Origin of the sequence: Gulbenkiania mobilis, from assembly GCA_004346645.1 — a bacterium.
GTDB classification, from domain to species: Bacteria; Pseudomonadota; Gammaproteobacteria; order Burkholderiales; family Chromobacteriaceae; genus Gulbenkiania; species Gulbenkiania mobilis.
The window spans coordinates 1-55,749 of sequence record SMDA01000003.1 but is presented as its reverse complement, the minus strand read 5'-3'; the positions used below and the strand labels follow the sequence as shown (position 1 = coordinate 55,749).

Here is a 55,749-nt window from a genome sequence, read left to right as displayed (position 1 = left end):
TGCTGGTGTTCTTCGCCGTCGGGGTGGCCGTGGGTCTCCTGGCCACGTTTTCCTATTACCTACGCATGCGGCGCGAGCTTTCGCAACTCAAGAAGGAGTTGCGCAACCGTCCGCAAAGCCAGACGATCGTCGATCCTAGCGACGCGATCGCCGGCTGAGCCTGTCCTGATCTGCCGGGTGCGCCCGGCGCGAGCCTGAACAAAAGGAAGTTTGTTGGAACTGGATCTCTGGTGGCTGTTGCTGTTTCCGGCCTTCTTTGCGCTGGGGTGGTTTGCCGCGCGCGTGGACATGCGCACCGTACTCAAACAGGCGCGCGCCGTACCCGCCGGCTTTTTCCGTGGACTGGATGCCTTGGTGGAGGATCGTACCGGCGAGGCTGCCCAGGCCTTGGCCGAAGTGGCCCAGCAGCAGCCGGGCACGGTGGACCTGCAGCTCACGCTGGGAAAGCTGTACCGCCGCAGAGGCGAAAACGACCGCGCCATCCGCCTGCATCAGGCGCTGCTGGACTGGCCGGACCTGCCGGCAGCACAGCGCGATGCCGTGCGCTTCGAACTGGCACAGGACTTTTCCAAGGCGGGCCTGGTAGACCGGGCGGAGGAAATCCTGTCCCGTCTGGTGGACGGCAACATGGCGCTGGCTGCACGTCAGCAACTGCTGGACATCTATCAGCAGGACCGTGACTGGCTAAAGGCGATCACGGTGGCGCGGGCCCTGCGCAGCGATGTGCACACTTTCCATCATGAGGTTGCGCAATTCTACTGCGAGCTGGCCCAAGGCGAGCTTTACCGCTCCAACTATGCCCAGACCCGGACCTACCTTGCCGAGGCCTTTTCGGCCAACCGCAAGTGCGTACGCGCAAGCCTGCTGCAGGGAGATCTGGAACTGGCCGAGGGCAATGTCGAGGCGGCCATCGCTGCCTGGCAGGGCATCGAGAAACAAAATTTCGAATACCTTTCCATGGCGGCGGAGCGACTCTTCGACGCCTACGAGCAGCAGGGCCGGCCGATGGAAGGCATCGCGCTGCTGCGAGGCTACCTGCGCACCTTCCCGCAACTGGAGCTGACCGACCTGCTGTACCAGAAAGTGGCCACCTACGAGGGCGAACCCAAGGCCCTGGAAGTGCTGCGAGAAGCCGTGCATGCCCGTCCGAGCCTGGCTGGCGTCTATCGCTTGATCGAAGCGCAGATGGTGGAGCTTTCGCCGGAAAGCCGGCTGGATGCCGAAGTGGCGCGTGGCGTGGTGATGAAGCATGCCCAGCGCCTGACGGTACATCGATGCAAGCGCTGCAACTTCCGCTCGCGCGCCTTCTTCTGGCACTGCCCCGCCTGTGGCGAGTGGGAAAGCTTCACGCCCAATCGCTCTGAACTGAACTGATAACCCAAGAACTGCACGCTAGACTTATGAATCCTCTGGTAGCCACCGGTGCCGAGCTTGCACCGGTTTCGCCCGTCATCGTGGCGCTCGATTTTGCCCAAGCGCAGGACGCGCTCGCCTTCGCCGCCCGGCTGGACCCTGCGGCCTGCCGGGTCAAGGTCGGCAAGGAGCTGTTCACCGCTTCGGGCCGCAGTCTGGTCGAGGCCCTGGTGTCCCGGGGCTTTCAGGTCTTCCTCGATCTCAAATTTCACGACATCCCCAACACCGTCGCCCAAGCCTGCCGGATGGCCGCCGAGGCCGGCGTGTGGATGGTGAACGTACACGCCTCCGGCGGCCGCCGCATGATGGAGGCAGCGCGCGAGGCGCTGGCCCCCCTGAGCCAGCGGCCTCTCCTGATCGCGGTGACAGTGCTCACCAGCATGGAGGCACAGGATTTGGCTGACATCGGCATCAGCGACACTCCGGAGGCACAGGTGCTGCGCCTGGCCCGGCTGGCACAGTCGTCCGGCCTGGATGGCGTGGTCTGCTCCGCCCGTGAGGCCAGCCTGCTCAAGCAGGCGCTCGGCTGCGGTTTTGCTCTGGTGACCCCTGGCATCCGCCTGGCGGACAGTGTGGCTGACGACCAGCGCCGCGTGATGACACCCGTGGCCGCGCTGGAGGCCGGTGCCGACTATCTGGTGATCGGGCGGCCGATCACACGCGCCCCGGATCCGCTGGCCACGCTGCAGACCATCAATCAGGACATTCAACTCTTCCGTCGTACGCAATCATGAAAATTACTGTCATCGGTTCGGGCTATGTCGGCCTTGTGACCGGCACCTGCCTTGCCGAAGTGGGCAATCATGTGATGTGCCTGGATGTAGACCCGGCCAAGATCGCGCTGCTGCGCGCCGGGGGCATCCCCATCTACGAGCCGGGCCTGGAGGACATGGTCCGGCGCAACGTGGCGGCAGGCCGCCTCAGCTTTACCACGGATGTGGCTGAGTCGGTGGCCTTCGGAGAAGTGCAGTTCATCGCCGTGGGCACGCCGCCTGACGAAGACGGTTCGGCCGACCTGCAGTACGTGCTGGCCGCCGCACGCAACATCGGCCGCCACATGCAGGAATACAAGGTGGTGGTAGACAAATCCACAGTTCCCGTGGGCACGGCCGACAAGGTGCGGCAGGCGATTGCCGAGACCTTGGCCGAGCGGGGGGTCGACATCGGCTACAGCGTGGTGTCCAACCCCGAGTTCCTGAAAGAGGGGGCGGCGATCGAGGACTTCATGAAGCCCGATCGCATCGTGGTAGGGGCCGAGGACGACCTGGCCATCGAGCGCATGCGCCGCCTGTATGCCCCGTTCCAGCGCAACCACGAGCGCATCCTGTTTATGGATGTGCGCTCGGCCGAGCTGACCAAGTATGCCGCCAACGCGATGTTGGCCACCCGTATTTCGTTCATGAACGAGCTGGCGAATCTAGCCGAAACCCTAGGTGCCGACATCGAGCTGGTGCGCCAAGGCATTGGGTCCGATCCGCGCATTGGCTACCACTTCCTCTATCCCGGTGCAGGCTATGGCGGCTCGTGCTTTCCCAAGGACGTGAAGGCGCTGATCGCCACCGGTCGCGAGCATGGCCATGCGATGCGCGTGCTGACTGCTGTGGAAGCCGCGAACGACGCGCAGAAGCTGCGCCTAGTGGACAAGATCGTGGCCGAGTATGGAGAAGATCTGTCGGGCAGGCACTTCGCCTTGTGGGGGCTGGCCTTCAAGCCCAACACCGACGACATGCGCGAGGCGCCCAGCCGCGAAGTGGTGCGGGCGCTGGTAAGCCGTGGCGCGACGGTGAGCGCCTACGACCCGGTGGCCGCGGACGAGGCGGCCCGGGTGCTGGACGGCACCGCGGGCCTGACGTTTGCCCAAGACATGATGTCGGCCCTGCAGGATGCCGATGCCCTGTTGATCGTCACCGAGTGGAAGATGTTCCGTGCGCCCGACTTTGAGGCACTGCGTGCAGCGCTGAAGGCGCCGGTGATCTTCGACGGGCGCAACATGTACGATCCGGCCTGGGTGCGCGGGCTAGGATTTGTCTACCATGCGATCGGACGGTAAGCCATGGCCCTTCTGGAACGACTGGGCCTGACCCCCGAAGGGTTGGCCGAAAGCTTGGGCAAAGCCCGGGTACTGGTGGCGGGCGACGTGATGTTGGACCGTTACTGGTTCGGAGACGTGAACCGCATTTCGCCCGAAGCACCGGTGCCGGTGGCCAAGATCGAGCGCATGGAAGAACGTGCCGGCGGGGCTGCCAACGTGGCGCGCAACATTGCCGGCCTGGGTGGACAGGCCACCATCCTGTCTGTGGTGGGGGATGACGAGGCCGCCAGCGCGCTGACACGACTGATGCAGGCCGACGGCATCACCACCGCTTTTAGCCGGGATCCGGCCATCGCCACCACCATCAAGCTGCGCGTGGTAGCCCGGCAGCAACAGCTCATCCGGCTGGATTTCGAGGATGCGCCCAGCCATGATGCCCTTAGTACCAAACTGGAAGCCTTTGCCCGACAGGTGGCGGACCACGACGTGGTCATCCTGTCCGATTACGGCAAAGGCGCGCTCACGCATGTGGCGCGGATGATCGAGATTGCCCGTGAAGCCGGCAAACCGGTGCTTATCGACCCCAAGGGTGACGATTACCGGCGGTATGCGGGTGCCACGCTGCTCACCCCCAACCGCAGCGAGTTCCGACAAGTGGCGGGCAGCTGGCACGACGAGGATACGCTGAGCGCCAAGGCCGAGGCGCTGCGCAGCACGCTGGCGCTGGATGCGCTGCTGGTGACGCGCAGCGAGGAGGGGATGACGCTCTACCGTCCCGGCCAGCGCCGCCACGAACCGACCCAGGCGCGCGAGGTGTTCGACGTGTCGGGCGCCGGGGACACCGTGATCGGCACGCTGGGGCTGGCCATGGCCGCAGGCCTGCCGCTGGAAACGGCGATGTCGCTGGCCAATGCCGCCGCCGGAGTGGTGGTGGCCAAGTTGGGGACCGCGGTCTGCAGCCAGGCCGAGCTATTCGGCCTATAACCGACCGGCCCCGGGCACCGAGGAAGAGACCGATGAAACCGACCTTTGCCGCCATGGCGGAAGCCGTGCTGCAGTTCTGGTTCGAGGGGTTGGCCGAAGCCGACCTGGCTCGGCCGCGTACGGCGTGGTTTGCCAAGGATGACGCCTTCGACGCGACGATCCGCGAACGCTTTGCCGACCTGCCGGATGCGCTGGCCAGCGGCGCGCTCGCGCCCGACCCCTCAGATGCCCGGCAGATGCTCGCAGCGCTGATCGCAGCCGACCAGTTTCCACGCAATCTCTATCGTGGCACGGCCCGGGCCTTTGCCACGGACCCCTTGGCCCGTCACTGGGCGCAGGCGGCGGTGGCCGCCGGCCTGGACGCGCAGTTGCCGCCAGTGGCGCGCTGGTTCTTCTATCTGCCGTTCGAGCACAGCGAATCGGCCGAAGATCAGGCTACCGCGGTGGCTCTGTTCGAGACCCTGGCAGGCACACCCGGCGGCGACAACGCGCTCGACTATGCGCGACGCCACCGCGACATCATCGCGCGCTTCGGCCGCTTTCCGCATCGCAACGCCGCGCTGGGCCGACCCACTACCGACGAGGAAGCGGCGTTTCTGCAGACGCCCGGCTCCTCGTTCTGAACCATCGACATCAAGGACCGCGATTCATGACCATCGTCGTTACCGGCGCCGCCGGCTTCATCGGCGCCAACCTCGTGAAGGCCCTAAACGGCCGGGGCATCACCGACATCATCGCCGTCGACAACCTCTCCCGTGGGGAGAAGTTCCGCAATCTCGTGGACTGCGAGGTGGCCCATTATCTGGATAAGCACGATTTCGTGGAGATGGTGGCCGCGGGCGATTTTGACGGCGAAGTCACCGCCATCTTCCATCAGGGTGCCTGCTCGGACACCATGAACCACGATGGCAAGTACATGATGGAGAACAACTACCAGTACACGCTGGAGCTGTTCGAATTCTGCCAGGGCGAGGAAATCCCTTTTCTTTATGCCTCCAGCGCCGCGGTGTATGGTGCCGGTAGCACTTTCCGCGAGCAGCGTGAGTTCGAGGCTCCGCTCAACGTCTACGGCTACTCCAAGTTTCTGTTCGACCAGGTTCTGCGCAAACGCATGCAGCAGGGGCTGACGGCCCAGGTAGCAGGCTTCCGCTACTTCAACGTCTACGGACCCCGCGAGCAGCACAAGGGACGCATGGCTTCGGTGGCCTACCACAACTTCCATCAATACCGCGACACCGGAAAGGTGAAGCTCTTTGGTGGCTGGGACGGCTGGGGTAACGGCATGCAAAGCCGGGATTTCGTGTCGGTGGAGGATGTGGTCAACGTCAACCTCCATTTTTACGACCACCCCGAGCTGAGCGGTATCTTCAACCTGGGTTCGGGCCGCGCCCAGCCGTTCAACGATGTCGCCGTGGCAGTAGTCAATAGCTGCCGGCGCCACGAAGGCAAGCCGGCCCTGACGCTGACGGAGATGGTGGAGCAGGGCCTGCTCGAGTATGTACCCTTCCCGGACGCGCTCAAGGGCAAGTATCAGAGCTTTACCCAAGCCGACATCGGCCGGCTGCGCGAGGCAGGCTACAATGCTCCGATGCTGACGGTGGAGGAGGGGGTCGGCCGCTATGTGGACTGGCTGATCGGCGCCTGATGTCGGGCGCATCTCCCGCTGCGGGGCAGGCTTCGGCCTGCCCCGTTCATCTTTTTGTCATGAAGCCGTTATAGAGTCGCCGTGTCCTGACTGTCATTACGAAAGACCATCATGTCGCGTGTGTTGTCGTCGTTGCTGCTTATGGCTGCCGGGCTGGCCAGTGCCGAGCCCTTCAGCCTGTCCACCCCCGCCGTGCCCGATGTCGCTGCCGTAGAGCGCTATGAGGTGCGCACTCCCTTCGTTCCCTATGCGGGTACCGCCAAGGCGGACTTTCCGCAGGGCCTGCCGCTAGCGGTGGGCTCCAGCCTGCGCTTCAAGGGCTACGACAAGAAGACGTCGGCGTTGGAGTTCTGGAGCGTGACCGATCGTGGGCCCAACGGGGATGCCCCAGCAGTAAAGACTGGCAGCGCCAGCATGCCGGCCAAGCTGTTTCCGGTGGCAGACTTCACCCCCGCCATTGCCCAGCTGCGGGTGGACTTGGCGCAGTCGGCTGAGGTGACCCGTGTGCTGCCGATTCGCGAGGGCGGGCGACCCGTGACCGGTCGGCCGCTGGCACCGGGCAGTACGGGTGCGACCGGCGAGGTGGGGTTGGCCGAAACAATGGCCTCGCTGCCCTACGACCCGCTGGGCCTAGACCCGGAGGGCATCGACATCGACCGTCAGGGGCATCTGTGGGTGGTGGACGAGTATGGTCCCTTCCTCGCCGAAATCGACAGTCAGACGGGCAACGTGCTGCGCCGTCTGGCGCCCGGAAAGGGCTTGCCCGACATCCTCCGCTATCGTCAGCCCAACCGCGGCTTCGAGGGCGTCACCGTCACGCCTTCCGGCAAGGTGGTGGCTGCGGTGCAGAGCACGCTCGACATCGACGGCAAGACCCGGCACAGCGCACGGTTCGTGCGGTTGGTGGAGTTCGACCCGGCTACCGGCGCCACGCGACAGTTTGCCTATCCGGTTCCCGAGCACTTCCGCAAGGCGGGCGACCTCAAGCTAGGTGACATCGCCGCCCTCAGCGACACCCGTTTCGCGGTGATCGAGCAGGGCAAGGATGCCGACAAAAAGATGCACAACGATGTCGTGGTGATCGACACGGCAGCGGCCACCGACCTGAGCGGCAAAACCTTGGCAGATGGCCGGGCGCTGGAGTTCGGTACCTTGGCTGAAGCCGGCATCAGCCCGGTGAAACGTGCGCAGGCGATCGACCTGCGCACCCTGGGATGGACGGCAGAGAAGGCTGAGGGAATTGCGGTGATTGAGCCCAACCAGATCGCCATCATCAATGACAACGACTTTGGCCTGACGACCCGGGTGGAAGGGGGCAAAGGCAATGCCGATGACTATGTGTGGGACAGCGGTAGCAAGCGCCTGCTGGACGCCAAGGGAGCGCCGGCCGATGGCGTGCGCGTCGGTATCGCGCCCAATGGGGAAGCCACCCAACTGTTCGTCATTACACTGACCCGCCCGCTGAAGGACTGGCTGTAAGCTGGCCCGGTCATCACACCGATCCGGGGCGCCGTAAGGCGCCCTTTTGCATGTACAAGCCCCTTTGGGCGGCAGGGTCGAGCCGGCAGTGACTTGCCGTATAATGGCGGACTGACTGGAGAGACCGCATGACCGTGCCCGTTTTCAAGCATCTGGAAGATTTCGTCGGCAACACGCCCCTGGTGAAGCTCAAGCGCCTGCCCGGCGATCGCAACAACACGGTACTCGTGAAGCTTGAGGGCAACAACCCGGCCGGTTCCGTGAAGGACCGGCCGGCGCTGTCGATGATCCGCAGGGCCGAGGCACGCGGCGATATCCGTCCCGGTGACACCCTGATCGAGCCCACCAGCGGCAATACCGGCATCGCGTTGGCCATGGCGGCGGCAATGATGGGGTATCGGCTGATCCTGGTGATGCCGGAGAACTCCAGCGCCGAGCGGGTGCAGACGATGCGTGCCTACGGCGCAGAGGTGGTGTTGACGCCGGCCTCGGCCTCCATGCCGGGATCGATCGACGAGGCGCGGCGTTTGCAGGCCGCGGGCGTGGGCCGCATCCTCGACCAGTTCTCCAACCCCGACAACCCGCAAGCGCACTACGAAACCACCGGTCCGGAAATCTGGCACGGCACCGCAGGCACCGTTACCCACTTTGTGTCCAGCATGGGCACCACGGGCACCATCATGGGCACCAGCCGCTATCTCAAGGCGCAGAATCCGTCGGTGCGGATTGTGGGCGTGCAACCGGAACCGGGCAGCCAAATCCCAGGTATTCGCAAGTGGGAAGACGCCTACTTGCCCGCAATCTGCGACTACTCGCGCATCGACGAGCTGGTGCTTGTATCCCAGCAGGAGGCTGAAGACACCGCCCGCCGCCTGGCGCGCGAGGAAGGCATCCTGGCTGGACCGTCGTCGGGCGGGGCCCTGGCCGTGGCACTGCGCCTCAATGCGCGGCTGGAGAATGCGGTGATCGTCTCCATTGTCTGCGACCGCGGTGACCGTTACCTCTCGACGGGGCTGTTTGCCTGAGTACCTTCCGGGTTGGCCGAAGCCTTCGGCCAACCCTCAACCGACCTGCCTTGCCCACCCATGTCCCAACACGTTTTTTCCCCTGACAGCACCGCCCCGCTGCGCCCGGCCGAATGGTACCGGCAGGCCAGCCAGAAGGAAGGCTTCATCCACGATACTGCCCAGGCCGCCGCCATTGAACGGCTGGATGCGCTCTGGGCCGAACTGATGGAGTTCAAGAAGAAGCGTAACCGCTTCCTCGGTCGCAGCCTGCGCAGTCCGGATGCCCCGCGCGGCCTCTATCTCTGGGGTGGCGTGGGCCGGGGTAAGAGCTTCCTGATGGATGCCTTCTTCAGTTGTGTGCCGTACCGGCGCAAGCGGCGCGTGCACTTTCATCACTTCATGGCCGAGGTGCACAACCAGCTCAAGACCCTTTCGAGCGAGGCCGACCCGCTGCTCACCGTGGCAGACCGCATCGCTCGCGCCACCCGGCTGCTGTGCTTCGATGAGTTTCACGTCAGCGACATCGCGGATGCCATGATCCTGTCGCGGCTGTTGGGGGCGCTCTTCGAACGGGATGTGGTGATGGTGATGACCTCCAACTACCCCCCCGATGGTCTCTACCCCAACGGCCTGCAGCGGATGAACTTCCTGCCCGCGATCGACATGCTGAAGAAAGAGATGGATGTTCTCAACGTCGATGGCGGACACGACTACCGCCTGCGCGAACTGACGCGCGAACCGCTGTTCCAGGTGCCGTCCGGCTCCGAAGCCACGGCGCGGATGCAGGCCATGTTCGACCGGCTGCGAGGTGGCGTGCCCGAACTCAAGCCGGAGATCACGCTGTTCGGCCGGCGCATCCGTGCCTTACGGCATGCGCCCGGCGTGATCTGGTTCGACTTCATGGCCATTTGCGGCGGGCCGCGCGGTCAGGCGGATTATCTGGAGATCGCTCGCGAGTACCACACGGTATTCATTTCGGATATCCCGCAGCTTGCCCCCGCGCAGGCGTCCGAGGCCCGCCGTTTCACCTGGCTGGTGGACGTGTTCTACGACCACCGCGTCAAACTGGTGGCCTCTGCGGCTGCCGAGCCGGAGGCACTCTATCCGGAAGGGGTGCAGGCAAGCGAGTTTTTCCGTACTGCCAGTCGGCTGACCGAAATGCAGTCCACCGCCTATCTGGAACTGCCCCACCTGCGGGACGATTTCGACCTTAGCGGCATTGCCGAAACCTGAGCGTACTGGGCCTGCAAACAAAAAGGCGACCCAAGGGTCGCCTTTTGCGCGCGTGCGGTACGCTAGCGTCCGGTGATCTTGCGCCCGGCCGCGATACCCAGTACCAGCGTGACCAGGAAGCCGATCACGAACAGCCAGAACAGGATCTTGGCGATACCGCCTGCTGCCCCGGCAATGCCACCGAAGCCCATGGCCCCGGCAACCAGGGCGATGATGAAGAAAATTGCAGCCCAACGCAGCATGAGCGTCTCCTTTTGCGTATGCCTCCGGGGCTGGTGCCCCGTCTTGTAGTGCCATGCCGGGCCCATCCCGGTACGGCGCAGGACACCCGGACGGACCGGTCAGCCCTAGGTCGGGCCGCTTGGTGGGTCAGGGTGTGCAAGGCATCAGGCAAACGTCATGCCCGCAGGCGGGCGCTGCCGCTGCGGTGCACGGACAAAAAAGGGCAACCCGTAGGTTGCCCTGATGTCGAAGCGAGTGGGATCAGACGCGCTTCTTGAATTCGTTGGTACGGGTGTCGATCTCGATCTTCTCGCCGATCTCCACGAAAGCCGGAACCTGGATCTCGAAGGTGGTGCCCACCAGACGGGCCGGCTTGAGGACCTTGCCCGAAGTGTCGCCGCGTACGGCCGGCTCGGTGTATTCCACTTCGCGTACAACGGTGGTCGGCAGTTCGACCGAGATGGCCTTGCCGTCATAGAAGGTGACCTGGCACACGTCTTCCATGCCATCGACGATGTAGTTGATCGCATCGCCCATGTTTTCGGCTTCCACCTCGTACTGGTTGAACTCTGCGTCCATGAAGACGTACATCGGATCGGCGAAGTAGGAATAGGTGCAGTCCTTGCGGTCGAGCACGATCACGTCGAACTTGTCGTCGGCGCGATACACGGCTTCGGAAGCTGCGCCCGTCAGCAAGTTCTTCATCTTCATCTTGACCACGGAGGCGTTGCGGCCGGATTTGCTGAATTCGGCCTTCTGCACCACCATCGGCTCGCTGCCGACCATGAATACGTTACCTGCGCGGAGTTCCTGTGCGGTTTTCATTTACGTGAAATTCCCAATGCTTTGAATTGAATCGGAAAAGGCTTTTCCGGAAAAACTCGCTATTGTAGCCGGATTCGCGCGGACTGCACCAGCCTGGCAGCAAGATCACCGTGGGCAAGAACCGTTTGCGGCCAATGCCTTGCATGGTCCGCAAGCACCGGCAGGGCAGATAGCAGGGCCGGCCACGCGCCTTCCATGCTGACGCCGTTGTTCCACGCCTGCATGGCTGCGGTGAGGGCATGTGCCGCCTCCTGGGGCAGCTCCCGCTCATAACGGGTGAGGAAAGCCTCCAGCTTGACCAGATGCGCGTCTTCTTCCTGCGGGTAGATGTGCCACAGGAAGGGGCGTGCTGCCCACTGGGCCCGCACGAAGCTGTCCTCGCCACGCACCAGGTTGAGGTCGCAGGACCAAAGCAGGCGGTCGTAGCCCGCCTGGTCGGTCAGTGGCAGGGTATGCACGGTCAGGTTTCCCCGCGTCCAGAACGTGCCAGGCTCGGGCAGGGGTTGGCCGAAGACGCGTGCCACTTCGGACAGGGCCTTGCCACGGGGTACCAGCAGGCGTACCGGGCGGTCTGCTGCCGCCAGCAAGGGCAACCAGCTGTCGAAGGCGGTGGTTTCATAGCTGAACACGCTGATGCGCAGTTCGCCGGCTTGGCGCTGGGGTAGTACGCCACACCCCTGCCAGAATGCCATCTGGACGGCGGCATCCGCTTGCCAGGCCGCCCGCTCCTCCAGCAGCGTGCGCTCGCAGAGCAGGCCACCGGTGCGGCGGGTGAAACCGGGGAAAAAGAAGTGCTTGACCAGCGGCAGCTGCGGGTGCGGCGAAGCCATGTCGTGGCAGTCTTCCACCCAGTCCTCGGCCGACAGGTACTCCAGGTTGAACCAGACCGGCCGCCGGGAGCGGGCGGCCATGGCGGCCAGATAGGAGTCGGGCAGCGGACAGCCGAAGGCCTCGATCACCACATCGGCAGGCTGGGTGTCCATGGGCCATTCGGAGGCCGGCCAGTGGCAGACCTCCACCGACTGGTAGCGCTGACGGGCCCGGCCTGCATCCAGCCCCGGGGCGATGTGCGCGAAGCTTTGCAGGTCGTCTACCCACAGCCGTACCCGCTGGTCGTGGTCGTGCGCCAACTGACGGGCCAGCCGCCAGCTGACGCCGATGTCGCCGTAGTTGTCGATGACGGCACAGAAGATGTCCCAGGAGGAAGGCTGCATGTCGTGTCTCCGTGAAGCGGGCGACAGTGTGCCACAGCCGGGGCCGGCATGGGCCCCGGCCGCCTCAGACGTGCAGCAGCAGAAAGCGGCGCTCCCACGGGCTGATCACGTCGAAGTACTCACGGTACTCGGCCTCCTTGATGGCGCTGTAAGTATCGATGAAATGCTGGCCGAAGAGCTCGGTCAGCGGCGCGCAGGCACGCAGCCGTTCCACCGCATCATCCAGATGGCGGGGTAGCTGGTGCGGCTGCTCGTAGGCACTGCCGGCCAAAGGCGCGTTCGGCTGCAGGCCATGGCGCATCCCCAGATAGCCGCACGCCAGGCTGGCCGCGATGGCCAGGTAGGGGTTGACGTCCACTCCGGCCAGCCGGTTCTCCACCCGCCGCGCTTCCGGGCCGGAGTGCGGTACCCTGAGGCCGCAGGTGCGGTTATCGAAGCCCCAACTCAGGTTGATCGGTGCTGACGTGAAGCGTGACAGCCGGCGATAGCTGTTTACGTACGGGGCAAAGAAGGGCATGGCAGCTGGCAGGTAGGCCTGCAGTCCGCCGATGAAGTGATGGAAGGCTTCGGACGGCGTGCCGTCCGGATTGCTGAAGATGTTCCGGCCGCTGGCCTTATCCACTACGCTCTGGTGGATGTGCATCGCACTGCCGGGCTGCCCCTGCATCGGTTTGGCCATGAAGGTGGCGTACATACCGTTGCGGATGGCCACTTCGCGCACGGTGCGCTTGAACAGGAACACCTGGTCGGCCAGTGCCAACGGGTCGCCGTGGTCGAGGTTGATCTCCATCTGTGCGGTGCCCATCTCATGGATGAGCGTGTCCAACTGCAGCCCCTGTGCCCCGCACCAGTCGTACATCACGTCGAAGATGTCGTCGTATTCGTTGACAGCATCAATGGAGAAGCTCTGCATGCCGGCTTCGGTGCGACGGGTGCGTCCGACGGGCGGCCGCAGCGGAATGTCCTCGTCCGGCTCCACCTGCACCAAGTAGAACTCCATTTCCGGGGCCACGATGGCGGTCAGACCTTCGGCTTCGTACAGACGTAAGATACGCTTGAGCACGTTGCGGGGGGCCAGGTCTGCCTCGCGCCCGTCGAAGTGCACGCAGTCATGAATGATCTGGGCAGTGGGTTCGCGCGCCCATGGCACGGGGCGCAGTGTGGAGGCATCCGGCAAAAGGCGCATGTCCGGGTCGGCTACCGAGGTGAAATTCTGTTCGGGGTAATCGCCCGTGACGGTCATTGACAGCACGGCTTCGGGCAGGCGCAGGCCTTCGGCAGGGTTGTACTTGTGGCGGGGAACGATCTTGCCGCGGGCAAGGCCGGTCATGTCGGGAATCAGGCACTCGACTTCGGTGATGCGATGCTCGTCGAGCCACTGGGTAATGGTCTGGGCAGGGGCACTCATAAGGTCTCTCTCTCAATCGTTCAGGGTTGCGAACCGGAGCTCGCCAGACGGCGGGCCGGGTCGTACAGGGCCGGCCGGCAGTGGGCCAGGGCCAAGAAGGACAGCCGGGTGTCCAGGCTGTGAAGCGAGGGCCGGGCAACCATGCGGGCCGCACGGTCGGGCCACATCGGGCCGGAGGGGAGGGTCACATCGGGTCTCCTGAAAAAGAGGGTTGGCCGAAGCGGCAGCTAGCGGTGTTTAATATTTTCATCGTTCCCATCGTAGAGGCCGTCGTCCAGGCTGACAAACCTGCTCGGCACCTAGCCCATGCCTAGCCCGCTGAAAGAGCGAGGGGTGTGGCGGCAATGCCGCACTTGCGCGTGTCCTTGAGGTGGTGACATATCCCCGGCAAGCGGGACATTAGCCAGCGCCGGTTGGAGGGCTTGATGGAGGTCAACGCAACGATAGCCAATATTTAGTGTCATTCCCGCTTTTCCTGGGCATATATTGAGTCGTTAACCGGCTTCGGGAGGGGTGATGAAGAAGGAAAACGTGAGCGTGATGGCCGAGCAGGACATCTCGCGCGAGGTGTTGCTGGAGAAGTACGCCAAGAACGGCGAGCAAAGTACCGCCGAGGTACGGATGCGGGTGGCGCGCGCGCTGGCCGCGCCCGAGAAGGACCCAGTGCGCTTCGAGCCGCTCTTTTACGAGGCACTGGAGAATGGCTTTATCCCGGGCGGGCGCATCAACTCGGCCGCCGGCACCGACCTGAAAGCCACCCTGATCAACTGCTTCGTTCAGCCAGTAGGGGATTCGGTCAGCGACGCGGTCGACGGCAAGGTGGGCATCTATGAAGCCCTGCTGCAGGCGGCCGAAACCATGCGCCGTGGCGGCGGGGTGGGGTATAACTTCAGCCGCATCCGGCCCAAGGGCGCGCGGGTGAAGGGCACCAACAGCCGGGCTTCCGGGCCTGTATCGTACATGCGGGTGTTCGACCGCAGCTGCGAGACGGTCGAGTCGGCCGGGGCCCGCCGGGGCGCACAGATGGGCGTGCTGGACATCAGTCACCCGGACGTGGAGGAGTTCATCCACGCCAAGGACCAGGGCGATCTGCGCAACTTCAACATTTCGGTAGGCGTGTCCGACGCCTTCATGGAGGCGGTGGAACGGGACGGCGACTGGGCACTGACCCATGCGGTGGAGCCCTCCAGCGATGCCTTTCCGGACAGCTACCGGCGCGACGATGGCCTATGGGTCTACCGCACGGTGCGGGCTCGCGATCTGTGGCAACAGATCATGGCCTCGACCTACGACCATGCCGAGCCAGGCGTGCTGTTCCTCTCCAAGATCAACCGCGACAACAATCTCTCCTACTGCGAGGTGATCGAGTCCACCAACCCCTGCGGCGAGCAGCCGCTGCCGGATTACGGCTGCTGCGACCTGGGCTCGGTGAACCTGACACGCTTTGTCCGCCAGCCCTTCGGAGAGGCACCCACCTTCGACTTCAAGGCCTACGAGAAGGTGGTGCGCACCGCGGTGCGAATGCTCGACAACGTGCTGGACCTGACCGTGTGGCCGCTGCCCGAACAGGCCCGTGAGGCCGCCAGCAAGCGGCGCATTGGGCTGGGTTTCACCGGGCTGGGTGATGCGCTGATCATGATGAAGATCCGCTACGACAGCGAGGAGGGACGGCGCTTTGCCGCTAGGTTGGCCGAAGCGATGCGCAACGCCGCCTATGATGCGTCGGTGGATCTGGCCATCGAGAAAGGCCCGTTCCCGCTCTTTGACGCCGAACGCTACCTGGCCGAGCCGCATTGCGCCAGCCGCCTGCCGGAGGCGGTGCAGGCACGCATCCGCAAGCATGGCATCCGCAACTCGCACCTGCTGTCTATTGCCCCCACCGGAACCATTTCGCTGGCTTTTGCCGACAACGCCAGCAATGGCATCGAGCCGCCGTTCAGCTGGTTCTACACGCGCAAGAAGCGGATGGCCGACGGCAGCCAGCAGGAATATCTGGTCGAAGACCATGCCTACAGGGTGTACCGCATGCAAGGCGGCAACACCGAGGCGCTGCCCGAGTACTTTGTCAGCGCGCTGGAAATGAGCGCGCTCGATCACATGCGCATGGTGGCGGCCGTGGCGCCGTTCATCGACACCGCCATCTCCAAGACGGTGAATGTTCCGGCCGACTATCCCTTCGATGATTTCGAAACCCTCTATCTGGAAGCCTGGCGGGCAGGGCTGAAAGGCATCACCACCTATCGGCCCAACAGCGTGCTGGGCGCAGTGCTGTCGGTGGAGCCGGCCAAGGCTGCACCGCAGGATCTGTCGGCCAGCCAGGAAAGCGATCCGGACCGGCGCATCACGCTCAACTCCGCCCCCAGCCCGGCGCTTGCCAGCCTGAAATGGCCGCACCGGCCGCGCATGAAGAACGGCAACCCTTCGTGGACCTACATGGTGGAACATGCCAGCGGCGCCTTCGCGGTGTTTGTAGGGCATGTGGAGAACGGCCATGCCCATCCCTTCGAGTGCTGGGTGAACGGTAACGAGCAGCCGCGTGGCCTGGGGGCCGTGGCCAAGACCCTGTCGATGGACATGCGCAGCCGCGACCGTGCCTGGCTTGCGCTCAAGCTCGATACGCTGGCACAGACCTTTGGCGACAAGCAGTACGGGGTGGAGATCGGCGAGCGCAGTGTGGTGGCCTCCAGCGCCTCCGCCGTGCTGGGCCAGGTGGTGCGCTACCGCGTCGAGCAGCTGGGTGCGCTGGCGCCGCAGCCGGACGAGGCCTCGCCGGTAATGGACGCGCTCTTTGCGCGCAAGGAGCCCAAGTCGGGGGTGGATGGCACCATGAGCTGGTCGGTGGACATTGCCAATCCGCAGACGGGCGACGACTTCGTGCTGTTCGTCAAGGAACTGGTGCTACCCAACGGCCAGCGCCGTCCGTACTCGCTATGGATGGCCGGCTCCTACCCCCGCGAGCTGGATGGACTGTGCAAGCTGCTCAGTCTGGACATGCGCGTGATCGACCCGGCATGGATCGGCATGAAGCTGCGCAAGCTCCTAAGCTATGCCGAGCCACAGGGCGACTTCTTCGCCCGCATCCCCGGCAGCGAGAAGTCGCAGAGCTGGCCTTCCACCGTAGCCTATGTTGCGCGCCTGCTGATCCACCGCTATGCGATGCTCGGCATTCTCACCGAGGAGGGCGTTCCGGTAGAGGAGATGGGCGTGATGGTGCCCGAGCAGGCAGACCTGTTCGAGGCCGTCAGTACGGAAACGGTGCGCCCGCTGGCCGGAAAACCGTGCCCCGAATGCGGAAACCATGCCCTCATCAAGAAAGATGGCTGCGACTTCTGCACCGCCTGCGGCCATGTCGGGGCCTGCGGCTGATCCTGCAGGCAGGAGAGCGCGCGCCTATGGCACCCCCTGAAGTGCAGCGGGTGCCGGCGCTGGGCCGGCAGTGAAGGTATGCGACCGGGCATCGCCGCACTTTGTTAGCTAGGACGATGGCAGCTTTCATTTCGGAGCTGCCATTTTTCGTCCGACGTGCTGGCGTCTGTCTGGGGCACGGAGCGGCCGATCCGCTGCCCCGGCACGCACCGTGACCATGCTCGGCCAGAGCCAAGGTTCTGCGCTACGCCACGTACGTCGCAGGCTAAGGCGGATGTGGGATGGGGGCTGCTGCGCTTGGCTACTTGGCCCGCCGGGGCGGTTTCCTGTGGTACGGGTTGGCCGAAGAGCCGGCGATAGGTGGCGGCTACTGTTGGCCAGGCGTTTCCAGCCGACGTGTCCAGTCTTCCACGCGGCCCGTCTCCAGCCGGCGCTGGACCAGTTCGAGCCAGGTGTCGGGAAGCCCTGGCAGCCGTGCCAGCGCGTCCAGCCCGGCCCGTTCCAGCGGGGTGCGATAAAGCAGCACCAGCAGGCGTGCCAAGGGCCAGTCGGGAAACGGGCGTTCCACCAGAGTGAGGCGGTCGCCTGCCCGGAGGTGGCCCGGTTCCAAAACACGGTAATACCAGCCGGTGCGTCCGCTATCCTGCACGCGCCGGGCCATGTCGGGTTGGCCAAAGCGGATGTTCAGCTTCCAGCAGGGCTGCCGTGCCTGGCTGACCTGCAGCAGGGCAGTGCCCACCCGCACGATGTCGCCGAAATGGACCGCCGTTTCGTTCAGGCCGCAGGTACTGAAGTTCTCGCCGAAGCCTCCAGGCCGGAAGACTGCGCCGTCGGCCTGCGGACACGTTTGCCGCCAGTGGGCGTAATGTTCAGCCGGGTAATGGTGCACGGCCTTGTCCGGGCCACCATGGTAGCGGCGGTCACCCTGCGCATCGCCCGATAGCCCGCGGTGCTCCAAAAGCAGTGTCCCGGCCATGGCATGCTTGGCGATGGCGCTGACTTCACCATTGGGGCCGAAGGGCTGGGGCTGGCCTACCAGCAGCGTATCCAGTTGTCCGAAAAGGCTGTCCATCACAGCCCCACCGATGCCAGCCAGCCGTCGAATGCGGTGCGGCATGCCACTTCCAGCGCTGGCGCAAGACGGTGGTTGTCTTCTCGCAACGCCGTGACCGCAATGCCGGCCGCAGCCAGTTCCGCGGCATGGCCGATCAGCCAGCGCTCCAGCCCTGTGGCCTGCACCTCCGGGTGGCATTGCAGGCCCAGCGCAGCTGCACCCCAGGTATAAGCCTGGTGGTGACAGGCCGGCGTGGCGGCGAGCAGGGTAGCGCCGGTCGGCAGGTCGAAGGTGTCTCCGTGCCAGTGAAACACCGGCAGATCGGGTCGGATCAGCGCCGCGAGCGGGGAGGCCTGACCCGCCAGGGTCGGTGTGAGGGCCTGCCAGCCGATTTCCGGGACTGCCGCCCGGTACACGCGGGCCCCCAGAGCGCGCGCCATCAACTGCGCCCCAAGGCAGAGGCCGAGCGTGGGCCGCTGGGCCGCCAGCCGGTGCTGGAGCAGGGCCAAGGTATCGCGCAGGAAGGGATACTGGTCCTCGTCACCGGCCCCGATCGGGCCGCCCAGGACCACCAGTAGATCGGGGTCGCCCACCACCTCCGGCGTGAGCGGATCAATGCCAGCCTCGAGCGTGCGACAGGCCAGCCCGCGCTGGTGAAACACCCCGGCCAGCGTTCCCAAGTCTTCGAACGCCACATGGCGGATTACGGTAACGGTTTTCATGCGGTCTCCTCGAAGTAGGGCGTGCGGTCTGTACATCGCCTCTCCCGTTATGACACGATGTGTCATATCCTACACCTTTCGCCTGCAAGGACAATGGAGCGGAACGTGATCCCCCGCATCAAGCTACTCCGGACGCAGCAAGGCTACAGCCTGCAGGGCCTGGCCGAAGTGACCGGACTCACCAAAAGTTACCTTTCCAAGCTGGAACGCGGCGTGTGCACGCCCTCCATTGCCGCCGCGCTACGGATCGCCCGAGCGCTGGGGGTAGATACGCAAGCCCTGTTCGGTGAGACGGCCACCAACCCGGACATTGCCGTCATTCGCCACCACGCGCGGATGTCGGTAGAACGGCCTGCTGGGCTGCAAGGCGGGCGCCGGCTGGAGATCCTGCCGACACCAGCTGGCCTGACGCGGATGCAGCCTTTCGTGCTGCATCTGGCCTCGGACTTTGCAGCGGGACCCCAAGTGGCGGGACATGCAGGGGAGGAGTTTCTGTATGTTCTGGAGGGGGATGTGGAGATGGAGTGGGGAGAGCGGCGCGAGCGCCTGATGCCGGGCGATGCGGTCTATTTCAATGCCAGCGTACCCCACCGGCTGCGCGCGCTGGGTAAGTCGCCTGCCGCAGTGCTGGTAGTGACCAGCGCCGCGGCTTCGGCCAACCCTTTATTTACGGAAGATGGTCCAAGGGCAGGGTGCCCGACTCCTTCACCGCGTTGAGGATGATAGTGGACTTCACGCTGCGCACCAAAGGCACGTTCATCAGACGGTTCATCACGAAACGCGACAGCGAAGGCAGGTCGGGCACCACGATGCGCAACAGGTAATCTGCTTCGCCGGCGGCGGCATAGCAGTCCAGCACCTCCGGCAGCGCGGCCAGTGCGTCGGCAAACCCACGCAGCGTTTCCTCGTTGTGGCGCTCCAGTGTCAGGTGGGCAAAGGCCATCACGCCCAATCCGATCCGCTCCGGCTTCAGCACCACCCGATAACCCTCGATCAGTCCCGCCTCTTCCATGCGCTGGATGCGGCGGCCGATCTGTGACGCCGAGAGAGGCACCCGTTCGCTCAGCTTCTGGTGCGTCATGCGCGCGTCCGTCTGCAGCGCCTCCAGAATGAGTCGGTCGTAACGGTCTAGAGAGATTTTGCTCACTTTGTGCATAAATTAAGTTTTTGTGCGGTGATGATGCATCAAGCTGGTTTTACGCGCAAAGTTTGCGGCCCTGCCGCAGCGAGGGGCTCCTAGAATGGTGCGATTGCCTACCGAGCCCCAGATATGAACGACCGTAGCCCCTTTATCCCTCCCGACATCACGGCCCGCAAGAATGCCGGCCTCTCGCATGGGCCCGATTACACCCTGCCGCAGCCGCTGTCGCGCTACACTCCGGAAGACCATGCCACCTGGGCCACCCTCTTTGCACGCCAGTGCGCCCTGCTGCCGGGACGGGTATGCGAGGCCTTTCTGCAGGGGCTGGAGCGCCTGCACGTGCCGGACGACCGGGTTCCGGATTTCGCCACGCTTAACCGGACGCTGGAGCGATTGACCGGTTGGCAGATCGTGGCGGTGCCCGGGCTGATTCCGGACGACGTGTTCTTCGACCATCTTGCCGAGCGCCGCTTTCCGGTGACCTGGTGGCTGCGTGAGCCGTCGCAGCTCGATTACCTGCAGGAGCCGGATGTCTTTCACGATCTTTTCGGCCACGTACCCCTTTTGGCCGATCCGGTATTTGCAGACTTCCTGCAAGGCTACGGAGAGGCCGGCCGTGTTGCCCGTGCCGCGGGGCTGCTGGGCCAACTGGCCCGCCTCTACTGGTACACCGTCGAGTTCGGCCTGATGCAGACACCGATGGGGCTGCGCATCTACGGTGCCGGTATCGTCTCCAGCCGCGCAGAGTCGGTGTTCTGCCTGGAGAGCCCGGCGCCGTTACGTTTAGCCTTCGATGCCGACCGCGTGTTGCGCACTCGTTACCGGATCGATGCCTTTCAGGACACCTACTTCGTTGTCGAGAGTTTCGACGCGCTGTTCGCCGCCATGCCGGATTTAACCGCCCGGTGTGCCCGGGCGGCGGCCCTGCCTGAGCTGATGCCGGGCGTGTGCATCCCGGGCGACCAGCCAGTGGCCCGCTCCGTCAACGTGGCGGCCTGAGCCTGCCTGCAACGCCCCCATCTTGCGCCGTGGCTGCCCCGGACAGGCTTGCCTCCGATGTCCGTGCTGCGCGTATACTCGGTAAAAAGGGGGGAGAATCATGACGGTGAACTTTGCCGAGCTGCGCGTGCTGGTGGTGGACGACCAGATGCTGGTGCGGACTCTGCTGGGCCAAGCGCTGCGGACGATGGGCTTCCGCCCGGACAGTGTGCTACAGGCAGTGGACGGCTCCACCGCCTTGCGCACCCTGGACGTGAAGACGGTGGACATTGTGCTGTGTGACATCGAGATGCAGCCCCTTAACGGTCTGGATCTCCTCAAAGAGCTGCGCTGCGGCAAGACGATGAACCCGCCGAATCTGCCTTTCGTGTTCCTTTCAGGGCATGCGGAACGCCAGAATGTGCTCATCGCCGCGCAACTGCACGCCGACGGCTTCATCGTCAAGCCGCCTAAGCCCGCCGACGTCGAAAAGGCGATCGAAACCGCGCTGGGCCGTCCTCGCCCCGAGATCGACCCCTTCCATTACTACAGTGTGGCCACCGGTACCGAACATGACCGTCGTTTCTACGGAGAGGCCATCCGCGCGGCCGCCTTCGACGGCCAGCCCTGGCAGGCGCTGCCGCTGGCCCAGATCAAGCCCGGTGCCCTCCTGGCGCACGATCTCATCAGCCAGAGCGGCCATCTGCTGCTGCCGGCCGGCAGCAGGCTGACCGCCACGCAGCTGCGGGCGCTGCGCGATTTTCGGGAGCACTACGGCGTGCAATCCGTAGACGTGGCCGACGAACCACAGTAAGCCCCGCCAAGGCGGGGACGGGGGGCGCATCATGGCAAACCGTGTCCGGGATGGCGCCAGCCAGACGCTGTCCATCGGTCGTACCGTCATCGGCATCGTGCTCGGTCTGAGCGCCATCGTGCTGGTGCTGTTCGGGCTGTTGCTGCGGGCCTCGCTGGAGGAATACCGGCTGGCGCGGCAGTTCGAGGCCCTCAACCGTGCCAGCGACCTGCTGTACTACACGGCCGACTACGCCCGGCAGGAAAGCACGCTCACCCGTATCCTGCTCTCCCGCCCGCGTCCGCCGACCGCCGCGGAGCTGGCCGAACTGGCCGAGCAGCGCCGTCAGGTGGATGCCCAGCTCGCAAGGGGTCTGGTACAGGTCACCGGCCTGCATCTCTTCGCCCATGAACGCTCCGTAGAGCAGCTGCGCCGCCTGTACGCCAACCTGCGCACCTTGCGCGCCGACAGCGACCGGGCCTTGGCACAGCGCCCTTACAGCCAGAGCGAGGGGCTCGGCTTCGGCTTCACCCTGGCCACCACCCATTTCCTCGATGCCATCGACACGCTGCTAACCGAAAGCACCTACCCCCTTGGCGCGATGGGCGATCCGGCGCTGACCCGGTTGGCGCACTTCAAGCTCAACACCTGGATCCTCAGCCGGGCGCTGCGTTCCGAAGGCAGCGCGCTGCAGGTGCGCGCCGAGTTTGGCCGGCCGCTCAACAGCAGTGAGGAGTACTGGCAGCAGGGAGTGCGCGAGCGCGGCGTGCTAATGCTGGAGCAGGTGCGCGAGGCCGCACGGTATATCGAAGTGCCCGCCCTGCAGGCCCGGCTCTCCACCATCAGCATGCAGGCCTTTCATCTGCACAGCGCCTCAGAGGCACAGCTGCGCGCGCTGGCCTCGCGCGCCAGCGGTGAGCCCGACCTTCAGGCGGCCCGCGAGGCGCGCGCCCTCAACCTGGCGCTTTCGGCCAACGTGCGCCAGCTGTTCCGCGACGCTTCCGCGCTGGCCCTGGCACAGACCGATGTGCGCATCCGTCACTTCCAGCAGGACCTGTTCCGCCTCGGCCTGTTCGCCCTCCTGGCGGTGACTTTGCTGGGGCTGCTGATCACTTTCATGGTGCGCCGGGTGCTGCGGCCGCTGTACTTCCTGCAGACCCTGCTCGATTCGGCCAACGATGCCATGATCGTCATCCGTCCGGGCACCGGTGCGGTCTATCTGGCCAACCCCGGTGCCGCCCGGATGTTTGGCTATGCCCCGGGCGACCTGGAAGGGTTGCCCGCGAGCCGACTGCTGACCGGTGCCCAGGGCAGCAGTGCCGCCACCCTGTGGCAGTCCCCGCAGCGCCTCGCCGAAGCGCTGGCGATGCGCGCTGGCGGCGACACCTTCCACGTAAGCGTGACCACCAGCCCCATCACACTGATGTCGGGCGAGCAGCTGGTGTTGGCGGTGATACGCGACGAGAACGAGCGCAAGAAGGCTGAGCTGTCGCTGTCACACAGCCTGGACGTGCTGTCAGCCATCTCCCACATCGGGAATCTGCTTTTCAGCAATGCGCCCCGTTCGCGGGTGTTCCGCGAGTTGCTCGCTTCCGTCCTGAAGTTTTCGGGCAGCCGAGCCGGCTTTCTGGTGGCGGTGCAGTCGCTGCGTCGCGGGGGCCCGGCCATGGTTCAACTCCAGGCCGGCACGCTGCCTCCGGCGCTGGAGAACGACCCCGCCTGGCAGGAGGGCAACGCCACGCTTGCCTGGTTGGCCGAAGCTGCTGGCCGCCTGCCGGGGTGGGTGACCATTCCGGTGGAGTTCGACGTGCACACGCTGGCGCTGGTCGGACTGTACCGCCCTGAGGCTGAAGGTATCGAACCGCTGTGCCGGGTCTACGCCAGCATTCTTGGCTTCTATGCGGAGGAGGACCGGCGTAAACGCAGCGAACAGCACCTGCGCGCGGTATTGCAGGAGGAGGAGGCGGTGTATTCCGCCTCCCCCGTGGGCTTGTTGCGCCTGGCGCCCGACGGCGGCATCACCCGTGCCAACCAGGCTGCCGAGCGCATCTTCGGGGTGGCCGAGGGCGGCCTGCTGACGCGTCCGCTGGCGGATGTGTTTTCCGACAGCGAGGCCTGGCAGTCCATGGAGGCGGCGCTGGCGGCCACCCAGTCCGAGGGGCGGCGCATCCTGTGCGAACACCCGTGTCTGACGGTGGGTGGCGATCCGATCTGGGTGCTGTTCGAGGGGCAGGAGATCTTCCCCGGGCAGCCCGAACAGGGGCTGATCCTGGCATGCATGGACATCACGGGACGCAAGCAGGCCGAGCTGGCGCTGCGCGAGGCCCGCGACCAGGCCGACGAAGCCAACAAGGCCAAGAGCGCGTTTCTGGCCACCATGAGCCATGAAATCCGCACGCCGATGAACGGAGTGCTGGGTATGCTGGAGCTCCTGGCGATGACGCCGCTCGATGGGGAGCAGCGCGATACGGTGGACACCATCCAGGAGTCCGCCCGTACGCTGCTGCGACTGATCGACGACATCCTGGACTTCTCCAAGATCGAGGCTGGCCGCCTGGACATCCACGCCGAGCCGGTGGATGTGCGCCAGCTGGTGGAGCAGGTGGGCGCGCTCTATCGCGACACCGCCACGGCCAAGGGGGTGTGGTTCCACATCTGGGTCAGCCCCGATGTGGCCCCCGTGGTCCAGGCCGACGGGCTACGGTTGCGGCAGATCCTGCAGAACTTCGTCAGCAACGCGATCAAGTTCACTTCGGCAGGCACCGTGGAGCTGCGCGTGTCCACACCCAATGGTCAGGCCAATCCGCAGGCGTTGGTGTTCGAGGTCTGCGATACCGGCATTGGCATGTCGGCCGAAAGTCTGGCACGCGTCATGGAGCCCTTCACCCAGGCCGAATCCGACACCTCGCGCCGTTTCGGCGGTACTGGCCTGGGGTTGGCGATCTGCAAGCGCCTGGCCGAGCTGATGGGCGGGGAAATCCTGCTGGAAAGCCAGCCGGGGCAGGGGACAGTGGCGCGGCTGCTGGTGATGCTGGATGTGCTCAACATGTCCATCCTGCCTGCGCGCTCCGCTGAAGGAGCCACCGTGTCCAGCCATGTCCGGGCCGACGCCGGGGTGGTGTTGCTGGCCGAGGACAATCCGGTCAACCGCAAGCTCGCGCTCAAGCAGCTGGAGAAGCTCGGCTATCGCGCCGAGGCCGCCTGCGACGGTGTCGAGGCGCTCACGCGCTGGCAAGGCGGAGACTATGCGCTGCTGCTGACCGATTGCCACATGCCGCAGATGGATGGCTATGCCCTGGCGCGCGCTATTCGCCAACGCGAGGTAGTGGGCCAGCTGCCCCGCCGGCCGATCATTGCCTGCACTGCCAATGCCGGGCTGGAGGAACGCGAACGCTGCCAGGCGGCAGGCATGGATGATTTCCTGACCAAGCCTCTGGGGCTGGGAGCGCTGGCCGCCATGCTGGACCGCTGGCTGAACGTGCCCGCCTCCGGTAACCGGACGACGGTGGAGTCTGAGACAGCCCCCCTGTCTGTGCGGGCGCTGCCGCTCGATCGGGAGGCGCTGGCCGTGTACAGCAGTGGAGACCGCGACGTGGAGGCCGAGATCCTGCGCGACTACTGGCAGAGCAACAGCGAGGACGTGGCCGGTCTGAAGGCTGCGCTGGAGGCGGGCAATCTGGAAAACTCCGCCTGGTTTGCCCATCGCATCAAGGGCGCCAGCCGGATGGTGGGCGCAGTTCCGCTCGGGGATGCGGCCGAAGCGCTGGAAAAGGCCGCCAAGGCGGGCCTGGCGGATACCTTGCCCGGGTTGGCCGAAGCCTTCCTCCACAACCTGGCCGAACTCGAGGCTTGGCTGGGCGCCGAGTACGGGCTGGCGGCCGGCACCGCCTAGAGCACCGCCCAGAGGCCGAACAGTAGCGCTGCCACTGTCACGCCCATGAGGATCTGCGCGGTGGTGCGCTCCTTCTGCAGTGCCATCTGCAGCGACTGCTGGCGATGCTGCAACTGATGCAGCCTGAGTTCCAGGTCGTAGCGGTCGGTATCCTGCTCGGCCAGCATGCGCAGCATGTCCTCGCCGTTGAAGGGGCGGATGGCCTGCGCGTCCCACACGCCGAGGAGCTTGCCCACTTTTTCCTTGAAGTAGAGCGCGGTCTTCTGGGTGCTGTCCTGCCAGTCGAACTGAAAGCCCTGGCTTGCATAGAAGGCGTTGCGCTGCAGCCGTTCGTCCTCGGTGGTGGTGGAGGGCATGCTCACCAGCCCGGGGCTGACGCTGTAGTCCGGCCGAACACCCTTGGCCCACAGGATCACTTGGGCAAAGAGGAAAGTGTCCAGCCCGCTGCCAGCAAAGGCCGGCGTGAGCTGAATGCCCCCCTTGGGGCCGAACAGCGCAGTGCGACTTGGATGGTCCAGCCGCACCCAGGCACAGTTGTAGGTGTTGTGCAGTTGGGCATCATCCCCTTCCATCGGCAGCCAGCGCCCGTCCGCCTGCCGGGCATAGCCGCGAAACTGCACGCGAAAAAAGTCGCTCTGTTCGGTGAAGGCCCGGCTGCGTTGCAGGATGCCGTAGGCGGGCTGACCGCCCAGCGTCATCTGCACCACCGCTTCACCCAAGGGCATGGCGATGCCGGTGAGGTAGGTTTCGTTCTCGGGAGTGGGCAGGGGGGCCGGCTCGGTGAGGGGAGGCTTGTCGGTCTTGGGCGCATTCATGCTTGCATGATACCGCAGCAGCCGGCGGCTTTCAGGGCTGCTCCTGTGGCGTCCGGCACCGGAGGAGGGCAGCGGCTGCGCCACCCCAGTGCGTGATGGGCCGGGGTGGGGCATGCGGCCCCGCCAGGTAGCAGTTTTTCAGGCATGCAAGCTGGCATAGTCCTTGCGAATAAGGGGCCGCGACCGCCCCGACGGGGTGGTGCGAGTGAGTCTGTCCCGTTGCAACTGCTGGCTTCTCTTTGATAAGCCTTGCCCGGAAGGCATGCCTTCCGGGCTTTTTTTTGTCCTGAGCGATGCCGGTGCCGGCATACCGCTTCACGTGGCCGTCGCGCTTCCTTATACTGCCCTCTCGATCACCGGGGGTGCCGCGTCTGCGGCTGAGAGAGTCCCCAAGAACCTGATCTGGGTCATACCAGCGGAGGGAGCGTGACGGGCGACACCAGCCGGTGCCGCCTACCGCTTTCTTCGTGGCTTTTTTGCACGGAGAATGTCCATGAAACTGTCTTGTCGTACCTTTCTGGCGCTGGCGCTTGCCGGCCTTTCCCTCAACGCCCTGTCCGCCGAATTGCGGGTGATCACCCATAGCTCGTTTGCAGTGTCCAAGAGCCTGATCGCCGACTTCGAACGCCAGAACGGTGTGAAGGTATCGTTCATCAAAGCCGGTGACGCCGGTGAAATGCTCAACAAGCTCATCCTCACGCGGGCCCAGCCGGTGGCCGACGTGGCCTTCGGACTGGACAACGCCCTGGTAGCCCGGGCGGTGGAGGCCGGCGTGGTGGAACCCTACACGCCCTCCATCGACAGGGACATCCGTCAGCAGCTACCCGGCGGCGTGGTCAGCGTGGATTACGGCTACGTTACCCTCAACTACGACAAGGCCTGGTTCGAGAGCCGCAAGCTGCCGCTGCCGCGCACCCTCACCGATCTGACCCGTCCGGCGTACAAGGATTTGCTGGTGGTGGAGAACCCCGCCACTTCCAGTCCCGGCCTGGCTTTTCTCGCTGCCACCGTCAAGGCCCTGGGTGAGGAGGGGGCCTGGAAGTTCTGGTCCGCCCTGCGCGCCAACGGCGTGAAGGTGGCCAAGGGCTGGAGTGAAGCCTATTACACCGACTTCAGCAAGAACGGTGGAGCCCGGCCGCTGGTGGTGAGCTACGCCACCAGTCCGGCGGCAGAGGTGTTCTACGACAAGAAGAAGCCGGCCGAATCTCCCACCGGCAACCTTTTCCTGCCGGGCGGGGTGTTCCGTCAGGTGGAAGGTGTCGCCTTGGTCAAGGGCGGGGCCGAGCGCGAGGCTGCGCGCAAGTTTGTGGATTTCCTGCGCAGTGAGGCGGTGCAGAAAGACCTACCCACGCAGATGTGGATGTATCCGGTGCGCGAGAGCGTCACCCCGGACCCGGTGTTCCGCCACGCCGAGAAGCCCGGCTTCGACAACACTCCGGATGAGCGCACGCTGGCGGCCAAGAGCCGTGCCTGGGTGGCGCGCTGGACGCGCGTGGTGCTGAAGTAAAGGCCGCATGCTGCGCACACGGCTGACGCCGGCGGCACTGGCCCTGCTGCCGCTGGCCTTTCTGGGCCTGATGGCGGTGGGGCCCGTGCTTCGCCTGTTTGCAGAGGGCGCTGGACAGCCTTCGGCCAACCTCTGGGCCGATGACTACCTGCGCTGGCGGCTGCTCTGGTCGGTGCTGCAGGCGGCGGCCAGCTGTCTGGCCGCGCTGCTGGCAGGCCTCCCTGTCGCCTGGGTGCTGGCCCGGTTCGACTTTCCCGGACGGGCGCTGGTGCTGCGGCTGCTGATGCTGCCGTTCGTCATGCCGCCACTGGTGGCCGGTATCGGCGTGCTGGCGCTGGTGGGCCCGCATGGGCTGACCGGCGTCGACCTTCAGGACACGCCCTGGCTGCTGCTGTACGGCAATCTGTTCTATAACCTGCCTTTGGTGGTGCGCGCCGCGCTCGATGGCTTTGCCCAAGTGCCGCAGAGCCGGCTGGCGGCGGCACGCACCCTGGGCGCGGGGCCGTGGCGCGCGTTCTGGCGGGTGGAGCTGCCCACCGCCCGACCGTGGATCCTGCCGGCGCTGTGCCTGGTCTTTTTGTACTGCTTTTCCGGCTTCGGCATTGCCCTGCTGCTGGGCGGACAGCGCTACGCGACGGTGGAAGTGGAAATCTACAGCCTGGTGGCGTATGAGCTGAATCTGGCCGATGCCGCCCTGCTGGCCTATGCCACCATGACCATCAGTGCGCTGACGGCACTGGCCTATGCGCTGGCCGAGCGGCGCTTGGCCCAACCGCTGCGTTTCGAGCCGGTGGCGCGCACGCGGGCGGCCTCGCTGTGGTCGAGGCTGGCGGTGGCCGCTGCCTTGGGGCTGCTGTTCTTCTGTGGTGGCGCTCCGCTTCTGGCTGTGCTGGGCCGGGCACTGCTTGCCGGCCGTGCGGGCTGGGTCGTGCTGCTTGAGCCCGATACCGTCGCTGCGCTGTGGAATACCACCCGCTTTACGCTGATGGCCCTAGGGGCGGTGGCGGTGCTGGGGGTGGCGCATGCGCTGGCTGCACGCCGCTCGCTGCTGATGCGCGCGCTGGGTTTCCTGCCCTTTGTGGTGTCGTCGGTCTGCGTGGCTTTCGGCCTGTTGCTGCTCTATCCGGCGTATACCGCCAGCCTGGGCCTGCTGGTCGCGAGCTACGCCTTCCTTGCCTATCCTTTCGTCACCAAGAACCTGCTGTCTGCTTTCGATGCCGTGCCCGCCCATCTGGCCGAGGCCGCCCGTACGCTGGGCGCTTCGCCGGCCCGCACCTTCTGGCGCGTGAGTTGGCCCCTGGCGCGGGAGGGGTTTGCCCGCGGAATGGCCTTTGCCGCTGCCACGGCCGTGGGCGAATTCGCCGTGACGCTGTTCCTGTCGCGTCCGGAGTGGACCACGCTCACCACACTGATCTACCAGCACTTGGGGCGACCGGGTTCGGCCAACCTGGACGCCGCCATGGTGTTGGCCGCAGGGCTGATGGTATTGGCGCTGGCAGCATTTCTTGTGATCGACCGTCCGGCCCGTGCCACCCGGGGAGGGGAACATGCTTGAACTGCGCGCGCTGCACAAGCGCATGGGGGCCCGGTGTCTTGCCGACGGGCTATCGCTGAAGGTGGACGCCGGTGAAACCGTGGCGCTCTTGGGGGCGTCGGGCAGCGGCAAGAGCACGCTGTTGCGCATGGTGGCGGGGCTAGAGCCTCTGGATGCCGGGCAGGTGCTGTTTGCCGGAGAGGATGTGACACGCCAGCCGCCGGAAAAGCGCCGCTTTGCCCTGATCTTTCAGGACTTCGCGCTTTTTCCGCATCTGGACGTGCAGGAAAACGTCTGCTTCGGACTGGTGGAACAGGGTTGGCCGAAGCGCCTGGCACGCACCGAAGCGCAAGCCATGCTGGCCACGGTGGGGTTGCACGGACTGGAGCACCGTCGTGTATGGACGCTCTCCGGCGGCGAGCAGCAGCGGGTGGCGCTGGCCCGCGCCCTCGTCACCCGACCGAGGCTGATGCTGCTGGACGAACCCTTCTCGGCACTTGATGCCGAGCTGCGCAGTGCGATGCAGGACGAGTTCCGCCAACGTCTGGCCGACGCGGGCATCCCCGCCCTTTTGGTAACCCATGATCCGGCTGAAGCGGCCCGCATGGCCGGACGGGTGGTCCGGCTTGAGGGCGGACGGATGCGGCCGGTGTAGGCTTCAGCGACTGCGGGTAGGCGGAGCCAGCAGGGCAGCCACGAAGTTCGGCAACGCCTGCTGGCCTGCGTGCACCGCGCCGTTGTAGTACTCCAGCTGGCCCACTGCTCGACTGCGCAACCGGCTGTCCACTTCGTCAGCGGTCAGGTTGCCCGAGGCATCGTTGCGTCGTGCGATCGCCATCCCCCACAGCCCGCCATGCAGCGACAGCGGCACCAGATAAGGCACCACGGTAGTGAACACTTCCTGCAAGGCAGTGTGGCGGTCGACGAAGGCCCCCGAGTGCCGTTGCGGAGAGCCCAGCGATAGAGCCAGCACGCCGTTGTCGGTCAGTAGGGCCCGGCAGCGCTCGAAGAAGGCCCGGCTGTAGAAGCCCTCGGCTTTCTCGGCATACCCCACGAGGTCCAGCACGATCAGGTCGAATTGCTCCTCGATATTGTTGATCCACTCATTGGCGTCGCCCAGCTTGATCTCCAGGCGGGCATCGTCGAACGCACCCTGATGGATCTTCTCAAAATGCTGGCGCACCGTATCCACCAGAAAGCCGTCCAGCTCCCCGATCAGCACCCGTTCGATCGAATCGTATTTCAGCAGTTGGCGCGCCGATCCGCCCGTGCCGCCGCCCAGCACCAGGGCCCGCTTGGGCTCGGGATGCGACAGCGCAGCCGGATGTACCAGGTTTTCGTGGTAGATCCATTCGTCGTTCTCGGCGGTGAGGAGGTGGCCGTTCACGCGCAGCACCCGGCCGAAGGCCGGCGTATCGTAGACCTCGACGTGGTGCACATCGGTGGGAAAGTCTTCCAGTTTCTCGCTGACGCGGTATACCACGCCGGCGTTCTCGTCCGTCCATTCGGTAATGATCGAATCCTGCATCGTCGCTCCTTGGGTGGGGCCGCCCGCCGGGGGTGGGCCGGAAGTTGGCAACAGACCGGTGCCGAACACCATCGTGCGCGGCACCGGCGCTCTCCACTGGCCGGGGCAAGAAGCAGGCCCGCAAACGAAAAACCCGCCTTAAGGGCGGGCCGGTCGGCAAGCAGCGCATATGGGCCGGCTAGGCGGGGCCGGTTTCTTGGCATACGTCCACCCATTGCCCTGCCACGATTTCGGCCAACCGTGCCGGTGCCAGCCGTACCGCACTGTGCACCGCCCCGGCAGCGGGTAGCACCTCGTCGAAGGCTTGCAGCGAGCTATCCAGATAAACCGGCAGCGGCGTTGCCAGCCCGAAGGGACATACGCCGCCCACCGGGTGGCCAGTCAGCGTTTCCACTTCTTCGGCAGGCAGCATCCGCCCCTTGCCGAAGGCGGCCTTGAACTTGCGGTTGTCGATGCGGGCGTCGCCGCGCGCCACCAGCAGCAGCACGCTGCCATCGCTGATGCGGAAGGCCAGCGTCTTGGCGATCCGGCCCGGCTCCACCCCGTGGGCCTCGGCGGCCAGTGCGACGGTGGCGGTGGAGACGTCCAGTTCGATGATAGGAATGTCCAGCTGTCTTTCGGCAAAGAAGCGTTTGACGGATTCGAGGCTCATGCGCTGGTGTCGTGGGTCATGGTGTGCAGGGTTTCAACGATATCACGCGTGGCATGCGACTGGCGCTCGGCGGCTTCCGCGATGTCCATCACGGCTGTCTTTAGACTGCCGATTTCGCCCACGATGCGGCTGAGGCTGGTTTCGGCTTGGCGGAACGCATCCTCGGCCTGTTCTACCTTCTGCCGGCCTTCGCTCATAACTTCCACATTCTGACGCACGTCCTGCTGGATGGTGTGGATGGTGCCTGCGATCTCGCTGGTGGACTGGGTGGTGCGCTCGGCCAGCTTGCGCACCTCGTCCGCTACCACCGCAAAGCCGCGGCCCGTCTCGCCCGCGCGAGCGGCCTCGATGGCGGCATTGAGCGCCAGCAGGTTGGTCTGGTCGGCAATCTCCTTGATCACCCCCACGATGCGGCCGATCTCCTCGGAGCGACGACCCAGCAGCGTCAGCCCGTCGGCCGTGGTGCGCACCATGTCCGAGACTTCGTTCATGCTCTGACTGGTGCGTCCGATCACCTCCGCGCTGGTGCGGCTCTCGGCCTGCATGCTTTGCGCGCTCTCCGACGCACTGGCGGTCTGGCTGGCCACGCCGGAGATCGAATCCGACAGGCCGGACAGCGTACCCTTGAGCGAGTCCAGCGCCGCCTCCAGCCGCACGCGCTGCCGGGCGTTTTCCTGTGCTAGACGCTGGGCCTCCTGATCGGCGGTCACATCACGCCAGCAGGCCATAAAGCACACCAGACGTGATGGGTCTTCGCTGTCCCAGATCGGATAGGCCCGTGTCTGGAAGACGACCTTGCCCATGGGGATGAGGGCAGCGTGCTCGGTGATGCGTCGCTGCGCGAGGTCGTCGAAGATGCGCCGGATGCGGTCCGGGTCGGGATGAAAGCGGTGGATGCTGTGGCCGAGGATCTCCCCGGCCTGGCGGCTGCCGTAGCGCTCGCTCAGCTGGCCGTGCATGCGACCGAACAACTGCTGCGCCGTTCGGTTCATGTAGAAGACGTTGTTGTCGTGGCTGGTGTCGGCAAGCAGAACCAGGTTGTCCACCAGGTCCAGCACCGTCTTGAGGCATGCGATTTCGGCCGCCTGGGCAGCTTCCTGTGCCTGCTTTTTCTTCAGACCAAACATGGGTGGGTTCCTTGTTGATGTTGGTATCGGTGTGGGATGCGAGGCTCTTTGGATGGCCCTGGTTTTTTGGGTTGGCGCGGCATAGGCCGGCCTCCACGGCGCCATGTTAGCCCTTGATTGGCTCTTTTGGAGGAAGCAGGACGATAGAATTTTTTGATGAGTCTTTCAAGCAACATTCCCCAGTAATTCTCAACAAAAAACCCCGCTCAGGCGGGGCTTCTTGCTACGATCAGGGCGGGCCGCTACCAGTTGGTTTCCCGCTCGGGCGTAGCGGTGATGCGGTGGATCGACAGGTCCGCGCCATTGAATTCTTCTTCTTCGCTCAGGCGAAGCCCCAACAGCTTTTTCAGCACGCCGTACACCAGCCAGCCCCCGCCGAATCCCACCGCAATCCCACCGGCTGTGCCGATCAGCTGCGCCGCCAGACTTACGCCACCCGTACCCCCCAGCCAGGGTTGGCCGAAGAGGCCCGCTGCCACCCCGCCCCACGCACCGCACAGTCCGTGCAAGGGCCACACTCCGAGCACGTCATCGATCTTCCAACGGTTTTGCGTCTGCGTGAACAGTGCCACGAACAGTACGCCAGCGATTGCGCCCACAGCCAGCGCGCCCACCGGATGCATCACATCCGATCCGGCGCACACGGCCACCAGGCCCGCCAGCGGCCCATTGTGGATGAACCCCGGGTCGTTGCGGCCCAGCCACATCGCGCTTAAGGTACCGCCGACCATCGCCATCAGGGAGTTGATCGCCACCAGACCGGAAATGCCTTCCACGCGCTGGGCGCTCATCACGTTGAAGCCGAACCAGCCCACCATCAGGATCCAGGCCCCCAGTGCCAGAAACGGAATGGAGGAGGGCGGATGGGCGGACACCCGGCCCTCACGGTTATAGCGCCCCCGGCGTGCCCCCAGAAGCAGCACTGCTGCCAGCGCTATCCAGCCGCCGACCGCATGGACCACCACCGATCCCGCAAAATCATGGAAAGGTTGGCCGAAGACCGTCTTCAGCGCGTCCTGCACGCCGAAGCGGTCGTTCCACGCCAGGCCCTCGAAGAACGGATAAACCACCCCCACGATCAGGAAGGTGGCCGCCGACTGGGGATGAAAGCGCGCGCGCTCGGCAATACCCCCCGAGACGATTGCCGGGATCGCAGCAGCGAAGGTCAGCAAGAAGAAGAACTTCACCAGTTCATAGCCATGGTGCTGGCCCAACGTGCTGGCGCCCTGCCAGAAGCCGCTACCATAGGCGACGGTATAGCCGATGAAAAAGTAGGCCAGCGCCGACACGGCGAAGTCTGTCAGGATCTTCACCAGCGCATTCACCTGGTTCTTCTTGCGTACCGTGCCCAGTTCCAGGAAGGCGAAGCCGGCGTGCATCGCCAGGATCATCACCGCCCCGAGGAGCAGGAAAAGTACATTGATGGATTCGCTTGCCTGCATGGTTTCGTCCCGTCATGGTTTTGTGTCGCGCGGGAAAAGCAAAAGCAGTGCCATGACGGTGCAAGCGGAGGGCAGGATGGTGCAAGGGTGCGCCAACGGGGTGCGCAGGGCCGGTTGCCGTAGCAGGAAGGGGCCGTGCGTGCCCGCTAACAGAGCGCGTAGCGCGCATCAGGCGCCATGAAGGTGCAGCTTGCCCCATCGCGGTGCAGTCACTCGCCCAAGGGCAGACGCAGGGTCTCCTTCACTTCCTCCATTACCACATAGCTGCGCGACTCGTTGGCCGCCGGCAGCTTAAGCAGGATGTCACCCAGCAGCTTGCGGTACATCGACATGTCGGCGATGCGGGCCTTGAGCAGGTAGTCGAACTCGCCGGAGACCAGATGACACTCCAGCACCTCCGGCAGCTTCTGCACCTCGCGCCGGAAGGCATCGAACAGATCTCCCGACTTGCTCGAGAGCTTGATTTCCACGAACACCAGCAGTGACGCATTCAGGGCTTGTGGGTTGAGCTTGGCGTAATAGCCTTCGATGACACCGTCGCGCTCCAGCCGCCGCACCCGTTCGGTGCAGGGGGTGGTCGAGAGTCCCACCTTCTCGGCCAGCTCGGTCATGGGGATGCGGGCGTTCTGTTGCAGTGCACGCAATATCTTGAGGTCGAGCTTGTCAAGAGCCCGTACCGCGCCGGAAGAGCTGTTTTTCATTTTTCACTGCCAAGAAGGGGGTGAGCCAGTTAAATGACCTGACCATATGCTCAAAATAAGAGAAAAAAACTGCAATCTAGTCAATATACTACCGGGAATCACTAGCAGCCGGAAAGGCTGCTTATTTACTTGAACATACAAGCGCATCAGGAGTCTCCGGGCAATGAAAGTGATCGTACTGGGTGGCGGCGTCGTTGGGATTTCCACTGCATGGTATCTGGCCAAGGCCGGCTGCGAAGTCACCGTGATCGAGCGTCAGGAAGGTGTGGCACTGGAAACCAGTTTCGGCAACGCGGGCCAGATCTCCCCCGGGTATTCCGCCCCGTGGGCAGCGCCCGGCATTCCGCAGAAAGCGGTCAAGTGGCTGTTCCAGCGCCACGCCCCGCTGGCGGTACGCCCGGATGGCACCTTGTACCAGCTGCAATGGCTGGTGAAGATGCTCTCTAACTGCAACTATGCCGCCTACAACGTCAACAAGGGCCGCATGATGCGTCTGGCCGAGTACAGCCGCGACAAGATCCGCGAGCTGCGCGCCGAAACCGGCATCGCCTACGAAGGCCGGCAGGGCGGTACGCTGCAGCTCTTCCGCACTCAGGCCCAGCTGGATGGCATGGGCAAGGATATCGAGGTGCTCAAGGAGTGCGGCGTCGACTTCAATGTGCTGGATCCGGAAGGGTGCGCCCGTGTGGAGCCGGCGCTGACGGCCACCCGGCACAAGCTGACCGGCGGCCTGCAATTGCCCAATGACGAAACCGGGGACTGCCAGCTATTCACCACCCGCCTGGCCGAGCTGTGCCGCGACAAGGGCGTGAACTTCCTCTTCGGCCAGCAGGTTTCCGCGCTGGAGCAGGATGGACGACGCATCACCGGCGTGCGCGTGGGCGATGTGCTGCATACTGCCGACCACTACGTGGTGGCGCTTGGCAGCTACTCGCGCGATCTTGTCAAGACGCTGGACATCGACATCCCGGTCTACCCGGTAAAGGGTTACTCGCTGACGGTGCCGATCACCAACCCGGCCGGCGCCCCGGTGTCGACCGTGCTCGACGAGACCTACAAGGTGGCCATCACCCGCTTTGACGACCGCATCCGCGTCGGCGGCATGGCCGAGCTGTCCGGTTACAACCTGGATCTCAATCCGCGTCGGCGCGAAACGCTGGAAATGGTGGTGAGCGACCTGTTCCCGAACGGTGGGGACATCCCTGCGGCCACCTTCTGGACCGGTCTGCGCCCGATGACCCCGGACGGCACGCCGATCATCGGCGGCACCCGCTTTGCCAACCTGTCGCTCAACACCGGCCACGGAACGCTCGGCTGGACCATGTCGGCCGGCTCTGGCAAGGTTATGGCGGATCTCGTTACCGGCACGAAGCCGGAAATCAGTGTGGACGGTCTGTCGATCCAGCGGTATGCCAAGGGCAGCCAAGTTCTGGTGGCAACGGCCACCCAGGCCGCCACCGCCAACGTCTGAGGCAGAAAATGCGTCCTTTGGTCGCCAGCATCCGGCTGGACAATCTCAAACACAACTATCTTCTGGCACGCAGCCAGCACGGCGGGCGGGCGCTCGCCGTGGTCAAGGCCAACGCTTACGGGCACGGTGCTGTACGCTGTGCCCGGGCGCTGGCCGATGTGGCCGACGGCTTTGCCGTAGCCTCCATCGAGGAAGCCATCCAGTTGCGCGAGGGCGGGCTTGATCAGCCCATCGTACTTCTGGAAGGGGTCTTCGAGGCGGAAGAACTGGCGCTTGTGCGCCAACACGGCTTCTGGCCTGTCGTCCAGAGCGCAGAGCAGCTGGCCATGATCGAAGCGCTGCCCGCTTCGGCCAGGGGCCTGACCGTATGGCTGAAGATGGACTCCGGCATGCACCGCGCCGGCTTCTTCCCCGAGCACTACGCTGCCGCTCACCAGCGCCTGATGGGCTGCGGCAAGGTGGAGCGCATCGTCAAGATGACCCACTTCGCCCGAGCCGACGAACCCGCCGACTCCGCCACCCGTACCCAGATCGAAACCTTCGACAGCGTCTGCGCTGCGCTGCCCGGGGATGAGAGCGTGGCCAATTCCGCAGCCATCATGGCGCACGAGCGCGCCCACCGGCAGTGGGCGCGGCCCGGAATCATGCTGTACGGTGCCACGCCGTTCGACACTAGCCACCCCGCGGCTGCGGGGCTGCGACCGGTGATGCGCCTGACCACGCGTGTCTTTGGCACGCGCGAGCTGCCGGCCGGCCAGCCGGTCGGCTACGGGGGCACCTTCGTGACCGAGCGCCCGACACGGATCGGGCTGATCGCCTGTGGCTATGCCGACGGTTACCCGCGGCTGGCGTCCACCGGCAGCCCGGTCGCGGTGGACGGGGTACGCACCCGCATCATCGGCCGCGTGTCGATGGACATGATCACCATCGACCTGACCGACCTGCCGCATGCCGGTATCGGCAGCGAGGTGGAGCTGTGGGGCGATGCGGTGGGCGTGAACGAAGTGGCCGCGCATGCCGGCACCATTGGTTATGAACTGCTGTGCAACGTCAAGCGTGCGCGCTTCGAGTACAGCTGACCCTTTCCCTGAGTAGCTTGTGTGTCGTTCCTGCCCGGCTCAAGCCGGGCTTTTCTTTGTGCGCGCGCCCGATGGCCTGTCCGGCCCGGCCGGTGCGTGGGATGAAAAAACCCCGTCTGGCCGCGCCAGACGGGGGAAGGCTGAATATCCTGCTTTCAGCAGAGGAATGCACACACACAAAGGGGAGAGCTGCGTCGCCCTCGCAGGCCGGGCCCGGGCGGAACATCCGTTTCACCCACCGTCCGGGGACCTCGCACCTCCGGCACACTTACATCGCTCGCGTCATGTGCCGGTGAGCATGGTAGGCCGCCTGGGATACCGTGCCTATTGGGAAATATCCTGATGGGGAAACCCCCCGGGCTCAGCTTCCGCCCTGTCGGCGGCACGTCACCACCGACTGCACCAGATCGGCGATCGAGCGTGCCCCCATCTTGTCCATCATCTTGCCGCGATGAGCTTCCACCGTCTTGATGCTGATGCCCAGTTCGTCGGCGATGACCTTGTTCATCTTGCCCTCGATCACCTTGTCCAACACTTCGCGCTCGCGGCTGGTCAGCGATGCCAGACGATCTTCGATCGCCACCCGGGCCGCCTCGCTGGCGCGACGACTACGTGAGGCGGCGAGCGCGCTCTCCACTGCATCCAGCAGCGACTGCTGGTTGAAAGGCTTTTCCAGGAAGTCGTGCGCGCCGCGCTTGACCGCCTGTACCGCCATCGGCACATCGCCGTGGCCGGTGATGAAGATCACCGGCCAGTCGCTGCCACGGGCGCACAGCTCCTCGAAGAGCTCCAGACCGCTCATGCCGGGCATGCGGATGTCCAGCACCAGGCAGCCGGTGCCGTCGGAGCCGAAGCCTTCCAGGAAAGCTTCGGCGCTGTCGTGGCCTACTACCCGGTAGTCGTGGCTTTCCAGTAGCCACAGGAGCGAATCGCGGAAGGCTTCGTCGTCATCGACAATGTGAATGATCGCAGCTTCATTGTTTTTCATGCTTCGTACACCGGCAGGGTGAATCGGAAGATGCTACCACCGTCGGGGCCGTCTTCCACCCAGAGTTGTCCCTGATGGAACTCGATGATGGTGCGACAGATGTTGAGCCCCATGCCCATCCCCTCGGGCTTGGTGGTGAAAAAGGCATCGAACAGGCGCAGCTTGAGTGCGTCGGGCACGCCCGGTCCCCGGTCGGCGATGCTGATCTCGATGCGCCGGGCACTGGTCTGAAGCGCGCGTACCGTCAGGTACCGCTCGCCCAAGGGGACGTCCTGCATCGCCTCCAGCCCGTTCTTCATCAGGTTGATCAGCACCTGTTCAATCAGGATCGGGTCGGCCAGTACCGGGTTGAGGCCCGGGGCCAGCATCACCTCCACCTGCGTGCCCAGGCGACGCGCCTCGATCTCGGCAATGGCCAGCGTGGCCTCCACGATGTCCGGTACCCGGCAGGGCTGGCGGTTGGGTTCGCTCTGTTTCACGAACTCGCGCACGCGGCGCACGATCTTGCCTGCACGTTCGGCCTGTGCCGTGATCTTTTCCATCACCGGCAACAGGCTTTCGGGCGTGGCGCGGCCCTGCCGTAGACGCTCGATGCAGCCGGCCTGGTAATTGGCAATGGCGGAAAGCGGCTGGTTGAGCTCGTGTGCCAGCGTGGAGGCCATCTCGCCCATGGTTACCAGCCGGCTGGTGGCTTGCAGCTTCTCCAGCTGGGCCTCGTAGCGGGCTGCGTTTTCGTGGGCCTCGGTGATGTCGGTCAGCAGCACCATGCTGACCTGCCGGCCATCCACCCAGCGCACCGGGCGCCGCCGGATGGAAAGCCAGCGTCCGGTTTCAGCCTGCTCCAGCTCGACATCGATCTCGTCGTCATCGCGCCCCCGCTCCAGTAATGGCAGCAGTGCCAGATCACAATACCCGCTGCCGCCAGGATCGTCCCGCAGCGCGAACCAGTGTCGGTAGCGCTGGTTGCAGAAGAGCAGCTCGTGGCTGCTCGGGTCCACCACCGCCACCGCTGCGTCCAGCCCCTCGATGACGGTCACGAAGCGCTCGTGTGAGGCCTCCAGTCGGCGCCGTGCCTCCTGTCGGTCGGTGATGTCGGTCAACGCGGTCATCCAGCCGGCGTGCCGTCCCTCGGGATCGATCAGCGGCGACACCAGCAGGTGGGCGTGGAACTCGGTGCCGTCCTTGCGACATAGCACCGTCTCGAAGCCTTCGCGTGGCGCCGCGCCGGAAAGGGCCAACTCCATGTTGCGGCGGTTCTCGGCCTGGCCCTCGCCGTCGCGCCAGTAGGGATAGGGGGGGAGGATGCCGATCAGCTCCGTAGCCGAAAAGCCGGTAATGGTGCAGAAAGCCGGGTTGACGTAGGTGATGCGCCCGGTCAGGTCGATGGCGCGGATGCCCACCACCAGCGAATCCTCCATGGCCTGTCGGAAGGCGAACTCGCGCTTGAGTGCCTCTTCGGCCTGCTTTTCGGCGGTGATGTCGCGGCCGGCCAGATACACCACGCCGCTGTCGCGCAGCGGACTAAGCGCCCAGACAATCCAGCGCACCTCACCGCCACGCGTCACCACCCGGGTTTCCTCGAAGCGGTCTGCGCCGTCCACCTCGAACAGCCGTTCGAAGATTTCGCGCGCCGTCTCGCGTGCGTCGGGATAGAGATAGTTGAGAAAGGACGTGCCCACCAATGTCTCGCCCGGGTAGCCCAGCGCCTGGCCGAAGGCCGGGTTCACCTGCAGGATGGTGGTGTCGCGGCGGACCACGCCCAGCAGCTCCTGCGATAGCCGGTACACCCGGTCGCGCTCGCGTTCGGCATCCTGGCGACGGTGGATGTGGCGGTTAAGACTGACCAGACTCAGCAGCGTCAGCAGTGTCAGCCCGCCGATCAGCCCGGTTTGCAGCAGGTGGCTCTGGGTGACGGCGCTCTTGACCGGGCGCGCGACGATGGACAGCCCTGTCCCGGGCAGCGCGAGCGTTTCGTACAGTTCGTTGCGCAGCCGGTTCTGGGCATTGCGTGCCAGTTCCCGGCCCGACTTGTCCACCAGCTCGAGCTGGTATTTCTCGGCAAACCACGCCGGCGGCAGGCGCCGGATCAGCGAGCCTGCGCTAAAAATGGCGACCATGCTGCCAACGAACTGCCCGTCACGGAAGATCGGTACCTGCAGCTCGAAGCGCCAGTCACCCGCAGGACCCTGGTAGGGCGCGCTGTAGATGGGGCGCTCCCGGATGCGCGCTTCGACGAAGGCACTGGCGCTCTCTCCGGACAGCCCGCTGCCGGGGGTGAGAAAGCCGGCTTCGTAGGGCGCGATCCAGCGCAAAATCATGCCCGTGTCGGCGCGCACAATGCCGATCAGCTCGGGTGTGTTGGCCAGGAACTGGGAGGCCTGGATCTGGAAGCCGGATTCGTCGAGGTCTCCACGGCCCGCGCCACGGGCCAGTTCGGTCACTTGATTGAGGTTGTCCTCCATGCGCAGCTGCAGCGTTTGCTCGGCCCACAGCGCATCACGCGCCAGGCTGGTGCGCAGCTGCTCGCCTTCGCGGGTATCGAGCGTCCACAGCATCATGGCCATGGTCAGAAAGAAGAGCACGATCGAGGTGCTGGGTACCAGGCGGTACCAGTTGCCGCGCTTGCGGAAGTCGTAGAATCGGGGTGTGCGCATGGGCGTCCGAAAGGATAGAGGGCTTCGGCCAACCTTGGCCGGTACCGCACCGTGCCGGGCAGTGTACGGTAAGCCGGCCCGGCCCGTAAGCCGGTGAAACCCTGCCCTGCAAAAGGGCTTGAGGCAGCTTGGCGCTGCCGTTACCCTTGGATTCTCGAATATGGATGACCTATGGGCCGACTGAAACGTAGTGTGCTGCGTGTGGCGTTGTGGCTGGTGGCTTGCGGAGCCCTGGCCGGCCCTGTGCCCATCCGCATTGGTGTGCAGGCGGCCCTGACCGGGGGCTCCTCGCCGATGGGCGTCAGCATGCGCAATGGCATCCAGCTGGCCGTCGAGGAAATCAATGCCAGCGGCGGGCTGCTCGGCCGCCCCCTGCAGCTGGTGGAGCGGGATGACGCCGGCTCGCCCCAGCAGGGTGTGCGGGCTGCAGAGGAACTGGTGCGGCTGGGACGGGTGGTGGCCGTGGTGGGGCTGGTCAATTCTGGGGTAGCGCTGGCCTCGCAGCCGGTGTATCAGGCCGCGCGCCTGCCGGTGATGATCGCGGTGGCCACCGTGCCCGAACTGACCCGCCGCTATGCGGGCAGTACGCGCAACTACATGTTTCGCGTGGCGGCGGCCGACGACCTGCAAGCGCCGCTGATCGTGCGCGAGGCCCTGTCCGCAGGCTACCGTCGCCTGGCGATCTTTTCCGACACGACCGACTACGGCCGCGAAGGGGCCGAAGGGCTAGTGCGCGCGCTGAGGCAGCAGGGCCTGCGTCCGGTCTACCAGGCCCGTTTCAGCTTGGGCGAACGCGACATGACCGGCGCGCTGGCCGCGGCCCGTAGCACGGGCGCCGAAGCCATCCTTACCTATGCCATCGGCCCGGAGCTTGCTGCCGTGGCCAACGATGCCGACCGACTGGACTGGAAGGTGCCGCTGATCGGCAGCTGGACGCTGTCCATGTCCAACTTCATCGACAACGCGGGCCCCAATGCGGAAGGCGCGCGCATGGTGCAGTCTTTCCTGCAGGACACCCACACGCCACGCGGACAGGCCTTCGTGCAGGCCTATCTCGGGCGCTACCACGTCCGGCGCATCCCATCGCCGGTGTCGGCTGCCCAAGGATACGACGCAATGCTGCTCTTGGCCGCCGCCATCCGCCAGGCAGGCAGTACCGCCCCAACTGCGGTGGTCGCGGCGCTGGAAAACCTGCGCCAGCCTGTGGAGGGCGCCATTACCACCTACCTTCGGCCGTTCACCTCTGGGGACCATGAAGCCATCGAGCTGAGCGTGCCCACCATCGGCCGCATCGAGCACGGCCGGATTGTGCCGGCGCGCATGCATTAGTCAGTTTCGGCCAACCCTGCCCGGCGCCGAGGCCGGTCACGCAGGTATGGGCGTTGCTGGATCAGGCGGCATGTCCTGTCCACCGTACGGATCCCCCGCCATGCCCGATCAATCCAAGCCCTTCCTGTCCGATCACACGGTTGCCTTTCTCTCCGACCCGTACCGCTTCATCGGGGAGCGCTGTCGGGCGGAGGCGTGCGACGTGTTCGAAACCCGTCTTCTCTTCAAGCGCACGCTCTGCCTCTCCGGTCCGGAGGCCGCCGCCCTGTTCTATGACCTCAACCGTTTCCAGCGGCAGGATGCCGCGCCCGAGCCGGTACGGGCCACGCTGTTCGGCAAGGGCGGCGTACAAGGGCTGGACGATGCTGCGCATCGCCAGCGCAAGGCCCTGTTCATGGGGCTGACGCATGGCGACGCGCTGCAAGGGCTGCTGGCGCATGCCGCCGATGCCTGGCGCGAATGCGCCGACGAATGGCTGGTACTTGGGGAGGAACTGGTATTTTACGACGCCATGCGGACGCTGCTGACACGGGCAGCGTGCCGCTGGGCTGGTCTGCCACAAACAGAAGGCGACTGGCCCGAGCGTACCCGTCAGCTGAGCGCGCTCTTCGATGAGGCAGCCGCCCCGGGCCTTGGTCATGTACGCGCCCGCATGGCGCGTGGAGAGGCGGAAACTTGGTTGGCCGACCTGATCGAGGACGCGCGCGCCGGACGTACCGACTTGCCGGAAGACTGCGCCACTTGGGCGGTGGCTTGGCACCGCGATGCCGACGACGCGCTGATGCCGCCGCGCATTGCCGCCGTGGAGTTGCTCAACCTGCTGCGGCCTACGGTCGCTGTTTCGGTTTACTTGGTCCTCCTTGTGCATGCACTAGCCCTGCATCCGCAGTACCGCGCCCCCCTTGCAGCCGGCGACAGCGTGCTGGCCGACGCCTTCATACAGGAGGTGCGGCGCTGGTACCCCTTCTTCCCGGCGGTGGCCGCCCGGGTGCGGCACGACTTTCTGTGGCAGGGTCAGTTCTTCCGCGAAGGACGCCGGGTGATGCTGGACCTGTACGGCACCAACCATGACCCGTGTAGCTGGGCCGACCCCGAGGCCTTTCTACCCGAGCGCTTCCTTTCCCAGACGCCCACGCCGTTCAACTTCATTCCGCAAGGCGGGGCAGAAGCGGCAGGGAACCACCGCTGCCCCGGTGAGGCCATTACCGTGGCGCTGATGCATCAGGCCATGCAGATGCTGCTGCAACATCTGGAGTATGAAGTGACGACGCAGAATCTCGCGCTCGACTACAGTCGGCTTCCGGCTCTGCCGCGCGAACCCCTGTGCATCCGTGTGAACACCGTGCGCTTCTAAGGCTTTGCGCTCTGGCTATTCTAGGGCAGGGCCCGGCTGACCTATCCGCCGGGTGTGGCGTCCCAGTTTCAGGCAGGTGCCAAACGGGTGCAGCGACTTAAAACGTCCTGGAGCGCTGTCCGAGTCCGGGTCCGGAGCCGGCTAGGCGTGCCCCGCTCAGTCGTGGCGCAGGACAGAATGCGCTATCATTCATCCGATGATTGGATGAATGGAGGGCGCCATGCTGGCTGCCGAACAGAAACGCTCGCTGGTGGACCTGGCTGTCAACGCCATGGCCCAGCACATCGCCGAGGGCACTTGGCCTGTGGGAAGCCGTATTCCCACCGAACCTGCGTTGGCCGAAACACTCGGCATCAGCCGCAACACTGTCCGAGAGGCGGTGCGTGTGCTGCTCTATGCCGGCCTTCTGGAAGTACGGCAAGGGGACGGCACCTATGTCCGCGCACTCACCAGCCCGGCCGAGGCGATGCGGGCCATCAGCCGGGCCTCGCTGCGTGAGCACCTCGAAGCACGGGCGCTGCTGGAGGTAGCAACCGCGCGCCTTGCCGCGGAACGTTGCTCCGACGCAGATCTTGCCGCGATGGAAACTGCGCTGTCTGCCCGCATGCCGGTACGCAGCCATGAGGACCTCCTGGAGTCCTTCATCGACCTGGACCTCGCCTTCCATCTTTCCATTGCCCGCGCGTGCGGCAATGTGGCGCTGGCCGAGCTGTACCAATACTTCTCGCAATCGGTACGTCGCAGTCTGCGCGTCAGCCTGTTGGACTGCAGCCTGCCCGAACCTGACCACGCGGCGCATGCCGCCATCGTCGAAGCCATCCGTGCCCGCGATCCGGAAGCAGCGGCCAGGGCCGCGGCGGCCATCACCGCCCCGATGCTGGAGGCGCTGTCCGGCCTGTTGCCCACCCAAGACCCCTTGCCCAAGGAGTGCTGATGCCCCCGGTCACCTCTACTTCTTCCTCTGTGCTGATCGACGCCGAGATCGACGACGATGGTGTGCAGCACACCCCGCCCCCCAGCTCCAGTCCCTGGCTGCTTCTGATCGGCCTGGTGCTGGTGGGCATGAACCTGCGTCCGGCGCTCTCCAGCGTCTCTCCGATGCTTAACCAGATCAAAGCTACCACCGGGCTGAGCGGTACGCTGGCCGGGCTGCTGACCACGCTTCCGGTGCTGTGCCTGGGGTTGTTCGGTCCGCTCGCGCCTGCCCTGGCAAGACGCTTCGGTGCCGAACGCGCCATCGCACTGATCCTGATCACCCTGGCGCTAGGCGTGTTCTTGCGCACCCGCTTCGGACTGCCGGGGCTGTTCGGTGGCTCCATTGTGGCGGGGGCCAGCATCGGTATCATCGGCGTGCTGCTGCCAGGCATCGTCAAGCGCGACTTCCCCCGGCAGGCCAGCCTGATGACCGGTGTCTACACCATGGCGCTGTGTCTGGGGGCCGCTCTGGCTGCGGGCGCCACCATTCCGATCGGGCGGCTGTTCGGTGGGGACTGGCACCCGGCGCTGGCGTTCTGGGCCTTGCCCGCGCTCTTGGCTCTGGCGGTATGGTGGCCCCAGCTGCGGGGGCGCAGTATCAGCCATCATGGCCAGTGGACGGTTAGCGGCTTGTGGCGGGACCCGCTGGCCTGGCAGGTGACAGGTTACATGGGCTTGCAGTCCTCGTTGGCCTACATCGTGTTTGGCTGGCTGCCGCCCATGCTGATCGACCGAGGGCTGGCCCCGTTGGCCGCCGGGCTGATGCTGTCGCTGTCGGTAATGGTGCAGGTGCTGACTGCCCTGGCGGGCCCGGCATTGGCCCAACGCAGCCGGGATCAGCGCGGGTTGATCGCGGTAATGGTGATGCTGACCTTGGCTGGGTTGATGGGCATGCTGTTCGCTCCGCCCGCCAGCCTGTGGATGTGGGCGGTGCTGCTGGGGCTGGGGCAGGGCGGCACCTTCAGCCTGGCGCTGGCCCTTCTGGTACTGCGTACCCCCGACCCGCATGTGGCCTCCCACCTCTCGGGCATGGCGCAGGGCGTGGGCTACACCCTCGCCTCGCTGGGGCCGCTGGCTGTCGGCCTGATTCACGATCTGGCCGACAGCTGGACCCCGGTGGCCGTCCTGTTCGGTGGCATCGCTGCCGCTGCGCTGGCTTGCGGCCTGCTGGCGGGGCGCGACCGGCTGGTACAGGCCCGCGCCCGCCCACTATAGTCCGCTGGCCTGCCCGGCTCAGTCCGTGCCGGGCAGGGGGATGGACTCGGTTTCCCCCGGGATAGGTGCAAAGTGCCCGGCCTGCCAAGCCTCCCGTGCTGCCTGTAGCCGGTCGCGGCGGCTGGAAACGAAGTTCCAGTCCAGATAGCGCGGCCCATCCGGCGGTTCGCCGCCAATCAGCATCAGCCGTGCGAAAGTGTGCGCAACCAGCCGGACCTCCCCTGTGGTTTCTGGTACCAGAAGGCGGGGGCCGTGTGCGGTGGCCGCCCCTAGATGCACCGTCCCGTCAAGGAGATAGACCGCCCGTTCCGGCCAGACAGGCAGGCTGATCTGGGCGCCCGGCTCCAGTTCGACCGCCGCGCAGAACGTGGCCAGATGTGTCGTGACCGGCGAACGCGCTCCCCAAGCCTCGCCCGCCAGCAGACGCGTGTGTGCCCCGTTTTCCACCCAGCAAGGCAGGGCGTGCCGGGGCGTGTGCTCGAAGCTGGGCGCACACTCTTCCAGGCTGCAGGGCAGCGCCAGCCACATCTGGATGCCTTGTACCGTTTCCCCCTGGGCTCGCAGGTCGGCTGGAAAACGCTCGGAGTGCACGATGCCCCGGCCGGCGGTCATCAGGTTGACCGCACCTGGCTCGATGCGCATCGCGGTGCCCAGACTGTCCCGGTGCTGCATCGCCCCTTCGAAGAGATAGGTGAAGGTAGACAGGCCAATGTGCGGGTGCGGCCGGACGTCGCCTTCGGTGGTGCCGGCCTGGAAACGGGCTGGTCCCATGTGGTCCAGGAAGATGAAGGGACCCACGCTGCGCAGCCCGGGCCCCGGGAGCAACCGGCGCACGGGGAAGCCGATATTGCTGGGCCGGCCTTCGGTTTCGAATCGGATCATCGCTGTCTCCCCCTCTCCCGCCTCAGGCCGTCTCTTGGCCGAACCGGCCGCTGCGCAGGTCGGTGAACGCCTGCTCCAGCTCGGCCCGGCTGTTCATTACAAACGGGCCGTACTGGGCGATTGGCTCGTTCAGCGGTTGGCCGGCGATCAGCAGCAGCCTGACCGGTGTGGCACCGGTAGCAAGGCACACGCCTCCGGCCCCTGCCGTGTTGCTGAGGATGGCCATCTGGCGCACCGTCACCGTCCGGGCCGGGCTGCCCACGTCCGCCGCTCCGTCATACACATACACGAAGGCGTTGTGCGTCTCTGGCAGACGGAAGAAGTGTTCGCGCGACGGCTCCAGCCGGATGTCCAGATAGACCGGTTCGGTATCGGGTCGCTCGATCGCGCCCTTCAGTCCATCGTAGGCCCCCGCGATTGCCTTCACTTCCACCCCATCGGCCGGCTGGTAGATGGGGATCGCCTCGGCAGGCAGGTCTCGGTAGGCCGGCGGGATCATCTTGCGCCGGGCTGGCAGGTTGACCCAGAGCTGGAAGCCATGCATCAGGCCGTCTTCCTGTTCAGGGATTTCCGAGTGCATCAGCCCCCTTCCGGCCGTCATCCACTGCAGCCCACCCGGCCCCAGCAGGCCTTCGTTGCCGGCGCTGTCCCGATGACGCATGCGCCCATCCAGCATGTAGGTCACGGTTTCGAAGCCACGATGCGGGTGTTCGGGAAACCCGGCGATATAGTCGCCCGGATTGTCGGAGCGGAACTCGTCCAGCATCAGGAAAGGGTCCAGCCGGCGTTGCAAGTCATGGGTAAGTACTCGCAGCAGCTTGACACCCGCCCCGTCGGACGTGGGTTGGCCGAAGACGATGCGTTCTACGGTACGGGAAACGGTTTCTGTCATAAGGGTTCCTTTCGTATGGGCCGGCTGCCGAAGACCGGGCGGCGTAGTAGAAGAGGGGCCTGACCGTTGTCCACTAGGCAGGCGGTACTCCTTCACTATAGAGATTGATAATTCGATAAAAAAGCGCAAATATTCGTGGGTATTCAATCATTTTTCCGAACAATGGCGGTCTTTCCAAAAACCTCACTTGAGCAGTGGCGTGTGCTGCAAACCATCGTCGAGGCGGGTGGTTATGCCCAGGCTGCGGCACGGCTGCACCGCAGCCAGTCGTCCGTTAGCTATGCGGTGACCCGACTGCAGGCGCAACTGGGCATCGACCTCTTGGTACCCCAGGGACGTCGCATGGTGCTCACCGATGCCGGACGCGCGCTGTTGGCTGAAGCGGCGCCGCTGCTGGAGAGCCTGCAGAAACTGGAGGCGCGTGCTGGCGCTCTACGCAGCGGCTGGGAGGCGGAAGTGCGGCTGGCAGTGGATAGCCTGTTTCCACTGCCATGCCTGATGGCCGCCTTGCGCCACTTTGCCGCACAGTGCCCGGCCACCCGGCTACAAATGCATGAGGTAGTGATGTCGGGGGCAGACGATGCGCTTTACCAAGGCCAGGTGGACTTGGCCGTGGCCACCCGGGTGCCCCCGGGCTTTCTGGGCGAATGGCTGCTCGACGCCTGCTTCCTCGCCTGTGCCGCGCCTGCCCATCCGTTGCATGCCTTGGGCCGCACACTGAGGCCGGACGACCTCGTGCCGTGGACTCAGGTCGTGGTGCGTGACTCCGGCACACGTCAGCCCCGGGACGAAGGCTGGCTGGGAGCGCGGCAGCGCTGGACAGTTAGCCATGCGGACACGGCCGTCGAGGTAGTGGAAAGCGGGCTGGCGTTTGCCTGGCTACCGGCGCATGCCATTGCGGCCAGGCTTGAGGAAGGGCGTCTGGTGCCCTTGCCGTTGGCGCAGGGGCAAGTGCGGCGCACCGCACTGCATCTGGTGATGGCTGATCCCGGACGCAGCGGGCCTGCGGCGCAGGCGCTGGCGGACTGCCTGCACCAGGAGGCTGCGGCTAGACGAGGGGCGGGCTGAACAGCATTTCGGCCAACCTTGCAAGGTTGGCCGAATAAAGGGGGAGAGGCGCGGGCGGTTCAGTGGGCCGCCTGCTCCTTCAGGTAGCTTTCCAGCGCATGCCCTGCGGAGAGGATATGGAAGCGAATGAACTCGGCGGCCTCATCCTTGGCTCCGGAGCGGCACAACTCCAGAAGCTTGGTGTGTTCCTCGTGGGCCCGCTCCATGGTGCGGGTAAACAGGATCTGCATCCGCGTGTAACGGTCGGTCTTGTTGTGTAGCTGTTCGATCAGGGCCAGCGTATTAGGGCGACGTGCCGAGCGGTACAGCGCCAGATGGAAGCGCGAGTTCAGCTCGCCCCAGTGGCGCACGTCGTTGCTTTTCAGGGCCTGGTCGAATTCCTGCAGCGTGTCCGCAGCCAGTTGCAGATCCGCATCGGTCTGACAGGGGATGGAAGCGCGCAACAGTTCGCTCTCCAGCATGGCGCGGATTTCCAAGAGTTCCAGCACATCCTCCAGCGAAAGCTTGGACACCACCGCCCCTTTGTGGTCGATGATCTGGATCAGGCCTTCAGCCTCGAGCTGGCGCAGGGCTTCACGCACCGGCACCCGGCTGACACCGTACTCGTTGGAGAGGGCTTCCTGGCGCAGTTGCTGGCCGTCGGCGAACTCACCGGACAGGATGCGCTGGCGCAGCGATTCCGTAACAGCACTGGTCAGGGTCTGGCGCTTGATGGGCTGAAGGATTGTCATGATTTGTTTTCTGTCTGGCAATCGGATACATGCAAATGTATTCGATTATACGGAGGTTACACCACCAGACAAGAGAAACTCCGGGCAGGGCGCCGGACAATGGATACAAAAAACCCGGCTTGGCCGGGTTTTTGAAGAGATATGGGGTGGATGATGGGACTCGAACCCACGACAACCGGAATCACAATCCGGGACTCTACCAACTGAGCTACATCCACCGCCGTAAAGCGGAGTACGACTGAAACTGGGGTGGGGTGGATGATGGGACTCGAACCCACGACAACCGGAATCACAATCCGGGACTCTACCAACTGAGCTACATCCACCACACTGAAAACTGGCGCGCCCGACAGGACTCGAACCTGTAACCCCCGGCTTAGAAGGCCGGTGCTCTATCCGGTTGAGCTACGGGCGCGTACGCCTGTGTCGAGCTGTGTCTGGTCGGGGCGGCGGGATTCGAACTCGCGACCCCCTGATCCCAAATCAGGTGCGCTACCAGGCTGCGCTACGCCCCGACGACAGAGGGCGCAAATATACGTACCGGGCCTTTTTCTGTCAACTCCGTTGAGAGCAGACGGGTAAAAATGCGAAAATCGCGCTTTATATTCCAAACAGCTTTCAGGATCGACCATGGCGGCCCAACTCATAGATGGCAAGGCAGTAGCGGAAAAACTCATCGCCCGCGTACGCGAGGGTGTGGACGCCCGCGTGGCGGCTGGCAAGCGTGCTCCGGCGTTGGCCGTGGTGCTGGTGGGCGACGATCCGGCATCGTCCATCTACGTGCGCAACAAGAAGCGCAGCTGCGAGAAGGCGGGTATCCGCTCGGTGGCCTACGACCTGCCCGGCAGCACCACTCAGGAAGCCCTGCTCGGTATCATCGACACCCTCAATGCCGATCCCGCCATCGACGGCATTCTGGTGCAGCTACCGCTGCCGCGCCAGATCGACCCGCAGGCCGTCATCGAGCGCATCGATCCGAAAAAGGACGTGGATGGCTTTCATCCCTACAATATGGGGCGTCTGGCCATCAAGATGCCGCTGCTGCGTCCGTGCACCCCGCGCGGCGTGATGACGCTGCTGGAAGAGTACGGCATCGACCCCAAGAGCAAGAAGGCGGTCATCGTAGGGGCTTCCAATATTGTGGGTCGGCCTCAGGCGCTGGAGATGCTGCTGGCTCGTGCCACCGTCACCATCTGCCACAGTGCCACGGCCGACCTGGCCGCCGAGGTGGCTGGGGCAGACATCGTCGTGGCGGCAGTGGGCATCCCGGGCTTCGTCAAGGGCGCCTGGATCAAGCCGGGCGCGGTGGTGATCGACGTGGGCATCAACCGCCTGGACGACGGCAGCATCTGCGGAGACGTCGAGTTCGAGACCGCGCGAGAGCGGGCCGCGTTCATCACGCCGGTTCCGGGGGGCGTGGGGCCGATGACCGTCGCCACCCTGTTGCAGAATACGCTCGATTCGGCCAACCTCAACGCCTGAGCGCGTTTCTATCGCGCCACGGACGCGGGCCTTGCCCGTGCCGTGGCGTTTTGTTTTTCATTACAAGCCCACAAGAACGAGAACGGACAATGAGCCACCATACGCATTCGGCCACGCTGCTGATCGCCTGCCCGGACAAGAAGGGTCTGGTCGCGGCCATCGCCAACTTCCTGATGACCTACAACGCCAACATCATGCACGCCGACCAGCATCAGGACCGCTCGGAAAACCTGTTCCTGATGCGTATCGAGTGGTCGCTGGAAGGCTTTACGCTGCCGATGGAAAGCTTTGCCGCGGCCTTTGCGCCCATCGCGCAGGAGCACGCCATGACTTGGCGCGTTTCCCTCTCCACGCGCAAGCCGCGCATGGCGATCTTTGTTTCCCGCTACGAGCACTGCCTGGTGGATCTGCTGCACCGCTGGCGCATCGGTGAACTGGAGTGCGATATCCCGCTGATCATCTCCAACCATGAGGACTGCCGCCGCATCGCCGAATTCAACGGCATTCCCTACCATGTCATCCCGGTCAGCCGCGACAACAAGGCCCAGGCCGAGGCGGAGCAATTCCGCCTGATGGAGGAGGCCGAGGTGGATCTCATCGTGCTGGCACGCTACATGCAGGTGCTGTCACACACTTTCGTGGAACGTTACCCGAACCGGATCATCAATATTCATCACAGCTTCCTGCCGGCCTTTGATGGCGCCAAGCCCTATCACCGCGCGTTTGCCCGCGGTGTGAAGCTGATCGGGGCCACCAGCCACTACGTGACGGAAGACCTCGACGAAGGGCCGATCATCGAACAGGAAGTCACGCGCATCTCGCACCGTGACGATGTGGAGGATCTGGTCCAGAAGGGGCGCGATCTGGAAAAGGTGGTGCTGTCGCGCGCGGTGCGCTGGCACTTGGACGACCGCATCCTGTCATACAACAACAAAACCGTTATCTTCGACTGACATGCTGCCTTTGCTGCACGACGCCATCGATCTGGTCCGCTTGCGGGTTCGCCCGCTGGAGGCGTATCAGTACCCGGGCTGGCAACCCATCCTCGTATTGGCACTGCTCGGTGTGGCCGCCAGTGCCGATGCGCCCGAGCTTGGAAACAATCTCCTCGGGCGTACCGCTTTTCTGATGCTGTTTACGCTGGTGGAAATGGCGGGCCTGGTGGTCTTCCTCCGGCTATGGCTGCGCTTGGCTGGTGTCGAGCTGCGCCAGTCGCTGTTCGGGCTGGCGGTGGCGGCCAGCGGGCTCCAGCTTCTGGAGCCCTTGACGTCTTGGCTGCCGGACAACTTGGCCGCAGCGGCCGGTCTGCTACTTGGCCTCGGCTCGATCGCAGTGCTTGTCAATGCCCTTTCCGGCGTGAGCGGTGTGCCGCGACTGCGGGTGTTTGCCGGGGTGATGCTGTACGCGCTGCTGGCCGTGCTGATGCTGAGCATGAGCCTGTCGGTAGCCGACGGGCTGGGCTGGATCACCCTGCCGCCGGACTGGTTACCTGCTCAGGGAGCATCGTCAGCGGGCAGTGCTAGCGCCATCTGAACTGCCTGGGCCAGGCTGCCGGCCTCCGGGGGCGCGTTGATCCAGCGGTGGAAAGTGCCGTTGCGATACAGCGCGAGCGCGGGCAGGTGGAAGATCTCGAACTCGCGCGCCAGAGCCAGGCTTTCTGCCACATCCACGTACACAAGATGAGTGATGGTAGGGGGATGGAGCGCCGGCAGGCGGGCATGCCACAGCCGGCAGGCACCACAGCCCGGTTGGCCGAAGAGCACCAGCGTCAGCCCCGGCAGGCCGGGCAGCGTGTGGTGGAAGTCGAATTCGTCGAGATTCAGCCAAGGCATACGTAACAAAGCTGAAAGGGAAAAGCAAAAAGCCGTTGAGCATGCTCAACGGCTTAAATCTGGTGCCCAGGAGAAGACTCGAACTTCCACAGTGTTGCCACCGCTAGGACCTGAACCTAGTGCGTCTACCAATTCCGCCACCTGGGCTAACTAAATTGTCTCTTGCTGCTTTCCGGCCCCCGACACGACTCGCTTGCAAGAAGCGCGTGGTGCCCAGGAGAAGACTCGAACTTCCACAGTGTTGCCACCGCTAGGACCTGAACCTAGTGCGTCTACCAATTCCGCCACCTGGGCAGACCGGACATGCATTCATCAAAGCGCGCCAACCGTAAGGCTGGTGCCCAGGAGAAGACTCGAACTTCCACAGTGTTGCCACCGCTAGGACCTGAACCTAGTGCGTCTACCAATTCCGCCACCTGGGCATCGCTTATGCTGTATCATTGCTGACACTGCAGTGCTGCGATGAACTGCGCATTATATGGACCTTTTTGAGGTTGTCAATGGCCGATCCTGTAAAAAAACAGAAAAAACTCCCCCTCCGGCTGCAAGACCCGTTTCTGGAGCGTGAGCAGCAGAAGTACGCGCATCCTTTGCCGAGTCGGGAATTCATCCTCAGCCTTCTGGAGGAGCAGGGCGTGCCCCTGTATCCGGACGAGCTGGCCACCATGCTTTCCATCGAAGCGGACGAGCGCGAGTTCTTCGATCGTCGGCTGATGGCCATGTCGCGCAGCGGCGAAGTGGTCATCAACCGCAAGGGGGCCATCTGTGCCGCGCAAAAGCTTGACCTCATCAAGTGCCGTGTCTCCGGGCACCGCGACGGCTACGGCTTTGCCATGCCGGAAGATGGGGGGGGCGACCTCTTTCTGCCCGAGCGGGAGATGCGCAAGGTCATGCATGGCGACACGGTAATGGTGGAACAGGCCGGCACCGACCGCCGCGGCCGGCGCGAGGGCAGGGTGGTGGAGGTGCTCGAGCGTGCCTTTACCCGTCTGGTCGGACGCATCTACCTGGAGCGGGGTGTATGGTATGCCGTCCCTGAGGACAAGCGCGTCGGCCAGGACATCCTGATCGAGCCGGGTGCCACCCATGATGCGGAGCATGGCCAGGTGGTGATGCTCGAGTTCATCGAGTATCCCGATGCCCATCGCCAAGCCATCGCCCGAGTGGTGGAAGTGGTGGGCAATTATGCCGACCCCGGGATGGAGATCGAGATCGCGCTGCGCAAGCACGCCCTGCCACACGAGTTCGACGAGGCTGCACTGGAGCAGGCGCGGGCCACGCCCAAGAAGGTGCGCAAGGAGGACATCAAGGGGCGGGTGGACTTGCGCGACCTGCCACTGGTCACCATCGACGGCGAAACCGCCCGCGACTTCGACGATGCCGTCTATGCGGAACAGGCCGGCAAAGGCTTCCGTCTGGTGGTGGCCATCGCCGACGTCAGCCATTATGTCCAGCCGGGCGATGCCCTGGATCAGTCCGCCCTTGAGCGCGGTACTTCGGTTTATTTCCCCCGGCGTGTCATTCCCATGCTGCCGGAGGCACTCTCCAACGGCATCTGCTCGCTCAATCCAGACGTCGAGCGGCTGTGCATGGTCTGCGACATGCAGATCAACAGCAAGGGCGTGGTCAAGAAGTACCAGTTCTATCCTGCAGTGATGCGCTCCCATGCCCGTCTCACCTATACCAAGGTGTGGGATTGGATCCAGAACGGCACCGACGATCCACTTCTCCCGCAAATCCAAGTGCTGTACAGCCTGTTCCGCAAGCTGCTCGAGCAGCGTGAGAAGCGCGGGGCCATCGACTTCGACACTATCGAAACACAGATGCTGTTCAATGAGGACGGCAAGATCGAACGCATCGTGCCCGTGGTGCGCAACGAAGCACATCGGCTGATCGAGGAATGCATGCTGGCCGCCAACGTCTGCGCTGCCGATTTCATCGGCAAGAGTGGTCGCAAGTGCCTCTACCGTGTCCACGAAGGGCCCAGTCCCGAAAAGCTCGACAACCTGCGCAAGTTCCTCGCCTTGTCCGGCCTCACCCTCGGTGGCGACGACAAGCCTACCGCCAAGGACTATGCAAGGTTGGCCGAAATCATCCGCCAGCGGCCCGACGCCGAGATGATGCAGACCATGCTCCTGAGGTCGATGCAGCAAGCCGTCTATACCCCAGACAATCTTGGGCACTTCGGTCTGGCATATGATGCCTATACCCACTTCACCTCTCCCATCCGACGTTATCCCGATCTGCTCGTCCACCGCACCATCAAGGCCATCCTCAGGGGCGAGGTCTACAAGCCCGGCAAATGGGCCAAGCTTGGCGAGCATTGCTCAATGACCGAGCGTCGTGCGGACGATGCCAGCCGGGATGTGGAGTCCTGGCTCAAGACCTACTACATGCGGGACAAGATTGGAGAAGTGTTCACCGGCAAGATCAGCGCCGTCACCAGCTTCGGCCTGTTCGTCATGCTCGATGACATCCATGTCGAAGGATTGGTGCACATCTCCGAGCTCGGCAAGGACTACTTCCACTACCAGAAAGAACTGCAGCTCATGGTGGGCGAGAAGAGTGGCATGCGTTACCAACTGGGCGACCGGGTGGTTATCCGCGTCATGCGCGCCGAGCTGGATACTGCACAGATCGACTTTGCCCTGGTCCAGCCGGAGGAGGAAAAAACCACTCCCACCAGAGCGCGGCGCAGCGCCTCTCGCAAGCCTACCGCTCCCGAAGGAGAAGGTGAGGCCGCCGCCCAAGCTCCACGCAAGCTGCGCCAACAGAAGGGAGAAGGTCAGTCGACGGCCGCTTCGCCAGCGCCACGGCGTCGCAGGAGCCCTCGGGGGCGTCAGGGCGGGGCGTCCTGAAGGGCGTATATTGCGAGGCAGATAAAAGGGCCGGTCATCCGGCCCTTTTTCATTTGTCTGCTCGTGCTTGCCCCGCACCGTACGGGGCATCGGCAATATTTTCTGCAAATGGGGGTTGACGGTGTTTGGTGAGGTGGGTATAGTTCGCTTCCTCTGCTGAGCGCAACGGCGCCGGCCTGATCTTTGACAGTTTAGAACAACCGATAGGTGTGAGTGGTTTGCGAG

49 protein-coding genes, 7 tRNA genes and 1 riboswitch (1 of these 57 only partly in view) are annotated in these 55,749 nt (G+C 64.7%); of the genes, 29 read left to right on the top strand and 27 right to left on the bottom strand.

Annotation, left to right across the window (positions count from 1 at the left end; all coding sequences use genetic code 11):
- The 10 genes from EV669_RS05180 to zapE form a co-directional block, all read left to right on the top strand.
- Window positions 1–158, top strand: partial view of a LapA family protein gene (locus tag EV669_RS05180; RefSeq protein WP_132098073.1) — the 3' portion only. It extends 133 nt beyond the left edge of the window; 158 of the gene's 291 nt are visible here — the last part of the coding sequence; the start codon falls outside the window, past its left edge; it ends in the stop codon at window positions 156–158.
- Window positions 159–213: 55 nt separating this feature from the next.
- The gene (gene lapB / locus EV669_RS05175; RefSeq protein WP_132098072.1) at window positions 214–1,374 is read left to right on the top strand and encodes a lipopolysaccharide assembly protein LapB; all 1,161 of its coding nucleotides are present in this window, start codon (window positions 214–216) and stop codon (window positions 1,372–1,374) included.
- A gap of 26 nt (window positions 1,375–1,400) precedes the next feature.
- Window positions 1,401–2,147: an orotidine-5'-phosphate decarboxylase gene (pyrF, locus tag EV669_RS05170; protein WP_055433062.1), complete on the top strand. Its 747-nt coding sequence runs from the start codon at window positions 1,401–1,403 to the stop codon at window positions 2,145–2,147.
- The gene (locus EV669_RS05165; RefSeq protein WP_132098071.1) at window positions 2,144–3,463 is read left to right on the top strand and encodes a UDP-glucose dehydrogenase family protein; all 1,320 of its coding nucleotides are present in this window, start codon (window positions 2,144–2,146) and stop codon (window positions 3,461–3,463) included. The genes pyrF and EV669_RS05165 overlap by 4 nt, the downstream gene beginning before the upstream one ends.
- Before the next feature lie 3 nt (window positions 3,464–3,466).
- Window positions 3,467–4,429: a D-glycero-beta-D-manno-heptose-7-phosphate kinase gene (rfaE1, locus tag EV669_RS05160; RefSeq protein ID WP_054284716.1), complete on the top strand. Its 963-nt coding sequence runs from the start codon at window positions 3,467–3,469 to the stop codon at window positions 4,427–4,429.
- A 32-nt stretch (window positions 4,430–4,461) separates the two neighbouring features.
- Complete coding sequence (locus EV669_RS05155) at window positions 4,462–5,052, top strand: DUF924 family protein (RefSeq protein WP_054284717.1); 591 nt, start codon at window positions 4,462–4,464, stop codon at window positions 5,050–5,052.
- A 26-nt stretch (window positions 5,053–5,078) separates the two neighbouring features.
- The gene (gene rfaD / locus EV669_RS05150; RefSeq protein WP_054284718.1) at window positions 5,079–6,074 is read left to right on the top strand and encodes an ADP-glyceromanno-heptose 6-epimerase; all 996 of its coding nucleotides are present in this window, start codon (window positions 5,079–5,081) and stop codon (window positions 6,072–6,074) included.
- Between the two features lie 111 nt (window positions 6,075–6,185).
- Window positions 6,186–7,553 carry an esterase-like activity of phytase family protein gene (locus tag EV669_RS05145; protein WP_132098070.1) on the top strand — a complete coding sequence of 456 codons (1,368 nt, stop codon included), beginning with the start codon at window positions 6,186–6,188 and terminating at the stop codon, window positions 7,551–7,553.
- A gap of 128 nt (window positions 7,554–7,681) precedes the next feature.
- Complete coding sequence (cysM, locus tag EV669_RS05140) at window positions 7,682–8,578, top strand: cysteine synthase CysM (protein WP_054284720.1); 897 nt, start codon at window positions 7,682–7,684, stop codon at window positions 8,576–8,578.
- A 60-nt stretch (window positions 8,579–8,638) separates the two neighbouring features.
- On the top strand, window positions 8,639–9,793 hold the full coding sequence (zapE, locus tag EV669_RS05135; RefSeq protein ID WP_207913786.1) for a cell division protein ZapE: 1,155 nt from the start codon (window positions 8,639–8,641) through the stop codon (window positions 9,791–9,793).
- A 62-nt stretch (window positions 9,794–9,855) separates the two neighbouring features.
- Here the strand turns inward: zapE and EV669_RS05130 are convergent, their stop codons facing one another.
- From EV669_RS05130 to EV669_RS14030, 5 genes are all read right to left on the bottom strand, one after another.
- On the bottom strand, window positions 9,856–10,035 hold the full coding sequence (locus tag EV669_RS05130) for a DUF1328 domain-containing protein (RefSeq protein ID WP_055433406.1): 180 nt from the start codon (window positions 10,033–10,035) through the stop codon (window positions 9,856–9,858).
- A gap of 241 nt (window positions 10,036–10,276) precedes the next feature.
- A complete protein-coding gene (gene efp / locus EV669_RS05125; protein WP_054284721.1) occupies window positions 10,277–10,840 on the bottom strand; it encodes an elongation factor P in 564 nt (187 codons plus the stop codon).
- A gap of 59 nt (window positions 10,841–10,899) precedes the next feature.
- Entirely contained in the window at window positions 10,900–12,054 is a 1,155-nt protein-coding gene (gene earP / locus EV669_RS05120) for an elongation factor P maturation arginine rhamnosyltransferase EarP (protein ID WP_132098069.1), read from the bottom strand.
- 64 nt (window positions 12,055–12,118) lie between these two features.
- Window positions 12,119–13,462 (bottom strand): glutamine synthetase family protein, encoded by a 1,344-nt coding sequence (locus EV669_RS05115; protein WP_132098068.1) that lies wholly within the window; start codon window positions 13,460–13,462, stop codon window positions 12,119–12,121.
- A gap of 20 nt (window positions 13,463–13,482) precedes the next feature.
- Window positions 13,483–13,650 (bottom strand): hypothetical protein, encoded by a 168-nt coding sequence (locus EV669_RS14030; protein WP_156340742.1) that lies wholly within the window; start codon window positions 13,648–13,650, stop codon window positions 13,483–13,485.
- 328 nt (window positions 13,651–13,978) lie between these two features.
- On the opposite strand from EV669_RS14030, the gene EV669_RS05110 reads away from it, so the two are divergent.
- Window positions 13,979–16,828, top strand: a complete 2,850-nt coding sequence (locus EV669_RS05110; protein ID WP_054284724.1) for an adenosylcobalamin-dependent ribonucleoside-diphosphate reductase — start codon at window positions 13,979–13,981, stop codon at window positions 16,826–16,828.
- 367 nt (window positions 16,829–17,195) lie between these two features.
- On the opposite strand, the gene EV669_RS05105 is transcribed toward EV669_RS05110, so the two are convergent.
- The gene (locus EV669_RS05105) at window positions 17,196–17,945 is read right to left on the bottom strand and encodes an MOSC domain-containing protein (RefSeq protein ID WP_245622662.1); all 750 of its coding nucleotides are present in this window, start codon (window positions 17,943–17,945) and stop codon (window positions 17,196–17,198) included.
- Window positions 17,900–18,604: a glutamine amidotransferase gene (locus tag EV669_RS05100; protein WP_054284726.1), complete on the bottom strand. Its 705-nt coding sequence runs from the start codon at window positions 18,602–18,604 to the stop codon at window positions 17,900–17,902. Before EV669_RS05100 ends, EV669_RS05105 begins: the two co-directional genes overlap by 46 nt.
- Window positions 18,605–18,709: 105 nt before the next feature.
- Here EV669_RS05100 and EV669_RS05095 point away from each other — a divergent pair, with 105 nt between their 5' ends.
- Complete coding sequence (locus EV669_RS05095) at window positions 18,710–19,321, top strand: helix-turn-helix domain-containing protein (protein ID WP_165922711.1); 612 nt, start codon at window positions 18,710–18,712, stop codon at window positions 19,319–19,321.
- On the opposite strand, the gene EV669_RS05090 is transcribed toward EV669_RS05095, so the two are convergent.
- The gene (locus EV669_RS05090; protein ID WP_132098066.1) at window positions 19,272–19,760 is read right to left on the bottom strand and encodes an Lrp/AsnC family transcriptional regulator; all 489 of its coding nucleotides are present in this window, start codon (window positions 19,758–19,760) and stop codon (window positions 19,272–19,274) included. The two genes, EV669_RS05095 and EV669_RS05090, sit on opposite strands and share 50 nt — an antisense overlap.
- A 114-nt stretch (window positions 19,761–19,874) precedes the next feature.
- Here EV669_RS05090 and phhA point away from each other — a divergent pair, with 114 nt between their 5' ends.
- From phhA to EV669_RS05075, 3 genes are all read left to right on the top strand, one after another.
- Complete coding sequence (phhA, locus tag EV669_RS05085) at window positions 19,875–20,744, top strand: phenylalanine 4-monooxygenase (RefSeq protein ID WP_132098065.1); 870 nt, start codon at window positions 19,875–19,877, stop codon at window positions 20,742–20,744.
- A gap of 100 nt (window positions 20,745–20,844) precedes the next feature.
- Window positions 20,845–21,537 (top strand): response regulator, encoded by a 693-nt coding sequence (locus tag EV669_RS05080; RefSeq protein WP_132098064.1) that lies wholly within the window; start codon window positions 20,845–20,847, stop codon window positions 21,535–21,537.
- A gap of 31 nt (window positions 21,538–21,568) precedes the next feature.
- Window positions 21,569–25,408: an ATP-binding protein gene (locus EV669_RS05075; protein ID WP_132098063.1), complete on the top strand. Its 3,840-nt coding sequence runs from the start codon at window positions 21,569–21,571 to the stop codon at window positions 25,406–25,408.
- Here EV669_RS05075 and EV669_RS05070 read toward each other — a convergent pair.
- Window positions 25,405–26,223, bottom strand: a complete 819-nt coding sequence (locus EV669_RS05070) for a hypothetical protein (RefSeq protein WP_132098062.1) — start codon at window positions 26,221–26,223, stop codon at window positions 25,405–25,407. The two genes, EV669_RS05075 and EV669_RS05070, sit on opposite strands and share 4 nt — an antisense overlap.
- Before the next feature lie 348 nt (window positions 26,224–26,571).
- Window positions 26,572–26,665: riboswitch (TPP riboswitch) on the top strand.
- Window positions 26,666–26,722: 57 nt separating this feature from the next.
- On the opposite strand from EV669_RS05070, the gene EV669_RS05065 reads away from it, so the two are divergent.
- Genes EV669_RS05065 through EV669_RS05055 form a run of 3 tightly spaced genes read left to right on the top strand, consistent with a single transcriptional unit; the run spans window position 26,723 to window position 29,919 of the window.
- Complete coding sequence (locus EV669_RS05065; RefSeq protein WP_404810845.1) at window positions 26,723–27,730, top strand: thiamine ABC transporter substrate-binding protein; 1,008 nt, start codon at window positions 26,723–26,725, stop codon at window positions 27,728–27,730.
- Between the two features lie 7 nt (window positions 27,731–27,737).
- On the top strand, window positions 27,738–29,285 hold the full coding sequence (locus EV669_RS05060) for an ABC transporter permease (protein WP_054284734.1): 1,548 nt from the start codon (window positions 27,738–27,740) through the stop codon (window positions 29,283–29,285).
- Window positions 29,278–29,919 (top strand): ABC transporter ATP-binding protein, encoded by a 642-nt coding sequence (locus EV669_RS05055; RefSeq protein ID WP_054284735.1) that lies wholly within the window; start codon window positions 29,278–29,280, stop codon window positions 29,917–29,919. The genes EV669_RS05060 and EV669_RS05055 overlap by 8 nt, the downstream gene beginning before the upstream one ends.
- A gap of 3 nt (window positions 29,920–29,922) precedes the next feature.
- On the opposite strand, the gene EV669_RS05050 is transcribed toward EV669_RS05055, so the two are convergent.
- From EV669_RS05050 to EV669_RS05030, 5 genes are all read right to left on the bottom strand, one after another.
- On the bottom strand, window positions 29,923–30,792 hold the full coding sequence (locus tag EV669_RS05050) for a spermine/spermidine synthase domain-containing protein (protein ID WP_165922710.1): 870 nt from the start codon (window positions 30,790–30,792) through the stop codon (window positions 29,923–29,925).
- A 178-nt stretch (window positions 30,793–30,970) separates the two neighbouring features.
- Window positions 30,971–31,444 (bottom strand): YbaK/EbsC family protein, encoded by a 474-nt coding sequence (locus tag EV669_RS05045; protein ID WP_132098060.1) that lies wholly within the window; start codon window positions 31,442–31,444, stop codon window positions 30,971–30,973.
- Window positions 31,441–32,571 (bottom strand): methyl-accepting chemotaxis protein, encoded by a 1,131-nt coding sequence (locus EV669_RS05040; protein WP_132098059.1) that lies wholly within the window; start codon window positions 32,569–32,571, stop codon window positions 31,441–31,443. Before EV669_RS05040 ends, EV669_RS05045 begins: the two co-directional genes overlap by 4 nt.
- Window positions 32,572–32,813: 242 nt before the next feature.
- Window positions 32,814–34,013 carry an ammonium transporter gene (locus EV669_RS05035; protein WP_055433050.1) on the bottom strand — a complete coding sequence of 400 codons (1,200 nt, stop codon included), beginning with the start codon at window positions 34,011–34,013 and terminating at the stop codon, window positions 32,814–32,816.
- 209 nt (window positions 34,014–34,222) lie between these two features.
- Complete coding sequence (locus EV669_RS05030) at window positions 34,223–34,714, bottom strand: winged helix-turn-helix transcriptional regulator (RefSeq protein WP_054284740.1); 492 nt, start codon at window positions 34,712–34,714, stop codon at window positions 34,223–34,225.
- A 163-nt stretch (window positions 34,715–34,877) separates the two neighbouring features.
- Between EV669_RS05030 and EV669_RS05025 the strand changes: the two genes are divergently transcribed.
- The gene (locus tag EV669_RS05025) at window positions 34,878–36,185 is read left to right on the top strand and encodes a D-amino acid dehydrogenase (protein WP_054284741.1); all 1,308 of its coding nucleotides are present in this window, start codon (window positions 34,878–34,880) and stop codon (window positions 36,183–36,185) included.
- Window positions 36,186–36,193: 8 nt separating this feature from the next.
- Window positions 36,194–37,264, top strand: a complete 1,071-nt coding sequence (gene alr, locus EV669_RS05020) for an alanine racemase (protein ID WP_132098058.1) — start codon at window positions 36,194–36,196, stop codon at window positions 37,262–37,264.
- Between the two features lie 361 nt (window positions 37,265–37,625).
- Here the strand turns inward: alr and EV669_RS05015 are convergent, their stop codons facing one another.
- Both EV669_RS05015 and EV669_RS05010 read right to left on the bottom strand, forming a co-directional pair.
- A complete protein-coding gene (locus tag EV669_RS05015; RefSeq protein ID WP_132098057.1) occupies window positions 37,626–38,252 on the bottom strand; it encodes a response regulator transcription factor in 627 nt (208 codons plus the stop codon).
- A complete protein-coding gene (locus tag EV669_RS05010) occupies window positions 38,249–40,906 on the bottom strand; it encodes a PAS domain S-box protein (RefSeq protein WP_132098056.1) in 2,658 nt (885 codons plus the stop codon). The genes EV669_RS05015 and EV669_RS05010 overlap by 4 nt, the downstream gene beginning before the upstream one ends.
- 171 nt (window positions 40,907–41,077) lie before the next feature.
- Here EV669_RS05010 and EV669_RS05005 point away from each other — a divergent pair, with 171 nt between their 5' ends.
- The 4 genes from EV669_RS05005 (at window position 41,078) to EV669_RS04990 (ending at window position 45,779) form a co-directional block, all read left to right on the top strand.
- Entirely contained in the window at window positions 41,078–42,235 is a 1,158-nt protein-coding gene (locus EV669_RS05005; protein ID WP_132098055.1) for an ABC transporter substrate-binding protein, read from the top strand.
- Window positions 42,236–42,335: 100 nt separating this feature from the next.
- The gene (locus tag EV669_RS05000) at window positions 42,336–43,589 is read left to right on the top strand and encodes a cytochrome P450 (RefSeq protein ID WP_132098054.1); all 1,254 of its coding nucleotides are present in this window, start codon (window positions 42,336–42,338) and stop codon (window positions 43,587–43,589) included.
- Between the two features lie 220 nt (window positions 43,590–43,809).
- Window positions 43,810–44,523: a FadR/GntR family transcriptional regulator gene (locus tag EV669_RS04995; RefSeq protein ID WP_132098053.1), complete on the top strand. Its 714-nt coding sequence runs from the start codon at window positions 43,810–43,812 to the stop codon at window positions 44,521–44,523.
- Complete coding sequence (locus EV669_RS04990) at window positions 44,523–45,779, top strand: CynX/NimT family MFS transporter (protein WP_132098052.1); 1,257 nt, start codon at window positions 44,523–44,525, stop codon at window positions 45,777–45,779. The genes EV669_RS04995 and EV669_RS04990 overlap by 1 nt, the downstream gene beginning before the upstream one ends.
- Window positions 45,780–45,797: 18 nt before the next feature.
- Here EV669_RS04990 and EV669_RS04985 read toward each other — a convergent pair whose 3' ends face one another.
- A complete protein-coding gene (locus EV669_RS04985) occupies window positions 45,798–46,661 on the bottom strand; it encodes a pirin family protein (protein ID WP_055433044.1) in 864 nt (287 codons plus the stop codon).
- Between the two features lie 22 nt (window positions 46,662–46,683).
- Window positions 46,684–47,553 carry a pirin family protein gene (locus EV669_RS04980; RefSeq protein WP_132098051.1) on the bottom strand — a complete coding sequence of 290 codons (870 nt, stop codon included), beginning with the start codon at window positions 47,551–47,553 and terminating at the stop codon, window positions 46,684–46,686.
- Between the two features lie 162 nt (window positions 47,554–47,715).
- Here EV669_RS04980 and EV669_RS04975 point away from each other — a divergent pair, with 162 nt between their 5' ends.
- A complete protein-coding gene (locus EV669_RS04975; protein ID WP_132098050.1) occupies window positions 47,716–48,621 on the top strand; it encodes a LysR family transcriptional regulator in 906 nt (301 codons plus the stop codon).
- Between the two features lie 59 nt (window positions 48,622–48,680).
- Here the strand turns inward: EV669_RS04975 and EV669_RS04970 are convergent, their stop codons facing one another.
- From EV669_RS04970 to EV669_RS04950, 5 genes are all read right to left on the bottom strand, one after another.
- Window positions 48,681–49,352, bottom strand: coding sequence for a GntR family transcriptional regulator (locus EV669_RS04970; protein ID WP_054284751.1), 672 nt, complete (start codon window positions 49,350–49,352; stop codon window positions 48,681–48,683).
- 142 nt (window positions 49,353–49,494) lie between these two features.
- Window positions 49,495–49,570, bottom strand: a tRNA-His gene (locus EV669_RS04965).
- Window positions 49,571–49,602: 32 nt separating this feature from the next.
- Window positions 49,603–49,678 (bottom strand) — tRNA-His (locus EV669_RS04960).
- A gap of 12 nt (window positions 49,679–49,690) precedes the next feature.
- Window positions 49,691–49,767: transfer RNA gene (locus tag EV669_RS04955), tRNA-Arg, on the bottom strand.
- Between the two features lie 23 nt (window positions 49,768–49,790).
- Window positions 49,791–49,867 (bottom strand) — tRNA-Pro (locus EV669_RS04950).
- 115 nt (window positions 49,868–49,982) lie between these two features.
- On the opposite strand from EV669_RS04950, the gene folD reads away from it, so the two are divergent.
- The 3 genes from folD to EV669_RS04935 all read left to right on the top strand — a co-directional run bounded on the left by folD (window position 49,983) and on the right by EV669_RS04935 (window position 52,367).
- On the top strand, window positions 49,983–50,834 hold the full coding sequence (gene folD, locus EV669_RS04945; RefSeq protein ID WP_054284752.1) for a bifunctional methylenetetrahydrofolate dehydrogenase/methenyltetrahydrofolate cyclohydrolase FolD: 852 nt from the start codon (window positions 49,983–49,985) through the stop codon (window positions 50,832–50,834).
- Window positions 50,835–50,923: 89 nt separating this feature from the next.
- On the top strand, window positions 50,924–51,787 hold the full coding sequence (purU, locus tag EV669_RS04940) for a formyltetrahydrofolate deformylase (protein ID WP_054284753.1): 864 nt from the start codon (window positions 50,924–50,926) through the stop codon (window positions 51,785–51,787).
- Window position 51,788: 1 nt separating this feature from the next.
- Window positions 51,789–52,367: a hypothetical protein gene (locus EV669_RS04935; RefSeq protein ID WP_054284754.1), complete on the top strand. Its 579-nt coding sequence runs from the start codon at window positions 51,789–51,791 to the stop codon at window positions 52,365–52,367.
- On the opposite strand, the gene EV669_RS04930 is transcribed toward EV669_RS04935, so the two are convergent.
- The 4 genes from EV669_RS04930 to EV669_RS04915 form a co-directional block, all read right to left on the bottom strand.
- Entirely contained in the window at window positions 52,328–52,666 is a 339-nt protein-coding gene (locus tag EV669_RS04930; protein ID WP_055433040.1) for a thioredoxin family protein, read from the bottom strand. The genes EV669_RS04935 and EV669_RS04930 overlap by 40 nt on opposite strands.
- 60 nt (window positions 52,667–52,726) lie before the next feature.
- Window positions 52,727–52,813: transfer RNA gene (locus EV669_RS04925), tRNA-Leu, on the bottom strand.
- 60 nt (window positions 52,814–52,873) lie between these two features.
- Window positions 52,874–52,960, bottom strand: a tRNA-Leu gene (locus EV669_RS04920).
- Between the two features lie 41 nt (window positions 52,961–53,001).
- Window positions 53,002–53,088 (bottom strand) — tRNA-Leu (locus EV669_RS04915).
- Window positions 53,089–53,166: 78 nt separating this feature from the next.
- Between EV669_RS04915 and rnr the strand changes: the two genes are divergently transcribed.
- Window positions 53,167–55,524, top strand: coding sequence for a ribonuclease R (gene rnr / locus EV669_RS04910; protein ID WP_132098049.1), 2,358 nt, complete (start codon window positions 53,167–53,169; stop codon window positions 55,522–55,524).
- Window positions 55,525–55,749: the final 225 nt, after the last annotated feature.

Excerpts from the sequence above, each read along its gene's own strand:
- pyrF (WP_055433062.1), top strand. The coding sequence starts at position 1,401 with ATGAATCCTCTGGTAGCCACCGGTGCCGAGCTTGCACCGGTTTCGCCC.
- EV669_RS05165 (WP_132098071.1), top strand. The coding sequence starts at position 2,144 with ATGAAAATTACTGTCATCGGTTCGGGCTATGTCGGCCTTGTGACCGGC.
- rfaE1 (WP_054284716.1), top strand. The coding sequence starts at position 3,467 with ATGGCCCTTCTGGAACGACTGGGCCTGACCCCCGAAGGGTTGGCCGAA.
- EV669_RS05155 (WP_054284717.1), top strand. The coding sequence starts at position 4,462 with ATGAAACCGACCTTTGCCGCCATGGCGGAAGCCGTGCTGCAGTTCTGG.
- rfaD (WP_054284718.1), top strand. The coding sequence starts at position 5,079 with ATGACCATCGTCGTTACCGGCGCCGCCGGCTTCATCGGCGCCAACCTC.
- EV669_RS05145 (WP_132098070.1), top strand. The coding sequence starts at position 6,186 with ATGTCGCGTGTGTTGTCGTCGTTGCTGCTTATGGCTGCCGGGCTGGCC.
- cysM (WP_054284720.1), top strand. The coding sequence starts at position 7,682 with ATGACCGTGCCCGTTTTCAAGCATCTGGAAGATTTCGTCGGCAACACG.
- zapE (WP_207913786.1), top strand. The coding sequence starts at position 8,639 with ATGTCCCAACACGTTTTTTCCCCTGACAGCACCGCCCCGCTGCGCCCG.
- EV669_RS05130 (WP_055433406.1), bottom strand. The coding sequence starts at position 10,035 with ATGCTGCGTTGGGCTGCAATTTTCTTCATCATCGCCCTGGTTGCCGGG.
- efp (WP_054284721.1), bottom strand. The coding sequence starts at position 10,840 with ATGAAAACCGCACAGGAACTCCGCGCAGGTAACGTATTCATGGTCGGC.
- earP (WP_132098069.1), bottom strand. The coding sequence starts at position 12,054 with ATGCAGCCTTCCTCCTGGGACATCTTCTGTGCCGTCATCGACAACTAC.
- EV669_RS05115 (WP_132098068.1), bottom strand. The coding sequence starts at position 13,462 with ATGAGTGCCCCTGCCCAGACCATTACCCAGTGGCTCGACGAGCATCGC.
- EV669_RS05110 (WP_054284724.1), top strand. The coding sequence starts at position 13,979 with ATGAAGAAGGAAAACGTGAGCGTGATGGCCGAGCAGGACATCTCGCGC.
- EV669_RS05105 (WP_245622662.1), bottom strand. The coding sequence starts at position 17,945 with ATGCCGCACCGCATTCGACGGCTGGCTGGCATCGGTGGGGCTGTGATG.
- EV669_RS05100 (WP_054284726.1), bottom strand. The coding sequence starts at position 18,604 with ATGAAAACCGTTACCGTAATCCGCCATGTGGCGTTCGAAGACTTGGGA.
- EV669_RS05090 (WP_132098066.1), bottom strand. The coding sequence starts at position 19,760 with ATGCACAAAGTGAGCAAAATCTCTCTAGACCGTTACGACCGACTCATT.
- phhA (WP_132098065.1), top strand. The coding sequence starts at position 19,875 with ATGAACGACCGTAGCCCCTTTATCCCTCCCGACATCACGGCCCGCAAG.
- EV669_RS05080 (WP_132098064.1), top strand. The coding sequence starts at position 20,845 with ATGACGGTGAACTTTGCCGAGCTGCGCGTGCTGGTGGTGGACGACCAG.
- EV669_RS05075 (WP_132098063.1), top strand. The coding sequence starts at position 21,569 with ATGGCAAACCGTGTCCGGGATGGCGCCAGCCAGACGCTGTCCATCGGT.
- EV669_RS05070 (WP_132098062.1), bottom strand. The coding sequence starts at position 26,223 with ATGAATGCGCCCAAGACCGACAAGCCTCCCCTCACCGAGCCGGCCCCC.
- EV669_RS05060 (WP_054284734.1), top strand. The coding sequence starts at position 27,738 with ATGCTGCGCACACGGCTGACGCCGGCGGCACTGGCCCTGCTGCCGCTG.
- EV669_RS05055 (WP_054284735.1), top strand. The coding sequence starts at position 29,278 with ATGCTTGAACTGCGCGCGCTGCACAAGCGCATGGGGGCCCGGTGTCTT.
- EV669_RS05050 (WP_165922710.1), bottom strand. The coding sequence starts at position 30,792 with ATGCAGGATTCGATCATTACCGAATGGACGGACGAGAACGCCGGCGTG.
- EV669_RS05045 (WP_132098060.1), bottom strand. The coding sequence starts at position 31,444 with ATGAGCCTCGAATCCGTCAAACGCTTCTTTGCCGAAAGACAGCTGGAC.
- EV669_RS05040 (WP_132098059.1), bottom strand. The coding sequence starts at position 32,571 with ATGTTTGGTCTGAAGAAAAAGCAGGCACAGGAAGCTGCCCAGGCGGCC.
- EV669_RS05035 (WP_055433050.1), bottom strand. The coding sequence starts at position 34,013 with ATGCAGGCAAGCGAATCCATCAATGTACTTTTCCTGCTCCTCGGGGCG.
- EV669_RS05030 (WP_054284740.1), bottom strand. The coding sequence starts at position 34,714 with ATGAAAAACAGCTCTTCCGGCGCGGTACGGGCTCTTGACAAGCTCGAC.
- EV669_RS05025 (WP_054284741.1), top strand. The coding sequence starts at position 34,878 with ATGAAAGTGATCGTACTGGGTGGCGGCGTCGTTGGGATTTCCACTGCA.
- alr (WP_132098058.1), top strand. The coding sequence starts at position 36,194 with ATGCGTCCTTTGGTCGCCAGCATCCGGCTGGACAATCTCAAACACAAC.
- EV669_RS05015 (WP_132098057.1), bottom strand. The coding sequence starts at position 38,252 with ATGAAAAACAATGAAGCTGCGATCATTCACATTGTCGATGACGACGAA.
- EV669_RS05010 (WP_132098056.1), bottom strand. The coding sequence starts at position 40,906 with ATGCGCACACCCCGATTCTACGACTTCCGCAAGCGCGGCAACTGGTAC.
- EV669_RS05005 (WP_132098055.1), top strand. The coding sequence starts at position 41,078 with ATGGGCCGACTGAAACGTAGTGTGCTGCGTGTGGCGTTGTGGCTGGTG.
- EV669_RS05000 (WP_132098054.1), top strand. The coding sequence starts at position 42,336 with ATGCCCGATCAATCCAAGCCCTTCCTGTCCGATCACACGGTTGCCTTT.
- EV669_RS04995 (WP_132098053.1), top strand. The coding sequence starts at position 43,810 with ATGCTGGCTGCCGAACAGAAACGCTCGCTGGTGGACCTGGCTGTCAAC.
- EV669_RS04990 (WP_132098052.1), top strand. The coding sequence starts at position 44,523 with ATGCCCCCGGTCACCTCTACTTCTTCCTCTGTGCTGATCGACGCCGAG.
- EV669_RS04985 (WP_055433044.1), bottom strand. The coding sequence starts at position 46,661 with ATGATCCGATTCGAAACCGAAGGCCGGCCCAGCAATATCGGCTTCCCC.
- EV669_RS04980 (WP_132098051.1), bottom strand. The coding sequence starts at position 47,553 with ATGACAGAAACCGTTTCCCGTACCGTAGAACGCATCGTCTTCGGCCAA.
- EV669_RS04975 (WP_132098050.1), top strand. The coding sequence starts at position 47,716 with ATGGCGGTCTTTCCAAAAACCTCACTTGAGCAGTGGCGTGTGCTGCAA.
- EV669_RS04970 (WP_054284751.1), bottom strand. The coding sequence starts at position 49,352 with ATGACAATCCTTCAGCCCATCAAGCGCCAGACCCTGACCAGTGCTGTT.
- folD (WP_054284752.1), top strand. The coding sequence starts at position 49,983 with ATGGCGGCCCAACTCATAGATGGCAAGGCAGTAGCGGAAAAACTCATC.
- purU (WP_054284753.1), top strand. The coding sequence starts at position 50,924 with ATGAGCCACCATACGCATTCGGCCACGCTGCTGATCGCCTGCCCGGAC.
- EV669_RS04935 (WP_054284754.1), top strand. The coding sequence starts at position 51,789 with ATGCTGCCTTTGCTGCACGACGCCATCGATCTGGTCCGCTTGCGGGTT.
- EV669_RS04930 (WP_055433040.1), bottom strand. The coding sequence starts at position 52,666 with ATGCCTTGGCTGAATCTCGACGAATTCGACTTCCACCACACGCTGCCC.
- rnr (WP_132098049.1), top strand. The coding sequence starts at position 53,167 with ATGGCCGATCCTGTAAAAAAACAGAAAAAACTCCCCCTCCGGCTGCAA.